This is a genomic window from Saccharopolyspora shandongensis, assembly GCF_900106995.1.
GTDB lineage: Bacteria > Actinomycetota > Actinomycetes > Mycobacteriales > Pseudonocardiaceae > Saccharopolyspora > Saccharopolyspora shandongensis.
In genome coordinates this window covers 284,292-341,962 of sequence record NZ_FNOK01000004.1, presented here as the reverse complement: position 1 = coordinate 341,962, position 57,671 = coordinate 284,292, and the positions used below count along the sequence as shown (strand labels likewise).

General features: G+C 71.3%; 51 protein-coding genes (1 of these 51 only partly in view). 28 read left to right on the top strand and 23 right to left on the bottom strand.

Translation table 11 applies throughout. The annotated features are described in order from the left end of the window. The 4 genes from tatB to sigE all read right to left on the bottom strand — a co-directional run. Positions 1-349, bottom strand: partial view of a Sec-independent protein translocase protein TatB gene (gene tatB, locus BLW84_RS06535; RefSeq protein ID WP_093262366.1) — the 5' portion only. It extends 50 nt beyond the left edge of the window; the window shows 349 of its 399 coding nt (coding positions 1-349); it begins with the start codon at positions 347-349; its stop codon lies off the left edge, out of view. 371 nt (positions 350-720) lie between these two features. Beyond that, positions 721-2,382: a S1C family serine protease gene (locus BLW84_RS06530; RefSeq protein ID WP_245760970.1), complete on the bottom strand. Its 1,662-nt coding sequence runs from the start codon at positions 2,380-2,382 to the stop codon at positions 721-723. Between the two features lie 155 nt (positions 2,383-2,537). Beyond that, complete coding sequence (locus BLW84_RS06525) at positions 2,538-3,242, bottom strand: zf-HC2 domain-containing protein (RefSeq protein ID WP_177226317.1); 705 nt, start codon at positions 3,240-3,242, stop codon at positions 2,538-2,540. Positions 3,243-3,245: 3 nt separating this feature from the next. Then, positions 3,246-3,839: an RNA polymerase sigma factor SigE gene (gene sigE, locus BLW84_RS06520; protein WP_093262363.1), complete on the bottom strand. Its 594-nt coding sequence runs from the start codon at positions 3,837-3,839 to the stop codon at positions 3,246-3,248. A 307-nt stretch (positions 3,840-4,146) separates the two neighbouring features. Between sigE and BLW84_RS06515 the strand changes: the two genes are divergently transcribed. Then, entirely contained in the window at positions 4,147-4,704 is a 558-nt protein-coding gene (locus tag BLW84_RS06515; RefSeq protein WP_425441683.1) for an O-methyltransferase, read from the top strand. Between the two features lie 255 nt (positions 4,705-4,959). Here BLW84_RS06515 and BLW84_RS06510 read toward each other — a convergent pair whose 3' ends face one another. After that, a complete protein-coding gene (locus BLW84_RS06510) occupies positions 4,960-6,099 on the bottom strand; it encodes an Mrp/NBP35 family ATP-binding protein (RefSeq protein WP_093262359.1) in 1,140 nt (379 codons plus the stop codon). 278 nt (positions 6,100-6,377) lie between these two features. Between BLW84_RS06510 and BLW84_RS06505 the strand changes: the two genes are divergently transcribed. Further along, on the top strand, positions 6,378-6,824 hold the full coding sequence (locus BLW84_RS06505; RefSeq protein WP_093262357.1) for a MarR family winged helix-turn-helix transcriptional regulator: 447 nt from the start codon (positions 6,378-6,380) through the stop codon (positions 6,822-6,824). Positions 6,825-6,828: 4 nt separating this feature from the next. Continuing rightward, positions 6,829-7,245, top strand: a complete 417-nt coding sequence (locus tag BLW84_RS06500; protein ID WP_245760968.1) for an NUDIX hydrolase — start codon at positions 6,829-6,831, stop codon at positions 7,243-7,245. Between the two features lie 73 nt (positions 7,246-7,318). Here the strand turns inward: BLW84_RS06500 and BLW84_RS06495 are convergent, their stop codons facing one another. Both BLW84_RS06495 and BLW84_RS06490 read right to left on the bottom strand, forming a co-directional pair. Further along, positions 7,319-7,846, bottom strand: coding sequence for a DUF1003 domain-containing protein (locus BLW84_RS06495; protein WP_093262353.1), 528 nt, complete (start codon positions 7,844-7,846; stop codon positions 7,319-7,321). Next, a complete protein-coding gene (locus BLW84_RS06490; RefSeq protein ID WP_177226315.1) occupies positions 7,846-9,144 on the bottom strand; it encodes a magnesium transporter MgtE N-terminal domain-containing protein in 1,299 nt (432 codons plus the stop codon). The genes BLW84_RS06495 and BLW84_RS06490 overlap by 1 nt, the downstream gene beginning before the upstream one ends. Before the next feature lie 160 nt (positions 9,145-9,304). Between BLW84_RS06490 and BLW84_RS06485 the strand changes: the two genes are divergently transcribed. Together BLW84_RS06485 and BLW84_RS06480 are read left to right on the top strand one after the other, a co-directional pair. After that, positions 9,305-10,261, top strand: a complete 957-nt coding sequence (locus tag BLW84_RS06485) for an HpcH/HpaI aldolase/citrate lyase family protein (protein ID WP_093262351.1) — start codon at positions 9,305-9,307, stop codon at positions 10,259-10,261. Positions 10,262-10,576: 315 nt separating this feature from the next. After that, the gene (locus BLW84_RS06480) at positions 10,577-14,122 is read left to right on the top strand and encodes a patatin-like protein (RefSeq protein ID WP_093262349.1); all 3,546 of its coding nucleotides are present in this window, start codon (positions 10,577-10,579) and stop codon (positions 14,120-14,122) included. A gap of 13 nt (positions 14,123-14,135) precedes the next feature. Here the strand turns inward: BLW84_RS06480 and narI are convergent, their stop codons facing one another. From narI to BLW84_RS06460, 4 genes are read right to left on the bottom strand one after another with little or no spacing between them, the layout of a single operon-like run. Beyond that, entirely contained in the window at positions 14,136-14,900 is a 765-nt protein-coding gene (gene narI / locus BLW84_RS06475; RefSeq protein ID WP_093262347.1) for a respiratory nitrate reductase subunit gamma, read from the bottom strand. Then, a complete protein-coding gene (gene narJ / locus BLW84_RS06470; protein WP_093262345.1) occupies positions 14,897-15,547 on the bottom strand; it encodes a nitrate reductase molybdenum cofactor assembly chaperone in 651 nt (216 codons plus the stop codon). Before narJ ends, narI begins: the two co-directional genes overlap by 4 nt. Further along, a complete protein-coding gene (narH, locus tag BLW84_RS06465) occupies positions 15,547-17,187 on the bottom strand; it encodes a nitrate reductase subunit beta (RefSeq protein ID WP_093262343.1) in 1,641 nt (546 codons plus the stop codon). The genes narJ and narH overlap by 1 nt, the downstream gene beginning before the upstream one ends. Continuing rightward, positions 17,187-20,867: a nitrate reductase subunit alpha gene (locus BLW84_RS06460; RefSeq protein WP_093262341.1), complete on the bottom strand. Its 3,681-nt coding sequence runs from the start codon at positions 20,865-20,867 to the stop codon at positions 17,187-17,189. The genes narH and BLW84_RS06460 overlap by 1 nt, the downstream gene beginning before the upstream one ends. 153 nt (positions 20,868-21,020) lie before the next feature. On the opposite strand from BLW84_RS06460, the gene BLW84_RS06455 reads away from it, so the two are divergent. From BLW84_RS06455 to BLW84_RS06430, 6 genes are all read left to right on the top strand, one after another. Further along, positions 21,021-22,232 carry an MFS transporter gene (locus tag BLW84_RS06455; protein ID WP_093262450.1) on the top strand — a complete coding sequence of 404 codons (1,212 nt, stop codon included), beginning with the start codon at positions 21,021-21,023 and terminating at the stop codon, positions 22,230-22,232. Between the two features lie 156 nt (positions 22,233-22,388). Continuing rightward, entirely contained in the window at positions 22,389-22,910 is a 522-nt protein-coding gene (locus BLW84_RS06450) for a YflT domain-containing protein (protein WP_093262339.1), read from the top strand. Between the two features lie 336 nt (positions 22,911-23,246). Further along, a complete protein-coding gene (locus tag BLW84_RS06445) occupies positions 23,247-24,503 on the top strand; it encodes an ABC transporter substrate-binding protein (protein ID WP_245760967.1) in 1,257 nt (418 codons plus the stop codon). Next, a complete protein-coding gene (locus tag BLW84_RS06440; protein WP_093262447.1) occupies positions 24,503-25,426 on the top strand; it encodes a carbohydrate ABC transporter permease in 924 nt (307 codons plus the stop codon). The genes BLW84_RS06445 and BLW84_RS06440 overlap by 1 nt, the downstream gene beginning before the upstream one ends. Then, positions 25,426-26,271 (top strand): carbohydrate ABC transporter permease, encoded by an 846-nt coding sequence (locus tag BLW84_RS06435; RefSeq protein ID WP_093262337.1) that lies wholly within the window; start codon positions 25,426-25,428, stop codon positions 26,269-26,271. Before BLW84_RS06440 ends, BLW84_RS06435 begins: the two co-directional genes overlap by 1 nt. Before the next feature lie 4 nt (positions 26,272-26,275). Continuing rightward, the gene (locus BLW84_RS06430) at positions 26,276-27,448 is read left to right on the top strand and encodes an ABC transporter ATP-binding protein (protein WP_093262335.1); all 1,173 of its coding nucleotides are present in this window, start codon (positions 26,276-26,278) and stop codon (positions 27,446-27,448) included. 122 nt (positions 27,449-27,570) lie between these two features. On the opposite strand, the gene BLW84_RS06425 is transcribed toward BLW84_RS06430, so the two are convergent. The 4 genes from BLW84_RS06425 to BLW84_RS06410 all read right to left on the bottom strand — a co-directional run bounded on the left by BLW84_RS06425 (position 27,571) and on the right by BLW84_RS06410 (position 30,672). After that, entirely contained in the window at positions 27,571-28,050 is a 480-nt protein-coding gene (locus BLW84_RS06425) for a CAP domain-containing protein (RefSeq protein ID WP_093262333.1), read from the bottom strand. A gap of 320 nt (positions 28,051-28,370) precedes the next feature. Then, a complete protein-coding gene (locus BLW84_RS06420) occupies positions 28,371-28,559 on the bottom strand; it encodes a hypothetical protein (RefSeq protein ID WP_093262331.1) in 189 nt (62 codons plus the stop codon). A 152-nt stretch (positions 28,560-28,711) separates the two neighbouring features. Further along, complete coding sequence (gene corA, locus BLW84_RS06415; RefSeq protein WP_093262445.1) at positions 28,712-29,791, bottom strand: magnesium/cobalt transporter CorA; 1,080 nt, start codon at positions 29,789-29,791, stop codon at positions 28,712-28,714. A 452-nt stretch (positions 29,792-30,243) separates the two neighbouring features. Further along, positions 30,244-30,672, bottom strand: coding sequence for an NUDIX domain-containing protein (locus BLW84_RS06410; RefSeq protein ID WP_177226322.1), 429 nt, complete (start codon positions 30,670-30,672; stop codon positions 30,244-30,246). Between the two features lie 145 nt (positions 30,673-30,817). Between BLW84_RS06410 and BLW84_RS47270 the strand changes: the two genes are divergently transcribed. The 5 genes from BLW84_RS47270 (at position 30,818) to BLW84_RS06390 (ending at position 33,845) form a co-directional block, all read left to right on the top strand. After that, the gene (locus BLW84_RS47270) at positions 30,818-30,979 is read left to right on the top strand and encodes a hypothetical protein (RefSeq protein ID WP_165968041.1); all 162 of its coding nucleotides are present in this window, start codon (positions 30,818-30,820) and stop codon (positions 30,977-30,979) included. A gap of 26 nt (positions 30,980-31,005) precedes the next feature. Then, positions 31,006-31,578, top strand: coding sequence for a PH domain-containing protein (locus BLW84_RS06405; RefSeq protein WP_093262327.1), 573 nt, complete (start codon positions 31,006-31,008; stop codon positions 31,576-31,578). An 82-nt stretch (positions 31,579-31,660) separates the two neighbouring features. Continuing rightward, positions 31,661-32,542: a PHP domain-containing protein gene (locus BLW84_RS06400; RefSeq protein ID WP_093262443.1), complete on the top strand. Its 882-nt coding sequence runs from the start codon at positions 31,661-31,663 to the stop codon at positions 32,540-32,542. Positions 32,543-32,589: 47 nt separating this feature from the next. Then, complete coding sequence (locus tag BLW84_RS06395) at positions 32,590-33,423, top strand: RecB family exonuclease (RefSeq protein WP_177226314.1); 834 nt, start codon at positions 32,590-32,592, stop codon at positions 33,421-33,423. Positions 33,424-33,449: 26 nt separating this feature from the next. After that, positions 33,450-33,845 carry a hypothetical protein gene (locus tag BLW84_RS06390; protein ID WP_093262323.1) on the top strand — a complete coding sequence of 132 codons (396 nt, stop codon included), beginning with the start codon at positions 33,450-33,452 and terminating at the stop codon, positions 33,843-33,845. Positions 33,846-33,894: 49 nt separating this feature from the next. On the opposite strand, the gene BLW84_RS06385 is transcribed toward BLW84_RS06390, so the two are convergent. Both BLW84_RS06385 and BLW84_RS06380 read right to left on the bottom strand, forming a co-directional pair. Then, positions 33,895-35,097 (bottom strand): Rv3212 family protein, encoded by a 1,203-nt coding sequence (locus BLW84_RS06385; RefSeq protein WP_093262321.1) that lies wholly within the window; start codon positions 35,095-35,097, stop codon positions 33,895-33,897. A 157-nt stretch (positions 35,098-35,254) separates the two neighbouring features. Then, positions 35,255-36,826: a DEAD/DEAH box helicase gene (locus BLW84_RS06380; RefSeq protein WP_245760985.1), complete on the bottom strand. Its 1,572-nt coding sequence runs from the start codon at positions 36,824-36,826 to the stop codon at positions 35,255-35,257. 579 nt (positions 36,827-37,405) lie between these two features. Between BLW84_RS06380 and BLW84_RS06375 the strand changes: the two genes are divergently transcribed. Both BLW84_RS06375 and BLW84_RS06370 read left to right on the top strand, forming a co-directional pair. Further along, the gene (locus BLW84_RS06375) at positions 37,406-38,080 is read left to right on the top strand and encodes a ferritin-like fold-containing protein (RefSeq protein ID WP_093262317.1); all 675 of its coding nucleotides are present in this window, start codon (positions 37,406-37,408) and stop codon (positions 38,078-38,080) included. A gap of 340 nt (positions 38,081-38,420) precedes the next feature. Next, positions 38,421-38,648, top strand: a complete 228-nt coding sequence (locus tag BLW84_RS06370; protein WP_093262315.1) for a DUF3107 domain-containing protein — start codon at positions 38,421-38,423, stop codon at positions 38,646-38,648. A 63-nt stretch (positions 38,649-38,711) separates the two neighbouring features. Here the strand turns inward: BLW84_RS06370 and BLW84_RS06365 are convergent, their stop codons facing one another. Both BLW84_RS06365 and BLW84_RS06360 read right to left on the bottom strand, forming a co-directional pair. Continuing rightward, positions 38,712-39,023: a DUF4873 domain-containing protein gene (locus BLW84_RS06365; protein WP_093262313.1), complete on the bottom strand. Its 312-nt coding sequence runs from the start codon at positions 39,021-39,023 to the stop codon at positions 38,712-38,714. Continuing rightward, positions 39,016-39,783: a TetR/AcrR family transcriptional regulator gene (locus BLW84_RS06360; RefSeq protein ID WP_093262441.1), complete on the bottom strand. Its 768-nt coding sequence runs from the start codon at positions 39,781-39,783 to the stop codon at positions 39,016-39,018. The genes BLW84_RS06365 and BLW84_RS06360 overlap by 8 nt, the downstream gene beginning before the upstream one ends. Before the next feature lie 64 nt (positions 39,784-39,847). Here BLW84_RS06360 and BLW84_RS06355 point away from each other — a divergent pair, with 64 nt between their 5' ends. After that, positions 39,848-40,747 carry an AurF N-oxygenase family protein gene (locus BLW84_RS06355; protein WP_093262311.1) on the top strand — a complete coding sequence of 300 codons (900 nt, stop codon included), beginning with the start codon at positions 39,848-39,850 and terminating at the stop codon, positions 40,745-40,747. Between the two features lie 20 nt (positions 40,748-40,767). Then, the gene (locus tag BLW84_RS06350) at positions 40,768-41,658 is read left to right on the top strand and encodes an alpha/beta hydrolase (RefSeq protein WP_093262439.1); all 891 of its coding nucleotides are present in this window, start codon (positions 40,768-40,770) and stop codon (positions 41,656-41,658) included. 58 nt (positions 41,659-41,716) lie between these two features. Here the strand turns inward: BLW84_RS06350 and BLW84_RS06345 are convergent, their stop codons facing one another. Further along, a complete protein-coding gene (locus BLW84_RS06345; protein WP_093262309.1) occupies positions 41,717-42,337 on the bottom strand; it encodes a TetR/AcrR family transcriptional regulator in 621 nt (206 codons plus the stop codon). A 127-nt stretch (positions 42,338-42,464) separates the two neighbouring features. Here BLW84_RS06345 and BLW84_RS06340 point away from each other — a divergent pair, with 127 nt between their 5' ends. The 5 genes from BLW84_RS06340 (at position 42,465) to BLW84_RS06320 (ending at position 47,813) form a co-directional block, all read left to right on the top strand. After that, positions 42,465-43,487, top strand: a complete 1,023-nt coding sequence (locus BLW84_RS06340) for an alpha/beta fold hydrolase (protein ID WP_245760966.1) — start codon at positions 42,465-42,467, stop codon at positions 43,485-43,487. Positions 43,488-43,584: 97 nt separating this feature from the next. Continuing rightward, positions 43,585-44,649, top strand: a complete 1,065-nt coding sequence (locus tag BLW84_RS06335; protein WP_093262307.1) for a DUF3152 domain-containing protein — start codon at positions 43,585-43,587, stop codon at positions 44,647-44,649. Positions 44,650-44,830: 181 nt separating this feature from the next. Further along, entirely contained in the window at positions 44,831-46,003 is a 1,173-nt protein-coding gene (gene moeZ / locus BLW84_RS06330; protein WP_093262305.1) for an adenylyltransferase/sulfurtransferase MoeZ, read from the top strand. A 147-nt stretch (positions 46,004-46,150) separates the two neighbouring features. Continuing rightward, the gene (locus tag BLW84_RS06325; RefSeq protein ID WP_245760965.1) at positions 46,151-46,948 is read left to right on the top strand and encodes a TIGR02569 family protein; all 798 of its coding nucleotides are present in this window, start codon (positions 46,151-46,153) and stop codon (positions 46,946-46,948) included. Between the two features lie 43 nt (positions 46,949-46,991). Then, a complete protein-coding gene (locus BLW84_RS06320) occupies positions 46,992-47,813 on the top strand; it encodes a uroporphyrinogen-III synthase (protein ID WP_093262301.1) in 822 nt (273 codons plus the stop codon). A gap of 126 nt (positions 47,814-47,939) precedes the next feature. Here the strand turns inward: BLW84_RS06320 and BLW84_RS06315 are convergent, their stop codons facing one another. Further along, entirely contained in the window at positions 47,940-48,227 is a 288-nt protein-coding gene (locus BLW84_RS06315) for an MGMT family protein (protein ID WP_093262299.1), read from the bottom strand. 164 nt (positions 48,228-48,391) lie between these two features. Continuing rightward, positions 48,392-49,378, bottom strand: coding sequence for a chitinase (locus tag BLW84_RS06310; RefSeq protein ID WP_093262297.1), 987 nt, complete (start codon positions 49,376-49,378; stop codon positions 48,392-48,394). A 199-nt stretch (positions 49,379-49,577) separates the two neighbouring features. Here BLW84_RS06310 and BLW84_RS06305 point away from each other — a divergent pair, with 199 nt between their 5' ends. The 3 genes from BLW84_RS06305 (at position 49,578) to BLW84_RS06295 (ending at position 56,866) form a co-directional block, all read left to right on the top strand. Continuing rightward, complete coding sequence (locus tag BLW84_RS06305) at positions 49,578-52,748, top strand: ATP-dependent helicase (RefSeq protein WP_177226312.1); 3,171 nt, start codon at positions 49,578-49,580, stop codon at positions 52,746-52,748. Positions 52,749-52,797: 49 nt separating this feature from the next. Next, entirely contained in the window at positions 52,798-56,079 is a 3,282-nt protein-coding gene (locus BLW84_RS06300) for an ATP-dependent helicase (protein WP_093262293.1), read from the top strand. A 178-nt stretch (positions 56,080-56,257) separates the two neighbouring features. Continuing rightward, a complete protein-coding gene (locus BLW84_RS06295) occupies positions 56,258-56,866 on the top strand; it encodes a hypothetical protein (protein WP_245760964.1) in 609 nt (202 codons plus the stop codon). Between the two features lie 217 nt (positions 56,867-57,083). On the opposite strand, the gene BLW84_RS06290 is transcribed toward BLW84_RS06295, so the two are convergent. Continuing rightward, positions 57,084-57,611, bottom strand: coding sequence for a hypothetical protein (locus BLW84_RS06290; protein ID WP_093262289.1), 528 nt, complete (start codon positions 57,609-57,611; stop codon positions 57,084-57,086). Between the last annotated feature and the right edge of the window lie 60 nt (positions 57,612-57,671).

Genomic DNA, 57,671 nt, shown 5'->3' with positions numbered 1-57,671 from the left:
GCTGCTCTGGCTTGGGCGGGTCGGCCGGCTTCGCCTGGTGACCGCCGTTGCTGCCGTTGCCGTTGAGGTCGTCGAGCGGGTTCTCCCCGTCGAAGAGGTGCTTGGTCACGGCCGAGCGCGGGTTGAAGTTGCGGATGCCGCGCAGGTCTTCCAGCGGTTTGCGCAGCTCGTCGAACTCCGGGCCGAGCTCGGACTTGATCTGCTCGCGGGCTCCGGTCGCGTACTCCTTGACCTGGCGGACGGTCCGGCCCAGCCACGCCGCGCCCTGCGGCAGCCGTTCCGGGCCGAGGATGAACAGCCCGGCCACGACGAGGACCAGGATCTCGAGCCAGCCGACGCTTTCGAACACCTCTCGACTACCTCCGGGTCCTCCACGGCTCGCGGACCAGCACCGCGCGCTGCCAACGCATCCCCAGGGTACCGACCGGGTGATCCGGGCAGGAGGGCGAACTGGCCGAGCACGCCGCCTTCACGAACTGTTAGCTGCTCGTTCGGCTCGCCGACCCGCCGGCGGTGCGGCCCATGCGGCGGCACGGCATTCCTGGGGCTCCGCGGTTCGCGGTTTGAGCTGGTCGGTGCGGCCGTGAGTGCTTCGGGCCGCGATAGCGCTCCACAACGCGCACGACCGCGATGGCTGCCGGAATCCGTTCGGGGCGGGCGTCGTGCCGCTGGCAATACCGCGAAACTTCCCGCCCGGCCGGACCAGGCGGGCCCCGCCGTTCACCGCAGGGTCACGTCGAGCACCAGCTCGCGGCCCTGCCGCACCACGGTGACCGGCACCCGCTCGCCGACCTGGTGCCGGTCGACGGCCACGATCAGCTCGTCCGCGCCGGCCACCTTGCGCTCGCCGACCCGGATGATCACGTCGCCCTCGGCGATCCCGGCCGCCGCCGCGGCGCTGCCGTCCTGCACGTTCTGCACCTGGGCGCCGTCGGCGAGCCCGTCGCTGACCGACTTGGCGTTGACGCCGAGATCGGCGTGCTGCACGTTGCCCGCGCGGATCAGCTCCTCGGCGATGCGCCGGACGTCGTCGATCGGGATCGCGAAGCCGAGTCCGATCGAGCCGCCTTCGCCGCCGGCCCCGAGCGTCCGGATCGCGCTGTTGATGCCGACCACCGCGCCGTTGCCGTCGACCAGGGCGCCGCCGGAGTTGCCGGGGTTGATCGCGGCGTCGGTCTGGATCGCGTCGATGACCGCGTTGGTGTCGGTGCCCTCGCCGGCCAGCCGCATCGGGCGGTGCACCGAGCTGACGATGCCGGTGGTCACGGTGCCCGCCAGGCCGAGCGGCGAGCCGATGGCGATCACCTCGTCGCCGACCGCCAGCTCGTCGGAGCGGCCGAGCTGGGCGACCGTCGGGTTCGACACCTCGACCTTGATCACCGCCAGGTCGGTCTTGACGTCGCGGCCGACGATCCGGGCGGGCACCCGGGTGCCGTCGTGGAAGACCGTGGAGACCAGCGCGCCCGGGGTGTCGGCGGCCATCGAGATGACGTGGTTGTTGGTGACCACGTAGCCGTTGCCGTCGATGACGACCCCGGAGCCGCTGCCGCCCTGCGCGCCGACGCGCACCTCGATCGACACGACGGCGGGGACCACGCGCTGCGCCACCGCGGCGACGGTGCCCTTAGGCCGGTCCTTGCCCTGCTCCACCTCGGCGAGGGTGACGTCGGGATTGGTGAGCGGATTGCCCTCCTCGGCGGTGATCCGGCCGAGCAGCCCGCCGGCCAGCCCGATGAGCAGGGCGATCACAGCGAGGATCACGAGCGCGCGCGGGTGCACCCGGCGGCCGAGCAGCACCTCGCGGGCGCTGAGCAGCGGGCCGGTTTCGGTGTTCTTGGCCTTCTCCTCCGGCTCCTCACCGAGCGCGGGCGGGCCGATCACCGCGCCTGCGGCGGGGTTGCGCCACGGGTCGCTCTCGCCGGAGTTCCACAGCGCCGGCTCTTCGGCCGGCTCGGCCACCATCGGCTGCTCGCCGGGCGCGCGCTGGAGCTTCTCGCCGCCCGCCTGCGGGCGGCCGAACGCCTTGGACAGCGCTTCCGGCGGGGGCGGGCCCTGCTCGATGCCGCGCGTCGGAACGCCGCGCCGGTTCGGGTCGAAACTGCCGGCCACGCCCTTCGGGCGGCCGAACGTCGAACTCTGCGACGGGTCGACGGCGGGGCGCTGCAACGGGCGCGGCGCGAGGCGGGGCGGGGAGGCCTGGCTGTTTCGCGTGGAGCGGTCCGGCGCGGCCGGCACTCCGCGAGCGTGGCTGGCCGCGCCCTGCCACGGATGCACGGGTTGGGCTGGCCGTCCGTTGGGGCCCTGCTGGCCTGCTTCGGGCTGATCCCGGCGCTGCTGGTCGGCGTCGGGGCCCTGTGCGGGCGTTCCTGGCTGGTCGCTCATCGCTCCCCGGGCATGCGGTCGGAACTCGTCCGTTCGAGTGGATCACACGGGCGCGGAGCCCGTGCCACCGGCATGTGGACGCACCGCCGGCGTGCTCATTTTGCCGGGCGACCGGTGAAGTTCGTGTGGGAGCGGGCGAACTCGTCCCGGCCGGATCAGTTCCCCGGCGGCGCGCTCGCCGAGGTGCTCGGAACGGGGACCTCGGCCGAGGGCTGCCGGCTGGGGGACGGGTCGCCGGGCAGGTTTTCGCGTGCCGACGCCGGGATGACGGCGTTGGTGAACGCGCCGCCGGGCAGCGGGTTCGGTACGCCCGGAACCGGCTGGCCGTCGTCGTCGGTCGGCAGGTTCATCAGCGCGAGAGCGCCCAGCACCAGGCCGGAGAACACCACGCCGGCCCCCTGCCGGGTGCGGCGGCCGACCCGCCGTGCCGGTGCCGCCGCAAGATCACCGACAAAAGGGGGCACGCTGCCGAGGGGCTGTTGGCTGCCGCCGAGCGGCCGCGAGGATCCGAGCGCCGCTCCGTCGCCGAACCGCTTCGCGCGGTCCGGGCGGGCGATGGCGACCAGCTGGCCGTCCTCGGTCAGCGCGAGGCCGTCCGGCTGGCTGGGCAGTTCTGCGTGCGCCGGGATGGCCTGCAGGGCCTGCAGGAGCTTCGGCGAGACCGACGGCGTCCCGGCCGCCCGGACCGCGGCGCGGGCCTGCCGCTGGGTGGCGGCGTCCGCGGTGCACGCGGGGCAGTGGGCCAGGTGGGCGACGGCGCGATCATGGGCGCTCGGGCTCAGCTCGCCGTCCACCAGCGCGACGATCGCGTCCAGCGCGAGGTGCTGCTCCGGCAGCCCCCACCCACGCAAAACCGTCATTCGTCAAACCTCCCGGGCATGCTCGCGGCGAGCTTCCAAGGTGGCCTTCAACATCTGGCGCCCGCGGTGAATCCTGCTGCGCACAGTACCCAGCTTCACGCCCAAGGTGGCACCGATCTCCTCGTAGGAGAGCCCCTCGACGTCGCAGAGCACCACCGCCGCCCGGAACTCCGGCGGCAGCTCGTCCAGCGCCGTCTGGAGGTCGGGGTCGAGGTGGGTGTCGCTGAAGACCTGTTCAGGACTCGGTCCACCGCCGGGCAACCGGTCGGTGTCCTCGGGCAGGCCCTCCATGCGCAGGCGGGACCTGCGGCGGGCCATGTCGAGGAACAGGTTCGTGGTGATCCGGTGCAGCCAGCCCTCGAACGTTCCCGGCTTGTACGACGCCAGCGACCGGAACACCCGGATGAAGGTCTCCTGGGTCAGGTCTTCGGCGTCGTGCTGGTTGCCGGTCAGGCGGTACGCCAACCGGTAGACCCGGTCTGCGTGCTGCCGGACCACCTCGTCCCACGACGGCGGGGTCCAGTTGACCTCTTCCGCGGCGGGCGAGACGGTGCTCTGTTGGACACTGGGGGCCACACTCATCGGCTGTGTTGCCATTGGGCGAGAAGCCACCTCCTGTGCGGTTGCATCTCCAAGAACGAACATGTCGCCTCCGTTGTTCCCGGCGGTGTCGTCAAGGAGACGCCGATCGGTGTCGGTTATGACGTGTCTACTCTCGTATGCCCTGGTGAGGTAGCGATTAAAGACTCCTGAGAACTGCCTGAGAACCTGACGTGATGCGGCTCGCATCGCGGGCCCGCCGGAAACGGCCCACTAACGATGTCGGCGGCCCTGGTCACGGCGGCGGGCAACGTCGATAACCTTTCGCGTTGTGATACCCGAGACGCCGGTGGGTGCCGGGCCAGTGGGCCGGAACCAGGTGCGATCCGGCGCGCCGACGGACACCTCGGTCGGGGCGTCGTCGCTGCACGTCCTGCGCTTCCTGGCGGCGGCGTTGCGGGCCAAGGCCGTTGTGGAGGTCGGTACCGGCTCGGGCGAGAGCGCGCTGTGGCTGCTCCAGGGCATGATGCCGGACGGCGTGCTGACGTCGATCGACGCGGATGCGGCCGCGCAGCGGGCGGCGCGCGCGACGCTGCGGGAGGCGGGCGTGCCGACCGGCCGGACGCGGCTGATCGCCGGCCGCGCGATCGACCTGATGCCGCGGCTCACGGAGGGCGGCTACGACCTGGTGTCGGTGGGCATCGCGACCACGGACTACCCCACGTACCTGGAGCTCGGCGTCCGCCTGCTGCGCCCGGGCGGCGTGATCGTGTTCGCGGGCGTCCAGCTGGCCAGCCCGGACGCCCGGAGCGCGCTGGCCATGGCGCTGCGCGACCTGGTCCGGGCCATCCAGACCGACGAGAACCTGGTCCCGGTCACGCTCCCCACGGGCCCGGGCCTGCTCGCGGTCGCCAAGCGCTGATCTTTTCCGGCCCTCGTCGTCGGTCGATCTTTTGTTTTGAAGCGGCGCAGCCGCTTAGCCCACCCTCGCAACTTGCACCGCCGCGGGTTCTCAGACGGTGCCCACCCCGTCGGGGTTCTTGGCGCGGCCAGTCCCCGATGCCGCGTATTGGTTCATGCGTAAGTCGGGGATCCCCCAGCGAGAAGGCGACCGTAATTCCCGCAGGGGGGCCGCTACCCGCACCGCTACGTAAGACGAGCCGTGAATCCCTTCTTGTCAGGCGGGGGAGACGGAGAGGAGCTTGCCCGCGAGGCCTCGGGCCCGGGTGGACAGGCGCTTGGCGATGTCGTTGAGGACCACCGCCGCGGGCGAGTCGGGGGCTTCCAGGACCAGCGGGGTGCCGTTGTCGCCGGCCTCCCGCAGGCGCGGGTCCAGCGGCACCTGGCCGAGCAGCGGCACGTCCGTGCCGATCGAGCGGCTCAGCGACTCCGCGACCAGCCGGCCGCCGCCGGAGCCGAAGACCTCCATCCGCTGGCCGTCCGGCAGTTCCATCCAGGACATGTTCTCCACGACGCCGGCCAGCCGCTGCCGCGTCTGCATGGCGATCGCCCCGGCCCGCTCCGCGACCTCGGCCGCGGCCTGCTGCGGGGTGGTGACGACCAGGATCTCCGCGTTCGGGATGAGCTGGGCGGTGGACAGCGCCACGTCGCCGGTGCCGGGCGGCAGGTCGAGCAGCAGGACGTCCAGGTCGCCCCAGAAGACGTCGGACAGGAACTGCTGCAGCGCGCGGTGCAGCATCGGCCCGCGCCAGACCACCGGGGTGTTGCCGGGGGTGAACATGCCGATGGAGATGACCTTCACGCCGTGCGACTGCGGCGGCATGATCATCTTCTCCACCTGGGTGGGCTTGCCGCCCGCGCCCAGCATCCGCGGCACCGAGTGGCCGTAGATGTCGGCGTCGACCACGCCGACCGACAGGCCGCGCTTGGCCATCGCGACCGCGAGGTTGACCGTCACGCTGGACTTGCCGACGCCGCCCTTGCCGGACGCCACGCAGTAGACGCGCGTCATCGAGCCGGGCTCGGCGAACGGGATGCGCGGTTCCTCGGCGCTGCCGCGCAGCATCTTGCGCAGCTCGGTGCGCTGCTCGTCGCTCATCACGTCGAGCTCGACCCGCACCGAGGCGACGCCTTCGACGGCGGACACGGCATCGGTCACCCGCTGCGTGATCGTGTCCCGCATCGGGCAGCCCTGGACCGTCAGGTACACCTCGACCGCAACATCGCCGTCGGAGCCGATGGACACGCTCTTGACCATGCCCAGGTCGGTGATCGGCCGGCGGATCTCCGGGTCCTCGACCTGGCTGAGGGCCTTCCGAACGGCGTCCTCGGTGGGCGTGGACTGCGTACTGGTCACGGTTACCTCGGCAAGCTGGAGTTGCGGACGTGGTCGGTGGTCGCTTCGCTGGCGCCAGCCTCGAAGACTCTCACACCCCGTTGTTGACAATCCCATGCTACGGACCGGTAGCCCGCCGCGGACAGGGCTGCGGGCCGGTGGCATCGCGCTGGTCAGTGGGGCGCGCGAGACAGAATGTGATTCTTGTTCGGGGGCGCTGCGCAGTCAGGCGAACGCGTTCCGTAATATCCATCCTCGTGGCCGAGACGGCTCTTGATCGATTACCGACTCGAAGTGAATTGTTGGCGTACCGCAGTTTCCTCCGCGCGCACGCCAGGGTCACGCGCTGCCTGGAGGGCGACCTGATCGCTGAGCAACGGCTCACGCTCGCCGCCTACGACGTCCTCGAAGCGCTGGCAGAAGCCCCGGAGCAGCGGCTCCGGATGACCGAACTCGCGGATGTCGTGCTGCTGTCGCGCTCCGGCGTGACCAGGCTCGTGGACCGCCTCGAACGGCTCGCGCTGGTGCGTCGCGTCCGGGTCGATTCGGACGGGCGGGGGGTCCAGGCCGTGATCACCGAACGTGGCGAAGCGCGGTTGCAGCTGGCGGCGTCGACGCATCGCACCGGCGTGGCGCGGTACTTCCTGTCCGCCACGACGGGGGAGCTGGAGGCGCTGATGCGCACCTGCGAGCGGCTGGCCGACGGGGGTGTGCCATCGCCGCCGGGGCAGCGTGCGCAAGCATGAGGGCGTGCACGATGCGAACTCCACGGCTCCCGAACGGCTGATCCGCGCGGTCGGCCTGGTGCGGTTCGTGGACCGGCGGTTGCTGCTGGTCCGCGCCGACTACCAGGACGCGTTCTACCTGCCCGGCGGCAAGATCGATCCGGGCGAGACCGAGGTGCAGGCGCTGCACCGGGAGGTGCGCGAGGAGCTCGGCGTCGGCCTGGTGGGGGCGGACTTCCTCGGCCGCTACGTCACCGACGCGGTCGGGCAGGGAGACGGGGTGCAGGTCGAGCTCATCTGCTACGCGGGCGAGCTGGACGGCGACCCGGCGCCGGCGGCCGAGATCGCGGAGCTCGCCTGGTGCACCCGCGAGGAGTACGCGGCCCACGAGGTCACGGCCCCGGCGATCGTCGCCCTCTTCGCCGACCTCGACCCGGCCTGATCCCAGTTTCAATTGAAACTGCGGGGTCCCCGCAGTGTTCCGCAGTTTCAATTGAAACTGCGGAACACCTGGTTCAGGCGTCCTTCGGGTCTTCGGCGGCCGTGCGGGCTCGGCGCTTCTCCGCCTCGCTCTGCATGCCCGGGAGTTCTTCGCGGAGCCGGTCCAGTTCGCTGCGCAGGTAGTCGCGGGTGGCGACCTCTCCGATCGCCAGGCGCAGTGCGGCGAGCTCGCGGGCCAGATAGTCCGTGTCCGCCTTGGTCTGGGCCGCCCGCGACCGGTCCTCCTCCAACGAGACCCGGTCCCGGTCGTCCTGGCGGTTCTGCGCGAGCAGGATCAGCGGCGCGGCGTACGAGGCCTGGGTGGAGAAGGCCAGGTTGAGCAGGATGAACGGGTACGGGTCCCACTGCAGCCCGACCGCGGTCAGGTTCGCCGCGATCCAGGCGATCACGAACACCGTCATCCAGAACAGGAACTTGCCGGTGCCGAGGAACCGGGCGATCCGCTCCGAGACCTGCCCGAACACCTCCGGGTCGAACGAGACGGTGAACCGCTGCGGCGGGCGGGGTTGGTCGAGTCGGCGGTGGGTCAGCAACTCGGGCATCAGCGAGCCTCCAGGTTCGTCGGCTGGTCGGTGGTGGCGGTCTCCGGCTCGGGGAGTCCGCTCTCCCGCCAGTTCTCCGGCAGCAGGTGGTCGAGCAGGTCGTCGACGGTGACCGCGCCGATGAGGTGCTCCTCGTCGTCCAGCACCGGCCCGCACACCAGGTTGTAGGCGGCGAAGTAGCGGGTGACGTCGGTCAGCGGCGCCTCGGCCGGGAGGCTCGCCAGGTCGGTGTCCAGCGCGCCGGCGACCAAAGTGGACGGTGGTTCGCGGAGCAGCCGCTGGATGTGCACGCAGCCCAGGTAGGAGCCGGTCGGGGTGGCCGACGGCGGGCGGCAGACGAACACCAGGCTGCTCAGCGCCACCGGCAGGTCGGGGTTGCGCACCATCGCCAGCGCCTCGGCGATCGTCGCGTCCGGCCCGACCACGATCGGTTCCGAGGTCATCAGGCCGCCGGCAGTGTCGAACGAGTACGCCATCAGCCGCTTGACCGGTGCCGATTCCTCCGGCGCCATCAGCCCGAGCAGCCGCTCCTTGTCCACTTCCGACAGTTCGGCGAGCAGGTCGGCCGCGTCGTCCGGGTTCATCGCCTCCAGCACGTCCGCCGCACGTTCGTCGTCGAGGTACGCCAGCAGGTCCTTCTGGTCCTCGTCGGGCAGCTCCTCGACGACGTCGGCGAGCCGCTCGTCGTCCAGCGCCTCGGCGACTTCGTAGCGGCGCTTGGTCGGCAGTTCGTGCAGGGTGCTCGCGACGTCGACCGCGCGCATCGTGTCGAACAGGGCGAGCAGCTGCTGCACGCCCTGCGGTTGGCCGGTCAGCTCCGCGACCGCCAACCCGGTGACCTGGTCCCAGTCCAGCACCTGGGTCGGGCCGCGACGGCCGAGCCTCCCGGTGCGCTCCCGGACCGCGAGCTTGGCCAGCTGCCAGTCGCGGGTGCGGGTCTGCTCCATCGCGACGTCGACCAGGACCGCGGGCGCCCCGCTGGGATCGATGACGACCCGGGCGTCCAGCAGTTGGCCGAGCACCAGCAGTTCGTTGGGGCGCTGGTGGAACTTGCGGAGGTTCACCGTGCCGGTCGCCAGCGTCACGGCGCTGGGCTCGACGCGGGTGACCCGCAGCATCGGCACGAAGATCCGGCGCCGGGTGGGCAGCTCGACGACCAGGCCGAGGACGCGCGGCGGCTGCCGCCGGACGCTGAGCCCGGCGACGACGTCGCGCACCCGGCCGATCGATTCGCCGTCCGGCCCGAACACCGACAGGCCGGCCATCCGGGCCGCGAAAACCCTGGTCGCGGCTGCCACGTGGATCAGGCTATGCACTCTCCGAGCCGTCCGCTGCCCGGGCGGACCGGCGCGGTGCCGCCGCTCGGGAACGGGGACTGTGCCGCCGGGCACTTGCCCGGTTCCGGCGGCGGCGTGCGTGGTACACACGCAACGACTCGCGAGGCCAGAGGAGGACAACGTGGACGGTCGACGTGCCCGGCGGAGCTGCCTGGCGGTGCCGGGCTCCAGCGCGAAGATGATCGACAAGGCGCGCGGGCTGGCCGCCGACCAGTTCTTCCTGGACCTCGAGGACGCGGTCGCGCCGCTGGCGAAGGGCGAGGCGCGGGACCGGATCGTCGGCGCGCTGAACGAGGGCGGCTGGGGCGAGAAGATCCGCTCGGTGCGGGTCAACGCGCTGGACACCGAGTGGACCTACCGGGACGTCGTGACCGTCGTGGAAGGCGCGGGCGCGGAGCTCGACTCGATCATCCTGCCGAAGGTGAGCACCCCGGAGCACGTGCGCTGGCTGGACCTGACGCTGACGCAGATCGAGCGCGCCACCGGGCTGGAGGCCGGCCGGATCGGCATCGAGCCGCAGATCGAGGACGCCCGCGGCCTGGTCGAGGTGGACGCGATCGCCGCCGCCTCGCCGCGGGTGACCGCGCTGGTCTACGGGCCGGCCGACTTCATGGCGTCGATCAACATGCGGTCGCTGGTCGTCGGCCACCAGCCGCCCGGCTACGACGTCGGCGACGCCTACCACTACATCCTGATGCGCATCCTGACCGCGGCCCGCGCGGCCGGGGTGCAGGCGATCGACGGGCCGTACCTGCAGATCAAGGACGTCGACGGGCTGCGCGCGGTGGGCGGCAGGTCGGCGGCGCTGGGCTTCGACGGCAAGTGGGTGCTGCACCCGGCGCAGGTGGACGCGGTCAACGAGCTCTTCTCGCCGCGGCAGGAGGACTACGACCACGCCGAGAACATCCTGGACGCCTACGAGTGGCACACCTCGGCGGCCGGCGGGAAGCGCGGCGCGGCGATGCTGGGCGACGAGATGATCGACGAGGCGTCCCGCAAGATGGCGCTGGTGATCGCGGGCAAGGGTCGCGCGGCGGGCATGGCCCGAACCGACCGCTGGACCCCGCCGGAGTCCTGATCGCGGCGGCGCGAGTCGCGGCCCTGCGGCAAGCGGCGACGGTTTCGCGCGAAACCGTCGTTTCCCAGGCGTGCGAGTGGCGGTTTCGCGCGAAACCGCCACCTCCGAACGGCCGCCACGGCGGTCCGAAGTGCTCACGCCCGCGCCCGCCGGAATGTCGCTCGTCCTGCGTTCGCGGGTGGGCGAGATCGGCCGTCCGGGGCTCGGTGCGGTGGCGGACGGGTTGAGTTCGCCTGTTGGAGATCGGTGGTGGCGGCGGGCGCGGTAGGTTCCGGGTGAGATCCGCAGGCGTCGATCGAGAGGGCGGGCTCCGAGGTGGCCACCGCGGCAGCGGAGAACGAGCAGGAATTGCGCTTGGCGCTGGCCATGCGCGGCGGCGCGAGCATGGCCGTGTGGATCGGCGGCGCGGTCGCCGAGATCAACCGGCTCCGCGAGGCGGTGGCGGATTCGCGGGCGCCGGCGGACGACGATTCGACGGGCACCCACCCGTGGGCGTCGCTGGCGAAGCTGTCCGGCTACGACTCGGTCGCGGTCGACGTGCTCGCCGGGGCTTCGGCCGGCGGCCTCAACGCGACGCTGCTGTCGGCGACGCTGGTCTACGGGATGCCCTTCGACCGGATGCGCGAGGTGTGGGTGCGGTTGGGGGACGTGGAGGCCATGTCCCGGCCGGTGCCGAAGTTCTGGCAGTCCCGCCCGCCGTCGCTGCTCGAAGGCGACCGCTACTTCCGCGCCGAGCTAGCCGACGTCATCACCGACAACGTGCCCGCGGCGGCGGAGCACCCAGGCAACCGCGCCGACCTGCTGCTGACCGCCACCCTGCTGGACCCGATCCTGGAGCAGCGCTTCGACGGCCGGTCCGGGCCGATGCTGCAGGAGCGGCGCACCGCGTCGTTCCGGTTCCGGCACCAGGGCAGGGCGGGCGATCCGCTGTCGGACTTCGGCGCGGGCGACGACTTCGCGGCCACCGTGCTGCGGCTCGCCCACGCCGCCCGCTCGACGTCGTCGTTCCCGTTCGCCTTCGAGCCCGCGCAGGTGCGCTCGTCGCTCGGCGAACCGCCGGCCGGCGAGCCGAACATGATCGGGCTGTTCTCCGAAACGGTCGCCGATCCGCTGCTCCCGCCGTTCCGGGTCATCGACGGCGGCGTGCTGGACAACATCCCGGTGACGGCGGCGATCGATGCGATCTCGGCCGCGCCGGCGGACCGGCCGACGCACCGGTGGCTGCTCTACCTGAACCCGGATCCCGTTGCCTCGCACGGGCAACGCCGCGAGCCCGGATTCGCCGTGCCGGTGACCGCGACGGCCCTGCGCGCCCGGCTGTCCCAGGAATCGCTGCTCGCGGACCTCGACGCGCTGGACGAGCACAACAGCTTGGTCGCGCGAACCGCCTTGCGCCGCAAGGCTTTGTTCGCACCGCTGCGCGCCGCGAAGGACGCCGATCGGGCGGCGGTGCTGGCGCAGCAGGTCGACGCGGTCCTGCCCGACCACGCGGTGGTCCGCGCGGAGCTGGACGCCCAGGCGGTGTACCGGCTGCTCACCGAGCCCGCCGGCATCGAGGACGGCAAGCTGCTGCCGCCGGTGGTCGGGGACCCGCTGGCGGAGTGGTCGGCGCAGGCGAGGACGCAGCTCGCGCACCGGCTGTCCGCCGGGCTCGGCAGCGACGCCACCACGCGCGTCTTCGACGATGCGCGCGGCCTGCTCACCGCGGTGCAGGAATGCCTCGGCTGGGCTTGGGACATCGAGCGCTGGGCGCCGGAGAGCCGAGAGATCGGGCGCTGCAAGTCCGTGCTCTACCGGCTGCGGAGCTTCGGCGAGGTGCTGGAGGGGCACGCCGACCAGTACTGGATCAACGGCGCGAAGCTGGAGCCGATCGTCGAGACGACCGAACTCGACGAGTGGGTGCAGCGCGTGCAGCGCCGTCGCGCCAGGCTGCAGCATGCCCTGCCGTCCCCGATCCAGCCGCTGCTGGGCGAGGTGCTGGGCGCCGTCGAGCGGGGCGAGGACTTCCACGACGATCTCGCCGAGCTCGCCCGCGAGCTGATGTCCATTGTGGAATCTTCCGGCGCGGACGCGGTTCCGGACGCCGCCGGGGTGGACGCGGTCGCGGAGGCGCGCGCGGTGCTGCACCGGGTCGCCGACCGGCTGGCCGCGGCGGCCCCGCCGCGCGAGCGGATCGACGAGCCCCAGCAGCTCGGCTACGCGCTGCTGGAGCGCAGCGACCGGCGGGCGGAGACGTTGCGGCAGCTGGTGGTGCTCACCGCGCCGCTGGACGTCGGGCGCGTCCCGGGATCGCGGATCAACCTGCTGCGCGTGGTCAGCGACGAGCAGAGCCCGCTGCCGTTCGACGCGCTGCGCCGCGGCGAGGACGTGCCGCTGCGGATCGCGGACAAGATCCGCGGCCTGGACGTGGGCAACTTCGGCGCGTTCCTGTCCGCGAAGTGGCGGGCGAACGACTGGATGTGGGGGCGGATGGACTCCGCCGCCGCGCTGGTCAGGTTGCTCGCCGACCCGGCGCGGCTGGCCCGGCGCCACAGCGGCTCGGAGGAGCTCGGCGACGCGCTGCAGGCGATCGTCTCCCGCCCGACGTCGGCGGAGCTCGGGGACCTCGACGAGGAGCAGGCCAAGCAGTGGCGCGGATTCCTCGCCGAGATGTGGGCGCGCCACGCGGGCGAGGTGCGGGCCGAGCTCGACGCGCTGTTCGCCGCCCCGGACGACGAGCATGCGCTGACCGAGACGCAGCGGCTGCTCACCGAACGTCTGCAGTGGACGATCGCGGCGGAGGAAATTCCGTTCGTCGAATCCGTTTCTTCCGGGGCCGACCCGAACCGCGGTGGCGAGCCGCCGCTGCCCGCGCCCGCGCAGCTGTCCGGCAAGGTGGAGCGCTACGACGTCGGCCGCCAGCGGTTCGCCGACCTCGGCGAGCCCCGGGCGCTGTCGATGGCGACGCGCTTCGGGCTGCTCGCCTACCGGGCCGCCCGACCCTCCGGGCGCGGCGTGCTGCCGTGGTTGGGTCGCCGGGCGATGACGCTGATCAAGCCGCTGGTGATGGCGATCGTGTACGCGGTCGCAGCGCCGCGCCGTGCGGCGCTGCTGGGCTTCTTGGCGGCGAGCGCCGTGGCGTTCACCGGCGTCGGGTTGGGATCGCTGCCCGGGACGCAGGTCCTGTCCGCAGACCAGCACGAGTCGGCGTTCGAGAGCTCGTTCGTCGTATCGGACGGGCCCTTCCCGCCGGGTTCGGCGGAATCGCCGATGCTCGCCCTGGCCGTGGCTTGCTCGGATTCCGGCACCGGCGTGGACGTCGAGTGCGCGGACGGCTTCGGCTGGTTCGGCGGCGTGCCCGGCAACTGGCTGGCCCTGGCCGACTTCTCGGGCACGTCCTTCGGCCCTGGCGCATTGCTGGCGATGCTGCTCGCCGCGGTCTTCGCCGTGTGGTCGGGGCGGCGCCTGACGCACCGCTTCGGCCGCGGCTTGGCGCGCTGGCTGCCCGCGGTGTTCATCGCGGTGGTGGCGATGGCGGCGGAGTTCTGGCTGTTCACCACCGGATTCCGGCTCGGCCCCCTCGGGCTTGCGCTGGTCGCGGGGCTGCTGACCTGGCCCGCGGCGGTGGCCTACCGCACCGCCGCGCGCGTCGGGGCGTCGGTGCTGACGCTGTTGGTGTTCGTCGGCGTTCTGTGGTCGTACGAGCCGAACGCCTTCAGCGGCGGCGGCTGGATCGTCCTGGCGACGGGCCTCACCGCCTACGCCCACATGATCCTGGTCGGCACCATCGACGTCCTCGCGCCGCGGCCCAGGCGACGTACCGATTTCGCGCCGAAGGCACCCTCGCGGGCGAAGGCGCCCAGGAACGAGGTTTCCGCCTGAGAGCCGGGGATTCTCAGTGCTTCCGGGTCGGGCGCGGGGCGTCGTGCTTGCCGGGGACTCCGACGGGCTCCCAGCCGCGGCGGGGTTGTGCCTCGGCCCGGCTGCGGTAGACGACGTAGGGCCGGAACAGGTAGCGCACCGCGGCGAAGCCGCTGAAGGCGTGCACCAGCCGGGTGAACGGGAACAGCGCGAACAGCAGCATCCCCACCAGGATGTGCGCCTTGAACGGCCAGGGCACGTCCACCATCAGCGCCACGTCCGGCTGCAGGACGAAGATGCTGCGGAACCACGGTGAAATCGTGGCGCGGTAGTCGTAGCCCTCGGTGATGCCGTTGGCCAGCACCGTGGTCAGCAACCCGAGCACGATCGCCCCGACCAGCACCAGGTACATCGCCTTGTCGTTGACGGTCGTCGCGGAGAACACCGGGCCGTTGCGGCGCCGCCGGTAGATCAGCAGCGCGACCCCCACCAGCGTGCAGATCCCGGCCAGCGCGCCGAGGCCGACCGCCACCAGGTGGTAGAGGAGCTCGGAGACGCCGAGCGCGGCGGTCCAGGACTCCGGGATCAGCAGCCCGATCGCGTGACCGACGATCACCACCAGCAGTCCGAAGTGGAACAGCGGGCTGGCGAACCGCAGCAGCCGCGATTCGAGCAGCTGCGAGGACCGGGTGGTCCAGCCGAACCGGTCGTACCGGAAGCGCCAGATCGAGCCGACGACCAGGACCGCGATCGTCGCGTACGGCGCGGCGCCCCACAGCAGCACGTCCCAGGTGCTCATCGGCGGACTCCCGTCTGCTCGGTTTCGGGGCTGCTGGTGGGGAAGGGCAGCAACGGCCCCGACATGCCCACGGACTCCTGCGGCGGTCCGGTCGCGGCGATGCGCTCGGCCGCCCGCAGCACCGCCGGTGTCGGCGCGGGCAACGTGGCCAGCACGGCGTCGACCCCGCGCGCGTACACCGTGCCCTGGTCGTGCAGGGCCTCGGCCAGCAGCGCGAGCCCGGCGTGGTGGTTGACCAGTAGCGCGGTGCCCAGTTCCTGATCGGTCGTGGCGGCGAACTCCAGCACCACCGTGAGGTGGTCGGGCAGCTCGTCGTCGGGCGGCAGCACGCCGGCGGAGCGGTAGATGCGCTTGAAGTCCGCGATGGCGCGCCCCCGGTTGCGGGTGTCGCCAGTGGACCAGTAGCTCAGGTACTGGCAGCAGCGCCGCCGCAGGTCGAAGGTCTCGACGTAGTGCTGCTGCGCCGCCAGCAGCGTCGTCGCGTCCAGGTGGTCCAGCAGTTCGCGGAGCAGCGCGCCGTACTGCGGCGGGAGTTCCGCACCGGCCTCCCGCAGCTGCGGCAGCAGTGCGCGCAGCGGCTCGTCCGGGTAAGCCAGCAGGTACGCCGCGATGCGGTGGGTGAGAGCGCGGGAGCGGTCGAAGCCCATCAGCGGTCCTCGTCGTTGCGCGGGAACAGGCCCTCGGGCGTGCCGCGCCCGTCCCAGTTGAGCAGGTTCACGCGGCGCGAGCCGTCCGGCGCGGTGAAGTGCTCCGCGCTCTGCCGCTGCTTGAGCAGGTGGAAGTTCTCCACCGACATCGGCACCGGCTGGCCGGAGGATTCCCCGAACGGGCCCGACGCGTACATGCCGGGCCCGCCCTCGTAGTCCAGCGAGCAGCCGGGCTCGTCGAGCTGTCCCGTGAGTTCGGCGTGCGCCTGCGGGATCACGTAGCGCTCCTCGTACTTCGCCAGCGCGAGCAGCCGGTACATCCGCTGGACCTGCTCGGCGTCGAGCCCGGCGGCCTCCGGGATGGCCGGGTTCGGCGGGCGGCCGAGGTTGATGTCGCGCATGTACGAGCGCATCGCGCCGAGCTTGCGCAGCGATTCGGTCACCGGCCGCACGTCGCCGGCGGTGAACAGCTCCGCCAGGTACTCGACGGGGATCCGCAGGGCGCCGAAGATGTTGCCCACGTCCTCGCCGTCGTGGCCGGTCTCCACCAGCTTGTCGACCACCGGCGACAGCGGCGGGATGTACCAGACCATCGGCATGGTGCGGAACTCCGGATGCAGCGGCAGCGCCACCCGGAAGTCCTTGATGAGCGCATGGATCGGGGAGCGCCGCGCGGCGTCGATCCAGTCCGGCGGGATGCCCGCGCGCTGCGCGGCGGTGAGCACCTCCGGGTCGTTCGGGTCGAGCAGCACCTCCAGGTGCGCCGGGTACAGCTGGTGCTCGTCGTCCACCGACGCCGCTTCGAGCACGCGGTCGGCGTCGTAGAGCACCACCCCGAGATAGCGCAGCCGGCCCACGCAGGTTTCCGAGCACACTGTCGGGAGCCCGACCTCCATCCGCGGGTAGCAGAGCGTGCACTTCTCGGCCTTGCCGGTGCGGTGGTTGAAGTACACCTTCTTGTACGGGCAGCCGGTGACGCACATCCGCCAGCCGCGGCACTGCTCCTGGTCGACGAGCACGATGCCGTCCTCGGACCGCTTGTACATCGCGCCCGACGGGCAGGACGCGACGCAGGACGGGTTGAGGCAGTGCTCGCAGATCCGCGGCAGGAAGAACATGAAGGTCTCTTCGAAGGACTGCTTGACCTCGTCGGAGAGCTTGCGCAGCACCGGGTCCTGCCGCGTGAGCTCCGGCGAGCCGGCCAGGCTGTCGTCCCAGTTGGCGCTCCAGGAGATCTTCGTCGGCTCGCCGGAGATCAGCGATCGGGGCCGGGCCACCGGCGTCTGGTCGCTCAGCGGTGCGGAGATCAGGTCGTCGTAGTCGTAGGTCCAGGGCTCGTAGTAGTCCTGGATGGCGGGCAGCTTCGGGTTGGCGAACAACGACAGCAGCCGTTTGAACCGCCCGCCGCCACGCAGCTTCAACCGGCCGCCGCGGGTCAGCCGCCACCCGCCGCGCCACCGCTGCTGGTCCTCGTAGGTGCGCGGATATCCCTGCCCGGGGCGGGTTTCCACGTTGTTGAACCAGACGTACTCGACGCCGCCGCGGTTGGTCCACGCCTGCTTGCAGGTGACCGAGCAGGTGTGGCAGCCGATGCACTTGTCCAGGTTCATCACCATCGCCAGCTGTGCCATGACGCGCATCAGTATTCGACCTCCTGGCTGCGGCGGCGGATGACGGTGACCTCGTCGCGCTGGTTGCCGGTCGGGCCCAGGTAGTTGAACGCGAAGGTCAGCTGGGCGTAGCCGCCGATGAGGTGGGTGGGCTTGAGCAGCAGCCGGGTCAGCGAGTTGTGGATCCCGCCGCGCAGCCCGGAGATCTCGGACTTCGGCACGTCCACCACCCGGTCCTTGGCGTGGTACATGTACACCGTCCCCCGCGGCATCTTCTGCGACACCACGGCCCGCGCGACGACCACGCCGTTGCGGTTCACCGCCTCGACCCAGTCGTTGTCGCGCACCCCGATCAGCTCCGCGTCGGCCGGGCTCATCCACAGGTCCGGGCCGCCGCGCGACAGCGCGAGCATCAGCAGGTTGTCCTGGTACTCGGAGTGGATCGACCACTTCGAGTGCGGCGTCAGGTAGCGCACCGAGACCGCGGTGCCGCCGGATTCCCGGGGCTCGCCGAACAACTGGTGCATGTTCAGCGGCGGCCGGTACACCGGCAGCGCCTCGCCGAGCTCCTGCATCCAGTCGTGGTCCAGGTAGAAGTGCTGGCGGCCGGTCAGGGTGTGCCAGGGCTTGAGGCGTTCGACGTTGATCGCGAATGCCGTGTAGCGGCGGCCGCCGTGCTCGCTGCCGCTCCACTCGGGAGAGGTGATCACCGGCACCGGCCGCGCCTGGGTGTCGGCGAACGTGACCTGCTTGCCCTCGTTGTCCAGTGCCAGGTCGGCCAGCCGCACGCCGGTGCGCTCCTCCAGCACCCGGAAGCCGGCGACCGCGATCCGGCCGTTGGTCGTGCCGGACAGCGCGAGGATCGCCTCACACGCGTCCACGTCCCGCGCCAGCGACGGCCGCCCGTCGGCGACACCACCCTGCACGGTGCCGTTGCTGCGCCGCAGCCGCTCGACCTCCTGGTCCGGGACGACCGTCCAGCCCTTGTTGCCCACGCCGAGCCGGTCCACCAGCGGCCCGAGGGCGGCCATCTTCTCCGCCACCGCCGGGTAGTCGCGCCGCACCACGATCAGCTTCGGCATCGTGACGCCCGGAACCGGGTCCACCTCGTTGCGTCCCCAGTCCCGCACCACGCCGCCGGGCGTCGCGAGCTCGTCCGGGGTGTCGTGCAGCAGCGGCGCGGCGACCAGGTCCTCGCGGATGCCCAGGTGCGTCACGGCGAGCTCGGAGAACTTGCGGGCCACGGCGTGGAAAGCGGCGAAATCGCTGCGGGTCTGCCACGGCGGCGCGATCGCCGGGGTGAACGCGTGGACGAACGGGTGCATGTCCGTCGAGGACAGGTCGTGCTTCTCGTACCAGGTGGCGGCGGGCAGCAGCACGTCGCTGCACAGGCCGGTGCTGGTCATCCGGAAGTCCAGCGATACCAGCAGATCCAGCTTCCCCTCCGGTGCCTTCGCATGCCACCAGACGTCGTGCGGCCGCCGGTTCGGCGGGGTCTCCTCGGCCCGCAGGGCGGAATCGGTGCCGAGCAGGTGCTTCAGGAAGTACTCGTTGCCCTTCGCCGACGAGCCCAGCAGGTTCGCCCGCCACACCGTGACGATCCGCGGCCAGTTCTGCTCGGCGTCCGGGTCGGTGCAGGCGAAGCGCAGCCGTCCGGCGCGCAGCTCGTCGATCACGTGGTCGGCGGGCTCTACACCGGCCGCGCGGGCCGAATCCACCAGGTCGAGCGGGTTGCGGTCGAACGTCGGGTACGACGGCATCCAGCCCATCCGCGCCGACCGGACGATGCAGTCGGCCATCGCCGCACCCCACAACCGGCCCGGGCCCAGCGGGTGGATCAGCTCGTCGGCGCCCAGCGCGTCGTAGCGCCACTGGTCGGTGGCGAGGTACCAGAACGCGGTGCCGATCATCTGGCGCGGGGGCCGCGCCCAGTCCAGCGCCCCGGCCAGCTGCGCCCACCCGGTGACCGGGCGGCACTTCTCCTGGCCGACGTAGTGCGCCCAGCCGCCGCCGTTGACCCCCTGGCAGCCGGTCAGCGTCACCAGCGCCAGGAACGCCCGGTAGATCGTGTCGGAGTGGAACCAGTGGTTGGTTCCCGCGCCCATCAGGATCATCGACCGGCCGCCGGATTCCTCGGCGTTGCGGGCGAATTCGCGGGCCACCCGGGTCACCTGCGCGGCGGGCACCCCGGTGATCTCCTCCTGCCACGCCGGGGTGTGCGGCCGCGGGTCGTCGAGGCCGCTCGGCCAGTCCCCGGGCAGTCCCGGCCGGCCCACCCCGTAGTTGGCCAGCACCAGGTCGAACACCGTGGTCACCAGGCGGTCGCCCACGCGGATCGCCGGGACGCCGCGGCGTAGCCGGGCCCCGCGCTCGCCGGGCACGTCGAACCTCGGCAGCTCCACCGCGACCGGCTCGGCGGCGGCGTGGCCGAGCAGGCTCAGCTGCGGTCGCACCTCGCCGAGGTCCAGGTTCCAGCGGCCGGTTTCCTCCTTGCCGAAGCGGAATCCCAGGCTCCCGCCGGGCACGTGCTCGCGGCCGGTGCGCTCGTCGACGAGCACCGGCTTGAACCGGTCGTGCTCGCCGGGCGCGCCGAGATCGGCCGCGGTGAGGAACTTGTCCGGCACCAGCGTCTCACCGGTGTCCCGCAACGAAACCAGGAACGGCAGGTCGGTGTAGCGGCGCACGTAGTCGGCGAAGCTCGGTGCCTGCCGCTGCACGAAGAAGTCCCGCAGGATCACGTGCCCCATGGCCATCGCCAGCGCGCCGTCGGTGCCCGGCTGCGGCGACAGCCAGGTGTCGGCGAACTTCACGTTGTCGGCGTAGTCCGGCGACACCACCACGACCTTCTGGCCCCGGTACCGCGCCTCGGTCATGAAGTGCGCGTCCGGGGTGCGGGTCACCGGGACGTTGGAGCCCCACATCATCAGGTAGGAGGAGTTCCACCAGTCCGCCGACTCGGGCACGTCGGTCTGGTCGCCGAACACCTGCGGCGACGCGACCGGCAGGTCGGCGTACCAGTCGTAGAAGGACAGCATGGTGCCGCCGATCAACGAGATGAACCGCGCGCCCGCGGCGTGCGAGACCATCGACATCGCCGGGATCGGGGAGAACCCGGCGATCCGGTCCGGGCCGTGCCTGCGGATGGTGTGCACGTGCGCGGCTGCGACGAGCTCCACGACCTCGTCCCAGTCGGCCCGCACCAGCCCGCCCTTGCCGCGCGCCCGCTGGTAGCTCCGCCGCGCCGCCGGATCATCCATGATGGACTGCCAGGCGAGCACCGGGTCGCCGGTGGCGGCCTTGGCCCGCCGGTACAGCTCCAGCAGCACTCCTCGCACGTACGGGTAGCGCAGCCGGGTGGGCGAGTAGGTGTACCAGGAGAACGCCGCCCCGCGCGGGCAGCCGCGCGGCTCGTACTCCGGCGAATCCGGGCCGGCGGAGGGGTAGTCGGTCTGCTGCGCCTCCCAGGTGATGATCCCGTCCTTGACGTAGACCTGCCACGAGCACGAGCCGGTGCAGTTCACGCCGTGCGTGGAGCGGACCACCTTGTCGTGGCTCCAGCGGTCCCGGTAGAAGACGTCGCCGTCGCGCCCGCCGACGAGATCGATGGTGCGCAGATCGGCCGAGACCTTGCCGGGGGACAGCAGCTTGCGGGTTCTCAGCAGGAGATCGGACACCGGTCCATCGGTGCCCGCATCCGGGCGGTTCGCCATCGCCTGGCTCCTTCGCGGGGCTGTCGTCGGTGGACCGAGGTGGCTGCGCGCTTCGAGTCGCAGCCCGTGTTCGCGGCACGCAAGCTCGACGATTGGGCCGATCGGAGCGATGTGCAACTCGGCCGTTCGCGCCCGAGAGCGGAGGTTTCAGTCGTGGTCAGCCATCCCGCGCCGGCCTTCGCCGGGTTCGCGGTCGCGTCGGCGAGGAAGTGGGTGGTCCTGGCGGTCTCGACCCTCGCCTTCATGATCAACTTCTGGGCGTGGGCGCTGCTCGGCCCGCTGGCGCCGGTCATCGGCCAGCGGCTGGGACTGGCACCGTTCACCCAGGCGATCCTGGTGGCGCTGCCGGTGATCATCGGCTCCGTCGGCCGCATCCCGGTCGGCTCGCTCACCGACCGCTTCGGCGCCCGGCCGATGTTCACCCTGATCAGCTTGCTGACGATCGTCCCGGTGCTGCTGGTCGGGCTGTTCCCCGATTCGCTGCCGGTGCTGATGATCGGCGGCGTGCTGCTCGGCCTCGGCGGCACCACCTTCGCCGTCGGCGTCCCGGCGGTCAACGCCTGGTTCCCGCCCGCGAACCGCGGCATGGCGCTCGGCGTCTTCGGCGTCGGCACCGGCGGCACGGCGATCGCCTCGTTCACCACGCTGCCGCTGGCCGCCGCGTTCGGCCAGCTGGCGCCGTTCCTGGTCGTGTCGGTGGCACTGGTCGTGGTCGCGGTGCTGGCGTGGACGCTGCTCGGCGACCCGGCCGATCGGGTGGTGCCGCCTGGTTCAGCGTTCCACCGCACCGTGGAAACCCTGCGGCTGGGGGCGACCTGGCAGCTGTCGGTGCTGTACGCGCTGACCTTCGGCGGGTTCGTGGCGTTCAGCGTCTACCTGCCCACCTACCTCAAGTCCGCCTACGACCTCAGCGCGAGCGACGCCTCGATGCGCACGGCGGGGTTCGTGGTGCTGGCCGTGGTGGCCCGGCCGATCGGCGGCTGGCTCTGCGACCGCGTGCACCCGGCCGACGTGCTCGGTATCGCCTGCTCGCTCGCCATGGCGTTCGCGGGCCTGGCGGCCTTCGAACTGCCGCTGGTCCCACTCGGCACGATCGCCTTCCTCGGCCTGGCCGCGGTGCTCGGGGCCGGCGCGGGTGCGGTGTTCGCGCTGGTCGCCAAGCTGGCCCCGCCCGACGAGGTCGGCGCGGTGACCGGCCTGGTGGGTGCCGCGGGCGGCCTGGGCGGGTTCTTCCCGCCGCTGGTGATGGGCGCGATCTACGGCACGGCGGGCGACTACACCTGGGGCCTCGTGCTCCTGGCGCTGGCCGCGCTGGGGTGCGCGGCGCTGACGTTCGCGGTCGTCCGGCGGGAGGCCGCCGGGTGACATCCGGTCTGCGGATGCGCGGAACCGCTCGGACGGACATGATCTCCGGGAGACTCCACGGGGTAGCCTGATGGGGTAGGGGACAATACGCCGGAATCGGGCTCGCCCGGATCCCGCCGTCTCCGCCATGGCAGCAATCCAACGGAGGTGTCAGCGGTGTCCAATCCGTTCACCGGCTCCGGCCGGTCGGCGCCGGGCACACCCAACCTGCCCACTCCGCCGAGCGGCTGGCCGATCGGTTCCTACGGCACCTACGAAGAGGCGCAGCGCGCCGTCGACCACCTGGCGGACAGCGACTTCCCGGTCCAGGAGGTGACCATCGTCGGCGTCGACCTGATGCTCGTCGAGCGCGTCACCGGGCGGCTGACCTGGGGTCGGGTGCTGGGCGGGGGCGCGGCCTCCGGAGCGTGGTTCGGCCTGTTCGTCGGCCTGATTCTGGGCCTGTTCACGCCGCAGGGCAGCTGGTTGGGCCCGGTGCTGGTCGGCCTGGGCGCGGGTATCGTGTTCGGCCTGGTTTCCGCGGCGGTCGGCTACGCCTCGACCCGCGGCCGCCGGGACTTCTCCTCGGCAAGCCAGCTGGTCGCGGGCCGCTACGACGTGCTGGCCCAGCCGCGCCACGCGGAACAGGGCCGGGACCTGCTCGCCAAGCTCGCCATGCGCCCGCCGTCGGCGCAGTGATCGGCTGATCCGACCGGAACCCAGGACTCCTGCGCGGCAGGGTTCTGGGTTTCGCGTTTTTACCGGAAATCGCATCGCGCCCCGTCGGCCGGAAGGCCCCGGTGAACAGCCTCTTTGCGCCGGTCGGTGCAGCGCGGAACGGCTTTCGGCGCAATGTGCCGGTGCCCGGTTTCGCCGACTTTCACGTATTAGCAACAAGGGGCTCGGCGGCCTTGCCTTGACTGATCAAGACGCCTAGCTTGCCAACACCGGCTCACCGCCGGCGGTGGCAGGCGACGAAGCGTGGGCACCCCAGTGCCGGGTCGCGGCTGCGACCGGCAACTGGAAGGACCGACCGTGAGAGTTCGCCGCAACCGTGCAGCGGCAGTGCTGGGCGCGTCGCTGGTGTGCGCCTCCGCGCTGACCGCATGCGCACCGGCCTCCGGCGCGAACACCGTGAACCTCTACAGCGCGCCCGAGGAGAACCTGCAACAGAACGTGGACCGCTGCAACGCCGAGTCAGGCGGGCGGTACCAGATCGTCTACCACAAGCTGCCCCGCGACGCCGATGGCCAGCGCGAGCAGATGGTGCGCCGGCTGGCCGCCGGCGACACCGGCATGGACATCCTCTACCTGGACGTCTCTTGGACCGGCGAGTTCGCCGAGGCCGAGTGGATCCGCGAGTGGACGGGCCAGAACAAGGCCGAAGCCGAGCGCGACACGCTGCGCGGGCCGCTGGAGACGGCCACCTGGGAGGGCAAGCTCTACGCGGCGCCGAAGAACACCAACGTGCAGCTGCTCTGGTACCGCAAGGACCTGGTGCCCGAACCGCCGAAGACGTGGGGCGAGATGATCTCGACCGCCCAGCGCCTCAAGCAGGAGGGCAAGCCGCACTGGATCTCGCTCACCGGCGCGCAGTACGAGGGCTTGTACGTGCACTTCAACACGCTCGTGCAGTCGGCGGGCGGGCACATCATCTCCGATGACGGCAAGCGCGCCGTGATCGACGAGGGCGCGGTGCAGGCGTTGCAGGCGCTGCGCGACCTCGGCACGGCGGGCGTCACGAGCGCGTCGATGAACAACGCCAAGGAGGACGACGCCCGGCAGGAGTTCGAGTCCGGCCAGGCCGCGTTCCAGCTGAACTGGCCGTTCGTCTACCCGTCGATGCAGGAGAAGAAGCCCGAGCTGGCGCGCAACGTCGGCTGGGCGCGGCTGCCCGGCCTGCAGCCGGGGGTGCCGAGCAAGTCCACCATCGGCGGCGCCAACTACGCGGTCAGCAGCTTCTCCACCAAGCCGGACCTGGCCTTCGAAGCGACGAAGTGCTTGCGGAACCCGGAAAGCCAGAAGTTCTCCGCGATCAACGACGGCGTGCCGCCCGCTCTCGAGTCCGTCTACTCGGATCCCGAGGTGGCCGCCGAGTACCCGATGCGCGACACCATCCTGGAAGCGCTCAAGGATCCGGGCGTGCGAACGGTGACGCCGGCTTCGCAGAACGTCTCCACGGCGCTGTCCAACCTGCTGGCGCCGATCGCGGAGATCGACCCGCAGAGCACTGCGGAGCGGATGCGCACCGAGGTGCAGAACGCCCTGGACTCCAAGGGAGTGATGCCGTGATGGTGCAGCTGAAGGACTCCCTGCCAACCGCGAAAGCGATCAGCGAGGGCAAGAAAGCCGAACGCAAGCTCGGCTGGCTGCTGTGCGCGCCGGCCGCGCTGGTGATGCTCGCCGTCACCGGCTGGCCGATCCTCTACGCGCTGTGGCTGTCGTTCCAGCGCTTCGACCTCAAGTACCCGGACCAGCGCGAGTTCGTCGGGCTGGACAACTACATCACCGTGCTCGGCAACGGCTACTGGTGGAGCGCGTTCTGGGTGACGATCCTGGTCACCGTCGTCTCGGTGGCGATCGAGTTCGCCCTCGGCATGGGGCTGGCGCTGGTCATGCACCGGGCGCTGGTCGGCCGCGGCCTGGTGCGCACGGTGACCCTCATCCCGTACGGCATCGTCACCGTCGTCGCGGCCTTCAGCTGGCGCTACGCCTGGACGCCCGACACCGGCTACCTGGCTAACGCGATCACGCCGGGCGGCGCGCCGCTGACCGAGCACGCCAGCGCGCTGGCCATCGTGATCCTGGCGGAGATCTGGAAGACCACGCCGTTCATGGCCCTGCTGCTGATGGCCGGCCTGGCGCTGGTGCCCGACGACCTGCTCAAGGCGGCGGCGATGGACGGCGCGGGGCCGTGGCAGCGGTTCGCGAAGGTGATGTTGCCGGTGATGAAGCCGGCCATCCTGGTCGCGCTGCTGTTCCGCACCCTCGACGCGTTCCGCGTCTTCGACAACATCGTGGTGCTCACCTCCGGCGCGCAGGGCACCTCGTCGGTGTCCGTGCTCGCCTACAACAACCTGATCAAGGGCCTGAACCTGGGCATCGGCTCGACCATGTCGGTCCTGATCTTCATCGCGGTCGCGCTCATCGCGTGGATGTTCGTGAAGCTCTTCGGCGCGGCCGCGCCCGGTAGCGACGACAAGGGGAGGCGCTGATGGCCGGCGTCGGCGGGGCCGAGACCCCCGCGCGGAAGACCAAGTGGGCGCTGCTCAACATCATCGTGCTGGTGTACGCGCTGGTGCCGGTGCTGTGGATCCTGTCGCTGTCGTTCAAGACGCCGGCGACGCTCTCCGACGGCAACCTGATCCCGCGCGAATGGACCCTGGAGAACTACGCGGCGATCTTCGCCACCAGCGAGTTCACCCGCGCGCTGCTGAACTCGATCGGCATCGCGCTGATCGCGACCGCCATCGCCGTGGTGCTGGGCACCATGGCCGCCTACGCGATCGCCCGGCTGGACTTCCCCGGCAAGCGGGTGCTGGTCGGCGCCTCGCTGCTGATCGCGATGTTCCCGCAGGTGTCGCTGGTGTCGCCGCTGTTCGAGATCGAGCGGGCGCTGGGCCTGTTCGACACCTGGCCGGGGCTGATCCTGCCGTACATCACCTTCTCGCTGCCGCTGGCGATCTACACGCTGTCGGCGTTCTTCCGGGAGATCCCGTGGGAGCTGGAGAAGGCGGCCAAGATGGACGGCGCCACGCCGGGGCAGGCCTTCGCGAAGGTGATCGCGCCGCTGGCCGCGCCGGGGGTGTTCACCACCGCCATCCTGGTGTTCATCTTCTGCTGGAACGACTTCCTGTTCGCGATCTCGCTGACCTCGACGGAGAACTCCCGCACCGCGCCGGTGGCGCTGCAGTTCTTCACCGGTGACTCGCAGTTCGAGGACCCGACGGGATCGATCTCCGCGGCCGCGGTGGTGATCACCATTCCGATCATCGTGTTCGTGCTGTTCTTCCAGCGTCGCATCGTGTCCGGACTGACCTCCGGCGCAGTGAAGGGGTAACCAAGTGGCCGAGATCGTGCTGGACAAGGTGACCAAGCGCTACCCGGACGGGGCGCTGGCGGTCAGCGAGGTGAACCTGGAGATCGCGGACGGCGAGTTCGTGATCCTGGTCGGCCCCTCCGGCTGCGGGAAGTCCACCACGCTGAACATGATCGCGGGGCTGGAGGACATCAGCGGCGGCGAACTGCGCATCGGCGGGGAGCGGATGAACGAGCGCGCGCCCAAGGACCGCGACATCGCCATGGTGTTCCAGTCCTACGCGCTGTACCCGCACATGACGGTGTTCGAGAACATGGCGTTCCCGCTGCGGCTGGCCAAGGTGGATTCGGCGACGGTGCGGCAGAAGGTCGAGGAGGCCGCCAAGATCCTCGACCTCGCCAAGCACCTGGACCGCAAGCCCGCGAACCTCTCCGGCGGGCAGCGGCAGAGAGTGGCGATGGGGCGGGCGATCGTGCGCAGTCCCAAGGCGTTCCTGATGGACGAGCCACTGTCCAATTTGGACGCGAAGCTGCGGGTGCAGATGCGGACCTCGGTGTCGAAGCTGCAGAAGCGGCTGAGCACCACGACGGTCTACGTCACGCACGACCAGACCGAGGCGATGACCCTCGGCGACCGGGTCGTGGTCCTGCGCGGCGGCGTGGTGCAGCAGGTCGGCGCGCCGCAACACCTCTACGAGCACCCGGCGAACCTGTTCGTCGCGGGCTTCATCGGCTCGCCCGCGATGAACTTCGCGCCGGTCGAGGTGGCCGACGGCGTGCTGCGCGGCCCGCTGGGCGACATCCCGCTGAGCGACCGGATCCGCACCGCGCTGGAGTCCGCGGACGCACCGCGCGAACTGGTGCTGGGCATCCGCCCGGAGCACTTCGAGGACGCGGCGCTGCTCGACGAGACGGCCCGCGCGGCGGGCGGGACGTTCACCGGCGAGGTGGACGTGGTGGAGGAGATGGGCTCGGACAAGTACGTGTACTTCACCCTCCACGGTGGGCGGGCGAGCACGGCGGAGCTGGACGAGCTGGCGGCCGACAGCGGCAGCGCCGAGGTGCCCACGGACGAGGGCCAGGTGGTGACCCGCCTCTCGGTCGAATCGGCGGCGCGGGAGAGCCAGCCCCTGACGGTCTGGTTCGACCCGGACAAGATCCACCTCTTCGACCCGGCCACGGGCCGGACCCTCACCTGACCGAGATCCGATCGAGGTTCGGGGCACCCGTGACCGAGCAACCTGGCCACGGGTGCCCCGCCACCTGACAGGGCGGGTTCTTCCGCGATTTCAACGGAAATCGCGGCGAACGCCGGTGGGCCTCAGGGGCGGCCGAGCGCCTGGGTCCAGTAGTGGTGGTAGCGGCTGTGCTCGGTCGCCGCGTGGCCGACACCGAGGTCGGTGAAGGCGCAGTCGAGGATGTTGTCCCGGTGCGAGGCCGCGTCCATCCACTGGCGGAAGGTCTCGTCGGCGGTCTCGCCGCCGGCCGCGATGTTCTCGCCGACGTAACCGCTCGGGAACCCCTCGGAACGGGTGCGGTCCACCGGGTCGCGGCCGTCGCTCCCGGTGTGGTCGAAGAAGTCGCGGTGCGCCATGTCCGCGCTGTGCCCGGCGGCCGCCCGGGTCAGGTCGCCGTTCAGGCGCACCGCCGGGCATCCGGCCCGGGCCCGTTCGGCGTTGGTGAGAGCGAGTATTCGTTGCTCCGGTGGCGTCCGCTGGGCCGCCTGCAGCGGCGGCCCAGCGCAGAGAAGGAGGAGCGGGACGGCGGCCCCGCACGACAGAATCCGTTCGACCAGCGACATCTGCGATCACTCCCCGCATCGCGACGAAGGTGGGAGTGTTGTAACCGCGGGGCGACGGCATCGCCCGATCAGGTCGCCGGATCCGGCTACCGGCCGGGCGTGCCGGATTCAATCCATAGTGGACTGCTGAATGCGGAGCGTCAGGACTGGTTCGCGATGATCACGAACAGGGTGACGATCCACCCCATGATCAGGGCGACCAGGAGGGTGAGCTTGTTGGCGGCCAAGCGAGTCATGGCGGTGCCTCCCAACGTGAAGAAAACGAAGATCTGACGGAGATTCGTTTTTCACGATGCGGCCCGCGGTGGTCCCGGCAGGCGTCAGCGCGCGACGGCGCGCGGCGCGGCGGGAACCGCGTCCCACATCGCGCCGGGTTTTCGCTGCACCCAAACGGTGTGCCGGAACAACTTCTCGGCGATCTCCCGACGCGTCACGGGATTTCGCCGGGGGGCCGGGCCGGTGAGGAGCCGATGCCGGACCAGCCCCTGGTGCTGCAGAAGACGGTGCATGACAACCTCCTCACGCGCTCGCGCCGACCGATGAGAACGGAAACGGGCGGTGGACAACGACAAGCGGAACGGCGGCCGATCGACGACGACCGGACGCGAAGTGACCCCGCAAGGCATATCGCCGGCGGCGCGGAATTCGTTACGAAGTGCGATCACAGCCACTTGTTCCGCCGGAAGATCTTGAAGAGCACCATGCAGGCGCCGAGCATCACCAAGAGGGCCAGGGGATACCCGAACGTCCAATCCGTCTCGGGCATGTGGGTGAAGTTCATGCCGTAGATCCCGGCGATCATGGTCGGCGTCGAGACGATCGCGACCCACGCCGAGATCTTGCGCATGTCGGTGTTCTGCTGGAGCGTGATCTTGGCCAGCGTCGCGTCCACCAGGGTGGTCAGCAGCTCGTCGAAGGCCCCCACCATTTCGGACACCCTCGCCAGGTGGTCCTCGACGTTGCGGAAGTAGGACCGCACCTCGTCGGCGACCATCGGCGTGTAGCCCTCGGCGAGCCGCTGCATCGGCTTGGTCAGCGGCTGCACCGCGCGGCGCAGCTCCATGACTTCGCGCTTCATCAGGTAGATGTGCTCGGCGTCGATCTTGGTGCCCGGCTCGAAGACCTCGGCCTCGATCTCGTCGATGTCGTCCTGGATGGCCTCGGTGACTTCCAGGTACGTGTCCACCACGTGGTCGGCGACGCCGTGCAGCACCGCCGACGGGCCCAGCGCGAGCTGCTCCGGGTCGGCCTCCAGCTGGCTGCGCACCTCGGCCAGCCCCGCGTGCTTGCCGTGCCGCACCGTGATGACGAAGTCGCGGCCCAGGAACACCATCAGCTCGCCGGTGTCGACGATCTCGCTGGTCGCCGACCGCGTCTCGGTGTCGGTGTAGCGGACCGTCTTCAGCACCATGAACAGCGTGTTGTCGTAGCGCTCCAGCTTCGGGCGCTGGTGCGCGTGCACGGCGTCCTCGACGGCCAGCTCGTGCAGGCCGAAGGTTTCGGCGATGCCGTTGATCTGTTCTTCGGTGGGTTCGTGCAGCCCGATCCAGACGAAGCCGGAACCGCGCCGCCGCACCTCCTCGATGGCGTCGGAGTGGTTCCACGAACCTTCGACGCGGCGCCCGTCGTCGTAGATCGCGCAGTCGACGACGTACGCGGAGACGGGGGCGGCACTGCGGATGAGCGGTTGGGGCGCGCGGTTGTTCCGGTTGCGCAGGCCGAGCGACGGCAGGTTGGGCACGGCGACCTCCAAGGTCCGGGCGCAGCCCCCCGGCGGACGGGGATCCGGGTGGAAGCTGCGTGGGTGGCGTGCTTCGCGGGCTCAGCCCGCTGCTCGCGCATCCCTGCCGGCCCTGACGGGCGAGCGCCTAGCGGCTGGCCCTTCCGGCGGGGATGCTGTTGGTACTGCACGGAAGCGCGCTATCGGCACTGCTGTCCACGATCCCTCACCTCCCGAAGGTCATCCACCGACGCGGTGGTCCTTAGTCAGCCAACCCGACACGATACTCCGTCCGAGTGGACCGATGGCAACCGCTCGCATTCGAGGTCGCATCCCGCCGGAACCGCAATGCATGGAACGGGTGAAATGGGCGTATTGGGTGAATCGCATCCGGACCTGTGTTCGACCCGAACCGCGTCTCTCGGCGGATCGTGACGGGGCCGCGCCGGCGTTCCCCGGTCGTATTTCGGCCATCACTCGTTGCGGGGTAAACTATTCCAGGACCGCAGGATCTCGGCCAGACCTTCGGTCAGCGCTCCGTCGCGGTCCAGTGTGGCGAAAGTCGCACTGTCCGCCCAAATTGCGTCGGCGGCGTCGTCACCAGCGGAAAGATCCTGTTCAGTACTCCAACAGGAGTAATCCAGGATCTCGTAGGTGCCGCGCGCCGCGGGCCGGAAGATCCGGCCGACGAGCTCACCGACGGTGACGAAGAGTCCGGTTTCTTCGCGAACTTCGCGCTGTACCGCCGAATGGTCGGTCTCGCCGGGCTCGACTCGGCCACCCGGTAGGGACCACTTCCCCTTTCCGGGTTCATGTGCACGTTTGACCAGTAGCAACCGGCCGTCCGGGTGGTGAATTATCGCGCCGACGCAGCGGATCACAGGATTCTCCGATACGATCATCGCCACGGAGGGTAGTTGATCCGGGGCTGCCCGGAAACGACTGACCCAAGTGCGGTACAAAGCTGCCGTAAAGCGGCGGAGTGCGGTACAACGGATCAGCAGGCGCCTGCGCTACTCAAGGGCATTTCGGACGGGGTGCGTCACAGTGAACATGAAGAAAATCCTCACGTGGGCCGGAGTTGCTTTCCTCCTGTTCTTCCTGTTTTCCGCGCCAGTGGAAGCCAGCGGTGTCATCAACGGCATCCTGGGCAGTCTCCGGGGAGCAGCCGAGGCCGTCATCACCTTCATGCAGAACCTCTTCCAGTAAAGCGCGAGCCGCGGGAGGCGGGTGCCGTGTTCGCTCCAAGGGACCCCGACGAATACCTGCTGGACAGTGAACGCCGAGTGATCCGCGTGCGGCGTCACTGGGCGGTCCTGGTGTGGGACCTCTTCGAGGCGGCCGGCCTGCTGGTGGGTCTGGTGATGGTGTCCTACCTGGTGCCCGAGGGCAGCGGTGGGCTGGTCCAGAACATCCTCTGGTACGTGGGGTTGATCATCCTGATCCGCTTCGCGTACCAGGTCCTGGACTGGTACGTGGAACGCGTCGTCGTGACCGACAAGCGGTTCCTGATCACAACCGGCATCTTCACCACCAACGTGGCGATGATGCCGATCACCAAGGTCACCGACCTGACGTTCGCTCGCACGCTGATGGGCCGCGTCTTCGGGTACGGCACTCTCGTGGTCGAGTCGGCCGGTCAGATCCAGGCCCTCAACCGCATCGACTACGTGCCGAACCCGACCGAGGTCGAGGACGCGATCTCGGCGCTCGTCTTCGGTGACAAGAAGGGCCAGCAGCAGGACCGCTTCTCCATGCTCAAGGCGCGACGCGCCGCGGTGGGCAAGCGGAAGGCCGCGAAGCTCTGACCGTTGCGGTCGGCCCGGCGCGGCAGCGCCCGGGTCGGCCGGACGGGTGTTGGTTCGGCCCGAGGTCGGACCATCGGTCACACTGGTGGGTGTGCGAATCGACATGCACACGCATTCCACCGAGTCCGACGGGACCGATACACCGGCAGAGCTGGTGGCGACGGCGCTCGCTGCCGGCCTGGACGCGATCGCGATCACCGATCACGACACCACCGCGGGGTGGGCGGCGGCCGAGCGGGCCGTGCGCGATCTCGCGGAGCCCGGCCGGTTCCGGCTGGTGCCGGGCGCCGAGCTGTCGTGCTCGTGTCCGGGCGAAGACGGTCGGAACATCACCGTGCACCTGCTGGCGTACCTGTTCGACCCGAACTCCACCGCGCTCGTGCGGGAGCAGTCACGGCTGCGCGCGGAGCGCCGTGAGCGGCTCTACCAGATGGCGCAGCACATGGCCGCCGACGGTTTCCCGGTCGATCCGGACGGACTCATGGCCGGCCTGCCACCCGACTCGCCGGGAGGTCGCCCGCACCTGGCTCGCGCGCTCGTCAACGCCGGGACGGTCGCGAGCGTCGACGAGGCCTTCGCCAAGTACCTCGGCGGCCGCGGCAGCTACTACCTCCCGCGCACCGACACGCCCGTGCACCGCGCGATCGAGATGATCGCCGAGGCCGGCGGGGCGACGGTGCTGGCGCACCCCTTCGCGACCGCGCGGGGCCCGATCGTGACCGCCGACGTCGTCGCCGAGCTCGCCGGCCGCGGGCTCGCCGGGATCGAGATCGACCATCCCGACCACGACGCCGAGACCCGGACGAGGCTGCGCGGGCTGGCCGCCGAGCTGGATCTGATCCCCACCGGCAGCAGCGATTACCACGGCACCAACAAGACGATCCGGATCGGCCAGGAGACGACCCCGCCCGACTCGTTGGATCGGCTGGAGGAGCGGTGCAGCGGCAGCAAGGTCATCGGCTGATCGGGGCGGATCGGTCGGGTAGCGGGAAAACTGCGTACTGTGGGGGCGTGCAGGGGCAGCTCGGTCTAGAAGGAATTCCCAGCAAGCTGGTGCGGGTCACGCCGGCCAGACTCGCGACCTGGGCGAAGTGCCCCCGGAAGTACCGCATGACGTACCTGGACCGGCCGACGCCGTCGCGCTCCGGTGCTTGGGCGAACGCCACGCTGGGCGCCGTCGTGCACAACGCTCTGCGCGCGTACTTCGAGCTGCGAGGGGATCAGCGCACCCCGGAACGCGCCACCGCGTTGGTGCGCGAGTACTGGAAGTCCGACGGTTTCGCGAGCCCGGAGCAGGCGGGCGACTACCGGCGCCGGGCGCAGGAGTGGGTCGGCTCGTACGTCGAGCAGCTGGCGCCCGACGTCGTGCCGCTCGCGGTCGAGCGCTGGGTTTCCGCGCCGATGGGCTCGATCATCGCCGAGGGCCGGGTGGACCGGATCGACGACCGGCACGGCGAACTCGTCGTCGTCGACTACAAGACCGGACGGCACGGACTGCGCGTCGACGATGCGCGGCAGTCGCTGGCTCTCGGGCTGTACGCGTTGGCAGCGCGCAAGAACCTGCGTCGGCCGTGCCGGCGGGTCGAGCTGCACCACTTGCCGACCGGGACGGTCGCGGGCTGGGATCACACTGCGGAATCGCTCGCCGAGCTGCAGGATCGCGCCGAGCAGCTCGCCGGGGAACTCCAGGCCGCGACGGACGCGTTCGAGCTCGGTGCCGATCCGCAGGCGATGTTCCCGGTGCGAACCGGGCCGCACTGCTCGTGGTGCGACTTCCGGGCGCATTGCGAGGAGGGCCGGCAGGCGGCGCCGAGCCTGCCCCCGTGGGCTTTGCTGGGGGATTGATGAGCATGCGACCTGAGGACGGGCCGATGCGCACACCCGCTTCGCAACGACCGCGGCCGCCCCGCACGCGGCGCCTGCCGGAATCCAGCGAGCCGCCGCCGCAGCGGCCGCGCGGGCGGCACTCGTTGAGCCGACCGCAGCCGCCCAGCCGGGCCGGTTCCGCGCTCCGCGGCCTCAGTGGCGCGTTGGCGGCGGGCTTCCTGCTGCTCGCGCTCGTGCTGGTGGTGGTGCAGTTCTGGGCGACGAACCAGGGGCAGGAAGGCCCCGGGCTGGCCGCGGTGATCGCTCAACTGGTGGCGTCGCTGATCGCCCTGGTGCTGCAGGCGATCGCGGACCGGCGCAACGACGCGCGCGGCGGCTTGGCGGCCTGCGGCGTCCTCGTGGTCGTGTTCGGCTCGCTGTGGTTCTGGTGGTGGGCCTGACCGGAGTCCGTGTTCTCGTTGGGGGACAAGGACTTTTCGCGCCGCCGGGTCAGTGCAGGGCGACGAGCGTGTCGCCGCGCTGCTCCAGGAGCACCGGGCCCACCGCGTTGAGCTGGACCGGGCCGGTGTAGCCGGCGCGGTCCACCGGGATCACCCGCTCGCGGTTGCCGGTCGGCGCGTCCAGGACCGCCAGGCCCTCCCGCACCGGTACCAGCTGTTTTCCGCCGAATCCGACGCCCGGGCCGAGCGTGTCCGGCAAAGTCCACAGTGGAGTGAGGGTCTCCGGGTCCAGTGCGACCGTGTCGGTGCCGGTGTGCCAGTAGATCCGGTGGCCCTTCGAGGTCGACTCGACCTGCACGTTCGCCCGGAGGTCGGGAGTGCCGACGCGCACCGGGAAGGTGGTCTCCACCGCGCCGTTGTTGTTGTAGACCTCGACCTGGGAGCGGTCTCGGAGGACCACCGCGACGTACTTGTCGTTGACCGCGATGACTCCCGCCGACAGGCTGCCGAGGACGACGCTGAAGATCTCCTCCGGCTTCTCGTCGTCCTCGGGATGGGCCTTCAGGACCGTGATCCGGCCCTGTTCGCGGGGGCACGTCTCGACGGCCCCGACCCGCTCGTCCCCCACCGCGATGGAGGAGTAGGTGCAGTCCGGGCGCTTCATGTTGTTGTCCGGGTTCTTCACCGCGGGCGGCATGCCGAACTGCTGGGTGCGCACCAGGTCCGAGCGCCAGGACTCGAAGGAGCGCTGCCCGGTGGCCGTCACGTAGGTGCCGTCGGCGAGCAGCTGGGTGCCGAACTCGGCGTCTGCATTGCGCTGCGGCCCGCGCACCCCGGTGGCCCCGCGGAGCGAGGTGACCTCGCTGCAGTTCTCGGACTTGCGGTAGACCGCGATCGCGCGGTTCCACTCCGCGCCGACCGTGCACAGTGGAATGTCGCGGGCGTAGCGCCAGGCGACCTGGCCGGTGAGCGGGTCGTGGCCGCTCACCTCGTTGCCCGATCCGGTGACCACCGCGGGCCCGGCGACGACCGGCACCGGAGTGGCCGGGCTGGTCGCGCGCCACGCCTCGGAGAGCGTCTCCGGCACGGCGGTGGCCGCGGGAAGTTCCGGCATGGGCTGGGCGGCGGGCTCGGAGACGGTGGCGCGCGCATCGCTGTTGAAAAAGAGCGCGACGCTCCCGGCGAGCACGGCCACGACGATCAGCACCACCACGGCGAGGTCGGTTCTCGTGCGCCGCTCCGGCCGAACCACAGTCACTCCTCGATCGCCTGGCTGTTCCTGGGCCGAGCTTAGAGCCTGTTGCCGGACTCGCCGTGCGTGGCGGTGCGGGTGGCGCCCCCTGCGGGAGTTGCGGACGCCGCCCGGAGTTCGACCCGCGAGCCTCCCGGCTCACGGGTCTCGCCTGCTGCTACGCGGCGCCGCCTTCGGCGTTGCCGCTGCGCGCCGTGCCACCGGCTTCGCCGGCCGGCTCGCCCGCGCGACGCCTGCGGCGCCGACGGCGCGGCCGCTCGCCTGCGTCGGCTTCGCCTCCGGTGGCGGGCGCCTCCGGCTGCTGCACCGCGGCTTCGGCGCCGCTGCGGGTGCGCCGGCGCTGCCGGCGTCGGGCGGGCCGGGTCTCGGCGTCGCTGTCCTGGCGGGCACCGGTCTCGGCTTCGCCCTGGTGCTGGTCCGAGCCGCCGCGGGTGCGCCGCCGGTTGCGGCGCGGCCGCTTCGCCTCGCCCTGCGTTTCGGGCTCGGCGTCGAGCCCGGCGCGGGTGCGCTTGGACAGCGGCAGTCGACCGGTGACGTCCGTCGGGATGTCGAGGTCGGTGAACAGGTGCGGCGAGGTCGAATAGGTCTCGACCGGCTCGGGCTTGTCGAGGCCGAGCGTGTCGCTGATCATCTTCCAGCGGGGCTCTTCGTCCCAGTCGACGAGGGTGATCGCGACGCCTTCGCGACCGGCCCGGCCGGTGCGGCCGATGCGGTGCACGTAGGTCTTCTCGTCGTCCGGGCACTGCAGGTTGATCACGTGGGTCACGCCGGCGACGTCGATGCCGCGGGCCGCGACGTCGGTGGCCACCAGGATGTCGACCTTGCCGGAGCGGAACGCGCGCAGCGCCTTCTCGCGTGCGCCCTGCCCGAGGTCGCCGTGCACCGCGCCGGCCGCGAAGCCGCGCTCGGTGAGCTCGTCGGCGAGCTTCTGCGCGGTCCGCTTGGTCCGGCTGAAGATCATCGCCAGGCCGCGGTCGGTGGCCTGCAGGGCCTTGGCGATCAGCTCGCTCTTGTCCATGGAGTGCGCCCGGTAGATGAACTGCCGGGTGCGCTCGTGCACCGCGCTCTCGTCGGCCTGCTCGGCCCGGATGTGCGTGGGCTGCGTCAGGAAGGTGCGGGCCAGGGTCAGGATCGGGCCCGGCATGGTGGCGGAGAACAGCATGGTCTGCCGCTGCTCGGGGACCATGCGCAGGATGCGCTCGATGTCCGGGAGGAACCCGAGGTCGAGCATCTCGTCGGCCTCGTCGAGCACCAGCCCGCGGACCTTGCCGAGCACCAGGTGGCGCTGCTCGGCCAGGTCGAGCAGGCGGCCCGGGGTGCCGATGACCACGTCGACGCCCTTGCGGAGCGCGGAGATCTGCTCCTCGTAGGGGCGGCCGCCGTAGACGGCGACGGTGCGCACGCCCAGGTGCTTGCCCGCGTCGGTGAGGTCGCGGGTGACCTGCAGGCACAGCTCGCGGGTCGGCACCACGACGAGCGCCTGCGGGGTGCCGTCGCCGGGCAGCTGCAGGCGGTGCAGCAGCGGGACGCCGAAGCCGAGGGTCTTGCCGGTGCCGGTGCGGGCTTGACCGATCAGGTCTTCGCCCTGCATCGCCAGCGGCAGGGTCAGTTCCTGGATGGCGAAGGTGCGCTCGATGCCGGCTTCGTGCAGCGCGCGGACGATGTCCGGGTGCACGTCGAGCTCGGCGAAGGTCGGAGCGTCCGGGTTGCCGGTGCTGCCGGCCGTCAGGGGCGGCGCGTCCGCGGCTTCGGGGGCACCGGATTCGAGGTGCTCGAGCTGCGTGCCGTCCGCGGTGTCGGGGCTGCCGCCCCCATTGCGATCTTCGAGGCCGTCGGGGGCCTGGCTGTTGGTGAACGTCAGAATGATCGCCTCTCTCGGTACCTGCGCGCATGCGTCCCGGTTCGGGCCGATCCGTGGCGACGTCCTCCCGGCACGGCGGCTCGCTGCTCGCGGCCGCTCTTCGTGCTCGTGGTCACCGACGTGATGGTGCGCGCCCTTGTTCGCTCAGCGGCTGAGCCGCTGTTGGTTCGTTCTTCTCGGCGTCGCGTGCGCCAAGGCCGACGAGCGATTTCGCTCGGGCCGCGTACACGCAGACATGGTCCCGGGGGCCGTCCCGCTCGGACGGACTCGCCCAGACCGTGACGTTCGGGGAGCCAGCACCGCGGTCTTCACGACCGGGCCGCCGACTGTGCCGCCGACTGTGCCGTCGGACGCCGATGCTCCTCCGAGGTCCGAGGATACCTGTTGGTCGGCCATTCTCACCGTGGCGCGTATAACTCGGGCGTGCCGCCGGTTAGGCTCGCAGCCATGAACGAGGCTGACCAGCGCGGTGAAAGTGACGAGCGTTACTCCGAGGGGGTCGTGGATCTGCTCGCGGCGCTGGCCTTCGGAGAGCTGTCGGCCTTCGATCGCCTCGCCGAGGACGCGCGCACCGCACCCACGCTGACCGGCCGCGCCGCGCTGGCCAGCATGGCGGCCGCGGAGATCGGCCACTACCGGCAGCTGGAGGAGCACCTGGCGGGCCGCGGGGTGGCGGTCGACGAGGTCATGCAGCCGTTCGTGGCGCCGTTCGAGGCGTTCAACGAGTCCACCGCGCCGCATTCGTGGCTGGAATCACTGGTCAAGGCCTACGTCGGCGACGGGTTGGCGGCCGATTTCTACCGCGAGGTCGCGGAGTGGCTGGACCCCGCCACGCGGGAGCTGGTGCTGACCGTGCTCGCCGACACCGGCCACTCGGCGTTCGCCGAACGCGAAGTGCAGGCGGCCTGCGAGGACGACCGCAAGCTGCGGGACAAGCTGACGCTGTGGGGGCGGCGGCTGCTGGGCGAGGCGATGACGCAGGCGCAGCGGGTGGTCGCCGAGCGCGACGCGCTGGCGGAGCTGATCATCAAGGGCTCCGGCGACCTCACCGGCATCGCGGCGATGTTCCGGCGGCTGCAGAACAACCACACCAAGCGGATGGCCCGCCTCGGCCTGGGCTGACATCCCAGTTTCCAGGCTCGTTTTGCGTGGGGGTGCGGGTAGCGGCCCCCGCGGGAGTTACTGCGGCCTTCTCGCTGTGGGATCCCCGGCATCATGAATGACCAATTCACCACGTCGGGGCTGTCCTCGCGAGAAGACCCCTGAGAACCCGCAGCGGTGCGGCTTGCGTAGGTGGGCTAAGCGGCTGCGCCGCTTCAAAGACAAAGACCAGGTTCTAGGGCAGGTGCTAAAACTGCCCACCTCGTTCAGAGGCAGCCGCGCGAGGATTCGCCGATCATGGCGGGACCTGGGATAGCCTTGCCACATCCCAATGGATTCGAGTGCTCAACGGAGGTTCGGCGTGGAGGTCAAGATCGGCGTCGTGGACAGCCCGCGCGAGCTGACGGTCGTCAGCGGACAGTCCCCGGAAGAGGTCGAGTCGCTGGTCGCCGACGCGCTGAAGAACGCAGACGGCGTGCTGGCGCTGACCGATGAGAAGGGGCGGCGGATCATCATCCCGTCGACCAAGGTCGCCTACGTGGAGATCGGCCCGGCGACGCTGCCGCGCGTCGGCTTCGGCGTCAGCTGACCTGGTTTTCCGCGCGAGGGGCACCCCGGCCGAACCCGGCCGAGGTGCCCCTCGCGCTTTGATTCAGTCCAGTTCGGCGGGGATCTCGAAGGGCGGGCGGCCGGTGCCGGTGATCCGGTAGCGGCCCCAGGGGTCCTGGTCGGAGAGGGTGCCCGTCGCCTCGCCCGCCGGTGTGCGCAACACCACATCCTTCTTGCGGTGGTCGGCGAACTCGTCCACGTCCTGGTGCGCGGACAGGCGCCCGTACCAGTGGAAGCGGCCGTCGATGGGCTGGAAGTGCCCGCGCAGGACCACCTCGACCGCCAGCTCCCGCTCGTCGGCCAGGAGCGTGGCCGGGCCGCGGTAGTCGTCCTCGTCGTGCTCGTGGTCAGCCACGGTCCACGTCCTCCTCGTCCTCGGGCGTCTCGTGTTCGCCGGGCACCAGGCGCAGGTCGTTGCCGAGGTCCAGCGGTTCGTCGGGGTCGATCACCAGGCCGGCCGAGCGCAGCACGCCGTCGATGGCGAACCAGATGATCTGCGCCAGGTAGTCGGTGAGGTCGCTGCGGCTCATCGACTGCCGCTCCAGCCACCAGTCGCCGCTGGCCTGCACCATGCCCACCAGGCCGTGGCTCCAGGGCTCGACGCCGCCGGAGTCCAGGCCCAGGACCCGCAGGTATTCGCCGAGGATGCGGGACAGCGAGTTCGCGATCACCGTCTTCTCCGCCGACACCGGGTCGGAGCGCACCGGCCGGTCCGCGAAGGTGCGCTGCACGACGAACCGGTACAGCTCCGGGTACTGCTCGATGGTGCCGAGGTAGGCGTCGAGGAGGCGGCGGATGCGCTGGTTGGGCGTGCCGCCCTCGTGGAACAGCGGCCGCAGCCGCTGCATCAGCAGCTCGGTGCCCCATTCGCCGACCGCGACGTAGAGGTCGCTCTTGTCGCTGAAGTGCCGGTAGAGCACCGGCTTGCTGACACCGGCCTCGGCGGCGATCTCGTCCATCCCGACCTCGGCGCCGTGCTTGCTGATGGCGCGCACCGCGGCCTCGACGAACTCGGCGCGGCGGGCCTGGCGATGTTCGCGCCAGCGTTCCCGGCGCGCGTCGCCGCGTGCCTTCTCGGATGCGACCGCCTTGACAGGGCGAGAGATGTGACTCACGCTACCCAAGGTAACTGTTACTGGAAGTAACACGCAATCTCGATGCCGGGAGGGTGATCGCCGGATGAGCAGGGCCCTGCAGGTCAACGACCGCGAGAAGACGGCCGCACGGCTGCTGAATTCGTCCGCCCGGAACAGCTACGACCCCGAGGTCGACGTCGACTGGGACGCGCCGCTGGCCGAAGGCAAGCCCTACATCCCGTTCAAGCGCAGCTCGCTCTACGGCACGCACCTCTGGGACCGGCTCAGCGAGGAACAGCGCATCGAGCTGACCAAGCACGAGTTCGCCAGCATCGCCTCGAACGGCCTGTGGTTCGAGGTGCTGCTCATGCAGATGCTGCTCAAGGAGTTCTACAACTCCGACCCGCGCACCAACCACGCCCAGTACGCGCTCACCGAGGTCGCCGACGAATGCCGGCACTCCACCATGTTCGCCAAGGCCGTCGACCGCATCGGCGCGCCCGCCTACGGGCCGCTGCCGCTGCTGCACCGCGGCGGCCGGATCCTGCCCGCCGTGCTGCGCGGCCCCTCCGCCTACGCGTCGATCCTGGTGGCCGAGGAGATCCTGGACCGCTTCCAGCGCGACCAGATGTACGACGAGGACGTCCAGCCGCTGGTGCGCATGGTCAACCGCATCCACGTGCTCGAAGAGGCCCGGCACGTCACCTTCGCCCGCGAAGAGGTGGTCCGCCGGATGGCCGAGTGCAACGCCGCCGAGCGCGCCTACCACCAGTACTGGACCGCGCTCGTGTCGTACTGCGTCTGCCTCAGCCTCATCAACCCGCACGTCTACAAGGCGGTCGGGATCCGGCCGCGCGACGGCTACCAGGCGGCGTGGGCCAACTCCAACTTCCTGGACACCCTGCACTGGGGTGGCGAGAAGATCATGGCGTTCCTGGACGAGGCCGGACTGGTCGGCAAGCCGGGCATGCGCTGGTGGAAGAAGGCACAGCTGATCCGATGAGGGGCGAAACCTTGCGCACGATGACCGCCGAAGAGTTCACGACCAGCGACGGAACCCGGTTGCGGGTGGTCGACGAAGGCCCCGCCGACGCGCCGATCACCGTCGTCCTGGTGCACGGGTGGACCCTGACCAAGCACTCCTGGGACCGGGTGGCGGACGGCCTGCCGAAGGCGGCCGGGACGCCGCTGCGGACCCTGCGGTTCGACCTGCGGGGGCACGGCGAGAGCGACCCGGCGCAGCCGGGGAGCGCGAGCATCCGGCAGTGCGCGGACGACCTGGCGGAGCTGATCGCGGAGCGAGCCCCGAAGGGGCCGGTCGTGCTCGCCGGGCACTCGATGGGCGGCATGACGATCATGGCCTTCGCGGAGCAGCACCCGGAGCTGTTCGCGCGGCGGATCGCGGCGGTGGCGCTGGTGGCGACCTCGGCGGGCGGCCTGGTGACGCCGACCCTCGGCCTGCCCAGGCCGGTCGCGGCCGTCGCCAACCGGGGCGAGCAGGCGTTCCGCAAGCGGCTCGCGGCCTCGCGCGGGAAGCGGCTGGTCCCGCAGTCGTCCTGGCTGCGGCCGGGGATGCGCTGGCTGCTGTTCGGCCGGAGTCCCGAGGCCACCGACGTGGCCGCCACCGCGGACTGGGTCGCGGCCTGCCACCCGGCGAACATGGCCGCCTACCGGCAGGCCCTGGCCGACCACGAGCGGCACGGCGCGCTCGCGGCGTTGCGGTCGATCCCGACAGTCGTGCTGTCCGGGCTGTCCGACCGCCTGACGCCGCACTCGCACGCTCGGCGCATCGCGGACGCCCTGCCGGACGCCAAACTGCTGATCTACGCCGGTGCCGGGCACATGCTGCCGCTGGAAAGGGCCGACGAGGTGACCGCCCGCATCGCGGAACTCGTCACCCGCGCGCTCCGCTGACCTGGTCCTTCCGCGATTTCCGTGGAAGTCGGGACCTGCCGCGATCGCGGGTGGACGATCAGGGGTTCTGGAGGGGGAAGCCCGCGAGGCCCTTCCAGGCCAGGGTGGACATCAGGCTCACCGCTTCGTCGCGGGAGATCGTCTCCCGGGCGTCCAGCCAGTAGCGCGCCGTCACCTGGCTCAGGCCGACCAGGCCCACCGCCAGCAGCCGCGCGCGCTCCGCGTCCAGCCCGGCGTCCGCCGTCACCGCCTCGGTGATCGCGTCGATGCACCCGGACAGGGCGCCCTCCACGGCCTTCTCCACGGCCGGCTCGCCGCGCAGGTCCGACTCGAAGACCAGCCGGAACGCCTGCCCCTCGCCGGCCACGAACTCGTACAGCGCGCCGATCGCGGCCCGCACCCGCTGCTTGTTGTCCGACGTGGACGCGATGGCCTCGCGGACCCGGCGCACCAGCTCGTTGCCGTGCGTCTCCAGCAGCGCCAGGTAGAGCTCCAGCTTGCCCGGAAAGTGCTGGTAGAGGACCGGCTTGCTGACTCCCGCGCGCTCCGCGATGTCGTCCATCGCCGCCGCGTGGTAGCCGTTGTGCACGAAAACGTGCTGAGCCGCTTCGAGCAGCTGTGCCCGGCGTGCGTCGCGGGGCAACCGGACACCTCGGCTCGGCTGCGCGGTCTCGGTCATCCTCGCCTCCACCCGATTCCTTCCACTCGCGCTCGGCGGCCCTCCGGCCCCCAGTGGGGCATGACTCTACTCGCCGGTAGAGGCAGGTAGCGAAATCCGGGCTCAGGCGGGCAGCCATGCTGTGGGTGTGACCACGACTACGTCCGCCACTCCGCCGCACCGCCGATCCAGGCTGGGCCGATCAGACCTGACGTGGGTACCGCTGGTGGCCGATGGCGTCCCGCCGATCGACCTCGCGGCGAAGCCGCCGCCGGGCCGGCACACCGAACTGACCACCCGCTGGGGCCCGCTGCGGCTGCACCTGCGGGAGACGCCGGGGCCGTCGCCGCTGGCGCCGACGGCGGTGCACCTGCACGGGCTGGCCGGTTCGTCGACGAACTGGACCGATCTGGCCGGATTGCTCGCCGGGCGGATGCGCAGCATCGCGCTGGACCTGCCCGGTTTCGGGCGCTCCGAGCCGCCGCCGGGGTATGCCTTCACCCGCCAGGCGAACGCGGACGTGGTGATCCGGTTCCTGGAGCAGCTCGACGCCGGGCCGGTGCACCTGTCCGGGAACTCCTTCGGCGCCGCGGTGGCCATCGAGGTGGCGGCGCTGCGGCCGGACCTGGTCGAGTCGCTGGTGTTGATCTCGCCGGCCATGCCCGACCTGCGACTGGATCCGCGGCGGCTGTCCGATCCGCGGATCGCGGTGGCGATGGTGCCGGTCCTCGGCAACCGCACGCGTCGCGAGCTGGCGATGGTGCCGCCGGCCGCCCGGACCGAGCAGCTGATGCGGCTGTGCTTCGCCGAGCCGGACGCGGTGCCGCCGCACCGGCTCGCCGAGGCGGTCGCGGAGTTCGAGGAGCGCAGCCGGCTGCCGTGGTCCGGCCCGGCGCTGGGCCGGACCACCGTGGAGCTGCTGCGCTCCTGGCTCGTCTCGCCCGCGCGCTCGCTGTGGCGACGGCTGCCCGAGATCGATGCTCCGTCGCTGGTCGTGTGGGGTAGCGCCGACCGGGTCGTGACCGTTCGCAAGGCGCCGCGCACCGCGAACCTGCTGCCGCGCGGCCGGCTCCTCGTGCTGCCACGAACGGGCCACGTTGCCCAGATGGAGCGGCCACGGGTGGTCGCCCGCGCGTTCCTCGGGTTGGTGCAGGCCGGCTCCCGGTGGTGACCGGTTCGCGTTGCTCCGAGTGGCCCCAGGTATTGCGGTCATTCGGAGTGGCCGGTGTTTGCCTGAGGTGCCGTAGGGCCTGTGGCACGCTTAGAGGGTGAATCGTCCGCCGCAGCGATCTCGTGCCTCCGCGTCCGACCGCCGACCGGCGAGGCGGGCGAGCGCTCGCACAGGCTCCGAGGACCGTCGCCGCGGCGAGCCGCTGGCCGCCTCTTGGAATCCCGTCTCCGAGCCGTCGCCGGAGCCCGAGCACGCCGACGACGCGGACGAGCGTGACGATGACGTGCGGCCCCGGCGGCGTCGCCGGGGAGTCCACGCGCGCTACGGCTGGCGGATCTACGCGCTGCCGCTGCTGATCGCGGTCAGCGCACTCGTCGTGTTCCAGACCGTCCGGCCCTCCGGGGACGGCTCGGCCACCGAGCTGCTCGACCCGATCGCCCCGGACTCGCCCGCCGAGCCGATCGTCACCGAGGCGCCACCGGGGCAGACCTTCAACCCCGCGCTGTTCTCCGCCGACCTGCCGCCCGTCGGTGGAAAGATCCCGGAGACCGGCGCGCGCACCTTCCAGGTGCTGCCCGGGACGTCCGAGGTGATCGGTTCGGGCCAGCTCTACCGGTACACCGTCGAGATCGAGGTCGGCGTCCAGATCGGCAACCCGAACGTCGAGTTCGGCAACCTGGTGCAGGCCACGCTGTCCGATCCGCGCAGCTGGACCAACCCGCAGGGCGGCGGGATCTCGCTGCAGCGCGTGGACGCCGGCGGTCCGCGGCCGGACTTCCGGGTCATCCTGGTCAGCCAGCAGACCGCGCGCGAGGCCTGCGACTACAGCAACGGCGTGCCCTACGACAGCTCGTGCCGCAAGGGCGACATGGTCTACCTCAACGGCGCCCGCTGGGTGCGCGGCGCGGTGTCGTTCGAGGGCGACATCGGCAACTACCAGCGCTACGCGATCAACCACGAGGTCGGGCACGTCTTCGGCAACAAGCACGTCGGCTGCCCGGTGCAGGGCGGGCTGGCGCCGGTGATGATGCAGCAGTCGTTCAGCGTGTCCAACAACGAGCTGCACGAGCTGAACAAGATCGCCGACCAGGGCACCGACATCCCGGCCGACGGCTTCGTCTGCAAGTACAACGCCTGGCCGTTCCCGACGGCCGGAAGCTGACCCGATCTTCGCGGGCCCGTTCGTCCCGGATCGTGGGAGTAGTTTGGGTTGCGGAAGCCCATCGGGGAGTCTTGCGTTGCAGATTCCGTGAGGCCCTGTTCGGGTGCCCTTCGGGGACGCTTGAGGTGCCGCTGCCAAGCTCCGAGAGCAGCAGGCACCGACCATTGAGGAGGAGCTGGGAATGTCCGGCGCATCGTCGCTGCCGCCGCTGGTCGAACCGGCGTCGGAGCTGACCAAGGAAGAGGTCGCGCGCTACAGCCGCCACCTGATCATCCCGGACGTCGGGATGGACGGGCAGAAGCGGCTGAAGAACGCCAAGGTGCTGGTGGTCGGCGCCGGCGGACTCGGCAGCCCGGCGCTGCTGTACCTGGCCGCGGCCGGGGTCGGCACGCTCGGCATCGTGGAGTTCGACGAGGTCGACGAGTCGAACCTGCACCGCCAGGTCATCCACGGGCAGTCCGACCTCGGGCGGCCCAAGGCGGAATCGGCCCGCGACTCGATCGCCGAGATCAACCCGTTCGTCAAGGTGAACCTGCACCAGACGCACCTGACGTCGGAGAACGCGCTCGACATCTTCCGCGACTACGACCTGATCCTGGACGGCACGGACAACTTCGCCACCCGCTACCTGGTGAACGACGCCGCGGTGCTGCTCGGCAAGCCGTACGTGTGGGGGTCGATCTTCCGCTTCGAGGGCCAGGCCAGCGTCTTCTGGGCGGAGCAAGGCCCGAACTACCGCGACCTGTACCCCGAGCCGCCGCCGCCCGGCATGGTGCCGTCCTGCGCCGAGGGCGGCGTGCTGGGTGTGCTGTGCGCGTCGATCGGCTCGATCATGGTCAACGAGGCCATCAAGCTGATCACCGGCATCGGCGAGACCCTGCTGGGCCGCCTGATGATCTACGACGCGCTGGAGATGAGCTACCGCACGGTCAAGATCCGCAAGGACCCGAACGCCACGCCGATCACCGAGCTGATCGACTACGAGGCGTTCTGCGGCGTGCTCTCCGGGGATGCCCAGCAGGCGGCGGTGAACAGCACGATCACCCCGCGCGAGCTCAAGGACATGTTCGACCGGGGCGAGAAGTTCGAGCTGATCGACGTCCGGGAGCCGCACGAGTACGAGATCGTCAAGATCGAGGGCTCGAAGCTGATCCCGAAGGACCGCATCCTCTCCGGTGAGGCGCTGTCCGAGCTGCCGCAGGACCGCAAGATCGTCCTGCACTGCAAGTCCGGCGGGCGTTCGGCGGAGGCGCTGGCGGCGCTGCACAAGGCGGGCTTCTCCGACGCGGTGCACGTCGGCGGCGGCGTGCTCGGCTGGGCCAACCAGGTCGACCCGAGCCTGCCGACGTACTAGGCGGAATCCCGAACCCGCTCCGCGCCTCGGTGCGGAGCGGGTTCGTCGTCCGAAAAGACATCACGGTAGTCGCGAAATCGCGGGATCGGATGCGGCGCGCGGAGTGCCTGCTACGGAAATCGCGATCATTTAGGTAGCGTCACGCCCGTGACTCATACGCCGGATCCGCCACCGCCGCACGTGCGAGCGGCATTCGGCGCGCGCGTCGAAGAACCCGAGCCGCTGGACGGCGCGGTCGCCTGGCGGTGCGGCGAGATCGTGCTCAAGCCGGCCGCGAACACCGCCGAGGCGGCGTGGGTGGCGCAGACGCTGGACCTGCTGGAACCCGACGACGTGCGGGTGTCCCGCCCGGTGCGCTCCACCGATGGGCGCTGGGTGGTGTCCGGCTGGTCGGCCAGCCGGAACCTCGAAGGTCAGGCCGAGCCGCGGCACGACGACGTGGTGGCCATGTCGCTGCGGCTGCACTCGGCGAGCCGGTTCCTGGCCCGGCCGCGGTTCCTGCAGGCGCGGCAGGACATCTACGCGCTGGCCGACCGGATGGCCTGGGGCGAAGAGGATTACGTGCTGCCGCAGGAGAAGGGCGGTCGGCTCTACGCCGTGCTCGCCGGGTCGCGGCGGGAGGTCGACCTCCGCCCGCAGGTGGTGCACGGGGACCTGTTCGGCAACGTGCTGTTCGCCGAGGACGTGGCACCCGGCATCATCGACTTCAACCCGTACTGGCGGCCCGCCGAGTGGGCCGCGGCGGTGGCGGTGATCGACGCCCTGGCGTGGGGCGGGGCCGATCCGGCCATCGTGGAGCGTTGGTCGCACCTGTCCGAGTGGCCGCAGGCCCTGCTGCGGGCCCTGCTGTTCCGGCTCGCGGTGCACGCGCTGCACCCGCGCTCGTCGTCGCAGACCCTGACGGGCCTGGAACGCGCTTCGCAGATGGTCCTCGAAGTCCTCTGACCGGTTGCCCTGCCCGAGGCCGGGCTTGTGTGACGATTGTGCGGTGCAGGGAGTGTTGAGCGGCTTCACCGTCGGCGTTACTGCGGAGCGAAAGGCCGCCGAGATCGGGGCGTTGTTCACCCGCCGCGGTGCTCGCGTGCTCTTCGGGGCGGCGATGCACACGGTGCCGCTGCCCGAGGACGGCGAGCTGGCCGCGGCGACCGAGGAAGTCCTCGCGGCGCCGGTCGACTACGCGGTGGCGGTCACCGGTGTCGGGTTCCGGGGCTGGATCGAGGCGGCGCAGCACGCCGGCATCGGTGACCGGCTGCTGGCGCACCTGCGTTCGGCCGAGGTCCTTGCGCGGGGCGCGAAAGCCCGTGGCGCGGTGCGCGGTGCCGGGTTGGTCGAGTCCTGGACCTCGCCGTCGGAGGAGTCCGCGGAGGTCTTGGAGCACCTGCTGGCGCGCGATCTCGCTGGGAAGCGGGTCGTGCTCCAGGTGCACGGCGATCCGATGCTGCGGTTCCGCGAAGCGTTGCGGGCGGCGGGGGCCGAGGTGGTGCCGGTGACCGTCTACCGGTGGACCGATCCGGTGGACCTGTCCGCATTGGACCGGTTGATCGACGCGGTGCTGCGGGGCGAGGTGGACGCGCTGCCGCTCACCAGCGCGCCGGCCGCGACCAACCTGCTGGCCCGGGCGGATCGCACCGGGCGCGGCGAGGAGTTCCGGGAAGCGTTGCGCGACAAGGTGTTCATCGCCTGCGTCGGGCCGGTCACGGCGGCGCCGATCGACGCGGCGGGCCTGCCGTACGCGATGCCGGACCGCGCCCGCACCGCATCATTGGTGCGGCTCGTCGCGGACGAACTCCCGAAGCGCGCCGCCCGCTGACCGTCCACAGCGGCTGATGCAGGGCCGCGTCGGTGTCCGAACAGGACGTGCTTCCGGGTGAGAACCTGGCCATCGGTGGACGTGTGTTCGCGTCGGCGGGTATCGACGATTCCCGCGCCGCCCCGGTCAGGCGCCCCAGCGGTAGCGGCGCATGTCGATGCGGGCCCCGTCGGCGAGGACGCCTTCTGCTCGCAGGAGTTCCAGCTGCCGGCGACGCAGGTGGTCGGCGGTGGTGCCGTTGGAGCGCAGGACGCGGTGCCACGGCAGGTCACCGCCGTCCTCGGCGAGGATGCGGCCCACCAGGCGCGCCGAGCGAAGGCCTGCGAGTTCGGCGACGTCTCCGTAGGACAGCACCGATCCGGGCGGGATGGACGCCACCACGGCCCGCACCTGCTCCACGGTCTCCTCATCCACGAGCCCGAAGGTACTCCAAACGCACTGCCGCGCAGCACCCCGCACGCCGAACCTGTAGAAGCACCGTTTCCGCTGGTAGATGCCCGTGTGTGTTTTGTGCTGCCATGGCAGCACAAAACACACACGGGTACTGGCCAGCAGGAACGGTGCCCTAGCGGTGTTGGTCAGCCCTGGAAGCCGGCGACGATCTTGGTGAAGTCCCACGGCTGCTGGTCGACGCCGCCGCAGGAGTCGGAGGGGCCACCGCCGTTGCACGGACGGTCCCGGTTGAGCGCCCAGAAGGTGAAGCGGCCGAGGCCCTTCTCCTTGGCGTAGTCGGCCATCTTCTGGAACGCGGCCTGGTCGACGGTCTCGCCGACGTCGGTCTTGCCGTTCATCGACGAGATGCCCGCGTGCGCGTAGGCCTCCGCGTCGCTGTAGCCGAAGGTGCTCTTGAGCACCTCCTTCAGGCCCTCGGTGGACTGGATCGTGTCGGCCGCCATGTCCGAACCGCCGAAGTTGAACGGCATCTGCGTCCACACGTCGACGTTCGCGCCGATCTCGTTGGCCTTGCCGATCATTCGCTTGCCCACGTCGTTCGGGCCGCTGGCCAGCGTCGGGAAGGTGACCACCGTCTGGACGCCGGGGTTGGCCTCCTTGACGATCTTCAGGGCCTCCAGCACCCGGTCCTGCACGGCCGGGGTCTCGAACTCGCTGGCCTCGATGTCGACGTCGATGGCCTTGAGCCCGAAGGTGTCGATCACCTTCTGGTAGGCGCCGGCCAGCGACTGGGCGTCCTGGCAGAACTCGCCGAGCTTGTTGCCGGCCCAGCCGCCGATGGACGGGACGACGTCGCCGCCGGCGGCGCGGATCTCGTCGATGACGGCCTTGTCGGCGTCCAGCGGGCGGTTGCCGTCCCAGGCCGGGTTGCAGCCGCCGTCGGAGAGGATGAAGGCCAGGGTGAAGTCCTTGATCCCGGTAGCGCTCATCACCTCGCTGGGCTTGGGCGGATTGCCCCAGCCCATGTAGAGGTAGGGCGAGGCGGCGACGGGTGCCGCCGCGTTGGTCGAGGCCGGGGCCGAGGTCTCCGCGCTGAGTGCGGGCGCCGCGCCGATGGTCAGTGCACCGGCGACCGCGGCGCAGCCGAGCAAGGCTTTGCGGACTTTGCTCACGGTTCCTCCTTCGGGGGAGTTGATCGCGCTCGGGGCGCGCTTTCGCAGGTCACAGCCGTGGAGGAGCTGTGACGATCAGCACACTGCCAGAGAACGAAATTGGTTCATACCACCAAAAGGTTCTGTTAATTCCTCGTTGAACTGCGCCTACCAGCGAGCCCTGCGCGACCTTGTCGTCGGCGCGTGATTCCATCGATGCGTGCCATCCCCGACCGCGCCCGTACTCGTGCGCCGAGCCGAACCCGCTCGGCGGCGGACGGTCTGGGACACCGCCGGGCAACGGGCGTTGGCGCACCGCGACGGCCTCCTGCGGATCCTGGGCGGGCCCGGGACCGGCAAGAGCACGCTGATCGCGCAGCTGGCCGCCGAGCGCATCCGCGACCGCGGGGTGTCGCCGGAGAACGTCCTGGTGCTGACCGGCAGCCGGCGCGCGGCGGCCTGGATGCGCACCGAGATCACCCGGCTGCTCACCGGTTCCACGGAGGACCTGCGGACCGCGCCCGAACCACTGGTGCGGACCGTCCACTCGTACGCCTTCGCGGTGCTGCGGCTGCAGGCCGTGCGCGAGCAGCTACCGCCCCCGCAGCTGCTCAACGGCCCGGACCAGGACGCGCTGGTGCGCGACCTGCTGGCCGGGGACGTCGAGGGCGGCGCCCGGGACTGGCCCGAGACGCTGCGCCCGGCGCTGACCGTTCCCGGGTTTGCCGAGGAACTGCGCGATCTGCTGCTGCGGGCCGCCGAGCGCGGCGTGGGGCCCGAGCGGCTGGTGAACCTCGGTAGGCAGCACAACCGTCCGGAGTGGATCGCCGCCGGCCGGTTCGCCCGGCAGTACGAGCAGGTCACGCTGCTGCGCGGAGCGGGCGGCGCGCAGGCCCCCGCGCTGGACGCCGCGGAGCTGGTCGGCTCGGCGCTGCTGGCGTTCGACACCGACCCCGGGCTGCTGGCGGCCGAGCAGGACCGCGTGCGCTACGTCCTCGTCGACGATGCGCAGCACCTCGACCCGCAGCAGTACTGGCTGACCCGGCGGCTCGGCGACACGGCCGTCGAGTTCGTGCTGGCCGGCGACCCGGACCAGGCGGTGTACTCCTTCCGCGGTGCCGATCCGCGCTGCCTGCTGGACGCAGACCCGGACGGCACGAACACCGAGGTGCTCACCGTCGACCACCGGATGTCCAAGGCCGTCCGGGAAGCCGTGCAGCGGCTGGCCGCGCGACTGCCGGGCGCGGGCCCGCAGCGCGAGCTGGTGGAGCCCGAGAACGGGCGCAGCGGCTCGGTACAGGTGCGGTTGCTGGCCACGGAGGCCCAGGAGGCCGCGTGGGTGGCCGACCAGCTCCGCCGGGCGCACCTGCTCGACGAGATCGCCTGGTCGGACATGGCCGTCGTGGTCCGCTCGACCGGCCTGTCGCTTCCGGTGCTGCGCCGCGCCTTGCTGGCGGCAGGCGTGCCGATCGCGCTGCCGGTCGACGACCTACCGCTGGCGCAGCGCACCGCGGTCCGCCCGCTGCTGACGCTGCTGCGCTGCGCTGCGCGCCCGCAGGCGCTCGACCCGGACGCTGCCTCTGAGCTGCTCGCCTCGCCGCTCGGCGGCGCCGACCCGCTCGCGCTGCGGCGGCTGCGTCGCGGGCTCCGTCGTCTGGAGCTCGCCGCCGGAGGTAGCCGGGCCAGCGGTGAGCTGCTGGTGGAGGTGCTGCAGGCCGACGACCGGCTCGCCGCGCTCGAAGACTCCGCCGCCGCGCCGGCCCGTCGCCTCGCGGGGCTGCTGCGCACCGCGGCCGACTCCGTCGCCGCCGGGCACACCGTCGAGGACACGTTGTGGCGGGTGTGGAAGGCCAGCGGCCTGGAGAAGCGGTGGGTCGCGCAGGCCGAGCGGCACGGTGCGGCCGGCGCGCAGGCCGATCGCGACCTCGACGCCGTGGTGTCGTTGTTCGACGCCGCCGCCCAGTTCGTCGACCGGCTGCCGGGTGCGGACGTCGCCGGTTTCGCGGATTACCTGACCAGCCAGCAGATCGCGGGCAGTTCGCTGGCGCCGACCGCGCCCCGGGACAACGCGGTGTCGGTGCTGACCGCGCACGCCGCGAGCGGCCGGGAGTGGGAGGTCGTGGCGATTCCCGGTGTGCAGGAAGGGATTTGGCCCGACCTGCGGCTGCGCGGCTCGTTGCTAGGCGTGGAGCGGCTGGTCGACGTGCTGTCCGGAGTGGACGCCGAGCGGGTGTCGGCGACCGCCCCGCTGCTGGCCGAGGAACGGCGGCTGCTGCTGGTCGCGGCGAGCCGGGCGCGGCGGAACCTGCTGGTCAGCGCGGTGCGCGGGGAGGACGAGCAGCCGTCGCGGTTCCTCGACGAGCTGGAGGGCGTGGTCAGCGACCCGGACGCGGTGGAGCGGCCGATCGCCCGCCCGGAGCGCGGCTTGGCGCTCGGCGACCTCGTCGGTGAGCTGCGCCGGGTGGTGTGCGACGCGGAGGCGGAGCCGGCGCGGCGGCAGCGGGCGGCGGCGCAGCTCGCGCGGCTGGCCAACGCCGGGGTGCCGGGCGCCAGCCCGGAGGCCTGGTACGGGCTGCCGGAGAGCTCCACCGCGGCGCCGCTGGTGACCGGCGACGATCCGGTCAAGGTGTCACCGTCCACTGTGGAAATCCTGGCCAAGTGCCCGCTGCGCTGGCTGGTCGAGCGGCACGGCGGCCAGGACACCGCCGAGCTCGCCGCCGTCACCGGCACGCTCGTGCACGCGCTCGTGCAGGCCGCAGCGGACGGCGCGGACACCGCGCAGCTGCACAAAGCCCTGGACGACGCTTGGGAATCCGTGGACGCCGGCGCTCCCTGGTTCTCGCGCAAGGAGCGCACGCGCGTGGAGAAGATGCTCGACGCGTTCGTGACGTGGCTGGTGGAGTCGCGGGCCGAGCTCACCCAGATCGGCGTGGAGAAGGACCTGGACGTCACGGTCGCGGGCCGGGAGGGCGGGCCGTGGCTGCGGTTGCGCGGCCGCGTGGACCGGCTGGAGGTCGATCCCGACGGTCGCCCCGTGGTGGTCGACGTCAAGACCGGGAAGACGCCGGTCAGCAAGGGCGACGCCGAGGAGCACCCACAGCTCGCGGTGTACCAGCTGGCCGCCGCTTTGGGCGCGTTCGGCGAAAACGACGGGCCCGGTGGGGCGCGACTGCTGTACGTCGCGAAGGCCGACCGGAAGGGCGCGGCGACCGAACGCGTCCAGCAGGCCCTGGACACCGAGCGGATCGAGGTGTGGCTCGACGTGGTGCACACCGCCGCGGCGTCCAGCCTGGGCCCGGCCTACGTGGCCAGCGAGAACTCCGACTGCGCGCGATGCCCGGCGCGCACCTGCTGCCCCGTCCACCCGGCCGGAAGACAGGTCGCGCAGTGATCGGGTACTGCTTCGGCGCCCTCCGCGGAACTCGGTCCGGGGGCCGCGCATGAACGGCCGGCCATCCGAGAACCCGCCGGGGCCCGCGGCCATCAGTCCACATCGGATCGCGCAGGCGCTCGGGCTGCACCCGCCGACCCCGGAGCAGGCCGCGGTGATCGCCGCGCCCGCCGAACCGGCGCTGGTCGTGGCGGGAGCGGGCGCGGGGAAGACCGAGACGATGGCCGCCCGCGTGGTGTGGCTGGTCGCCAACCGGCTGGTGACGCCGGAACGCATCCTCGGCCTGACGTTCACCCGCAAGGCCGCGCGGCAGCTCGCCGACCGGGTGCGCGCCCGGCTGCGCCGGCTCGCCGGATCGGGACTGCTCGACGAGGTCGATCCCAGCAGGCAGCTGCTCTCGGCGGTGCTCACCGAAGAGCCCACGGTGCTGACCTACCACGCCTACGCGGGGCGGCTCGTCGGCGAGCACGGCCTGCGGGTGCCGGTCGAGCCGGGCGCGCGGCTGCTGACCGAGACCGCGTCCTGGCAGCTCGCGCACAGCGTCGTCGCGACCTGGACCGAGGACATCGACACCGACAAGGTCCCGTCCACGGTCACCGGCTACCTGCTCTCGCTGGCCGGTGAGCTCGCCGAGCACCTGGTGCGCCCGGACGACCTGCGGGCGCACGCCGAGAAGCTCTGCCACGCCGTCGAGAACGCGCCGCGCGCCAAGGGCCAGCGCGCGAACCTGCCGCAGGACCTGGTGAAAGTCGTTGCCGCGCAACGCTTGCGGGTGGCGCTGCTGCCGCTGGTCGAGGAGTACGCGCAGCGCAAGCGGCGCGAAGGCGCGATGGACTTCGCCGACCAGATGTCGCTGGCGGCACTGCTCGCCGCCGAGCATCCCGAAGTCGTCGACGGGGAACGCGCTCGCTACGGCGCCGTCCTGCTGGACGAGTACCAGGACACCGGCCACGCGCAACGGGTATTGCTGCGCTCGCTGTTCGGCCGTGACCGGCCGCTGCCGGTCACCGCCGTCGGCGACCCGGCGCAGGCCATCTACGGCTGGCGCGGCGCGAGCGCGGCGAACCTCCCGCGCTTCACCACCGATTTCCCGCGCATCGACGACGGCCGCAAGGCCCGGGCGCACCGGTACGGACTGCTGACGAGCTTCCGCAACCCGGCGGAAGTCCTGCACGTCGCCAACGCGGTCTCGGAACCGCTGCGCAAGACGGGGCTGGAAGTCGACGAACTGCGCGCCAGGGACGGCGCCGAACCCGGCGACATCCGGTTGGTGCTGAGCGAACACGTGCGGTCCGAACGCGACTGGGTCGCCGACCAGGTCACCGCGCAGTGGCACGCGGCGCTGGACGAAACGGGCCGCCCGCCGACCGCGGCGGTGCTGGTGCGACGCCGCGCCGACATGACCGACATCGCGGCTGCGCTGCGGGAACGCGGCCTGCCGGTGGAGGTCGTCGGGCTCGGCGGCCTGCTCGACGAGCCCGAGGTCCGCGACCTCGTGAGCGCATTGCGGTCGCTGGTCGACCCGCTCGCCGGAACGGCCGCGATGCGGCTGCTCACCGGCTCGCGCTGGCGCCTGGGAGCGGCCGACATCGCCGCGCTGTGGGACCGAGCGAGGGAGCTCGGGACGCAGGCGTTCGGGGCGCCCGAATCCTCCGATCCGTCCGCAATGGTCACCGCGGCGTTGCCGGGTGAGAACGCCGAGCAGGCAGGCCTCGTCGACGCACTCGACGATCCCGGCGACGCGGGGCGCTATTCCGGCGACGGCTACCGGCGCATCCGGCGGCTGGGCGGCGAACTCGCCGCGTTGCGGCGCCGCCTGGACCAGCCGTTGCCGGAGCTCGTCGCCGACGTCGAACGGACGCTGCTGCTGGACATCGAGAGCATGGCGCGACCGGTCGGCGCGGGCCGCATCCACCTCGACGCGTTCGCCGACGCGGTCACCGACTTCGCGACCGCGAGCCCGTCGGCCACGCTGCACGCGTTGCTGGACTACCTGGAAGCGGCCGAACGAGCCGAGGACGGCCTGGAACCCGGCGAGGTCGAAGTCGCCGAGGACCGGGTCCAGGTGCTCACCGTGCACGCCGCCAAGGGCCTGGAGTGGCAGGTCGTCGCCGTGCCGCACCTGGTCAACGACGTCTTCCCCGGCAAGCGGAAGTCCTCGTCGTGGCTGCGGTCGGCCACCGAACTGCCCGCCGAACTCCGCGGCGACGCCCAGGACCTGCCCCGGCTGGACGTCGAGCGGCTGTTCGGGCTGGACCGCAAGGAGGTCACCGAGGCGCTGGGCATCCACGACGAAGAGTTCGAGGAGCGCCGGCTCGCCGAGGAGCGGCGGCTGCTCTACGTCGCGGTGACGCGTTCGGAGCGGACGTTGCTGCTGTCCGGGCACTGGTGGGGCGAGAACGGCGACCGGCCGAAGGGGCCGTCGGACTTCCTGCGGCAGCTGGCGGAGGTGCTGCGCGAGGCCGGGGCCGGGGTCGTCGACCTGTGGACGCCGGAACCCGACGAGGGCGCGACGAACCCGCTGGCCGACGCCGTGCGCTCCGCGGAGTGGCCGGTCGATCCGCTGGGGCCGCGCCGCGCCGCGGTGGCCGAAGGCGCGGAGCTCGTGCGGGCCGCGATGTCCACTGTGGATGATGCGGAGCCGGAGGACGACGAGGACGGCTGGGCGCGGGACGTCGACGTGCTGCTGGCCGAGCGCGCCGCGGCCGCGCAACGGCGGGAGCAGGTGCGGCTGCCGGACCACCTGTCGGTGAGCCAACTCGTCGAGCTCGCCAAGGATTCCGACACCCTCGCCCGGCGGCTGCGCCGCCCGCTGCCGTTCCCGCCGAACCCGATGACCCGCCGGGGCACCGCGTTCCACGCCTGGCTGGAGCACCGGTTCACCTCGACCGCGCTGCTGGACTTCGACGAACTGCCCGGCGCCGCCGACGAATCCGCGCCGGTGCACGAGGAGCTCGCCGATCTGCAGCAGGCGTTCCTGGCCGGTTCCTGGGCCGACCGCACGCCGCACCGGGTCGAGGTGCCGTTCGAAACCCAGGCCGAGGGCGTGGTGCTGCGCGGCCGGATGGACGCGGTGTTCGCCGACGCCGACGGCGGCTGGACGGTGCTGGACTGGAAGACCGGCGCGGTGCCGGGCGGCGACCAGATCCCGGCGCTGTCGGTGCAGCTCGCGGCCTACCGGCTGGCCTGGGCGGAGCTCTCCGGCACGCCGCTTGCGAAGGTCCGCGCGGCGTTCCACTACGTCCGCGATGACTACACGCTCCGCCCCGCCGACCTCCTCGACGCCGACGGCATCCGGAACCTCATCACTTCGGTGCCCTCGGCGCAGTGACGGTTCGGCCTGGTCAGGCCTCGTGAGTGCGGTCGGCCGCTCCGGCGACCAAACTCACTCACGAGTGCTGACCTGCGGCGGTGCCGACGTCATCGGGATCACCGCCGACCCCCGGATCACTACACGTTCGGGTGGCGGAGCTTGAGATCGCGGTTCGCGGCGGATGACTATGCCCGCGATGAACACGGACTGGAAGCTCAACACGCCACCGGAATCCGAAGTGAACGTCGACGCCGACGTCCTGGCGATGCGCGCCCCGCTGGTGCGGGTGCACCGGAACGACGAAGGCACCTGGTCCTTCGACGGCCCGGGCCGCAACCCGCGACCGTCGAAGAAGACGATGCTCAGCGCCGTCGTCGGGGCCTGGCCGCACGTCGCCGCACTGTCCGATTTGGACACCGGTGGCGCCGCGGTGTGGTCGTGGAAGCAGCACGGCTGGGCCAGCGAGTTCAAGTGCGAGTGCGGCAGCTGCGAACAGCCCGTCGCCGCCGACATCGACCGCAACAGCTGGCCGGCCGAACTGCAGCCGCACAGCATCCTCAGCGTCGAGCAGGTCGCCCTGTCCGGCCAGGCGCCGCTGACCGACATCATCTCCACGCCCGGCGGCATCGCGCTGCTGGGCCCGGGCGACCACCGGCGCTCGGCCGACCTGATGACGCCGATCGCGCTGGCGAACGTGATCCGCCGCTGGCCGCACACGATGCAGGCGCTGCGCGCGCTGAAGGAAGGCCGCGGCATGCGCTGGAACCAGCAGCAGCTCAACTGGCACGAATACGTCCTGGCCTGAGCAGAAGCATTCCGGGTTCGTTTTCCGCAGCGGTGCGGGTAGCGGCCCCCTGCGGGAGTTACGGTCGCCTTCTCGCTGTGGGATCCCCGATTTGTGTATGACCCAACGCGGCTTCGGGGCTGTCCTCGCGAGAGGACGTCTGAGAACCCGCGGCGGTGCCGGGTGCGTGCGTGGTGAAAGGAGAAAGCGGCTACCGCCGCTTGCCTGACGTCTGCGCTCAGGCGTTCTCGGTGAGCTGGGGGAGTTCGAGGAGCCGCGAGTAGAGGACCTCCAGCAGCCAGCGGCCGAACATCGACGAGCCGAACTCCGCGGTCCGGTCCTCCGGCGTGACCACCAGCTCGGCCGGGCCCTCGAAACCGGCATTGACCACGCCCACGCCGTAGTAGTCCAGCTCCAGCATCCGCAGCGGCTTGTACTTGGACCCCTGCGGCAGCACGACGGCGCACGGCGCCAACGTCAGCAACGTCCCGCACGCCCGCAGCGCGTGGCGGGCGCGGGACACCGGCACCAGCAGCCCGAGCAGATCGACCGCGGCCACCGGCACCTGGTCGTGCGTGCAGGGCTCGGACCAGGACCGGAACCAGGCCGGGTTGAGCTCCGGCCCCCAGCCGTGAAGGCTGCGCCACTCGTGGACGTCGCGCCTGATCCGCGCCACGGCGGCGAATCGCGCACCGAGGACCTCGACGTCCGGGATCAGCTGGCCGTCCCATCCCAGGGCGCGGGCCGCGTGCTGGAGCTGCTGCACCGCTGCATGGTAAGCCGCCGCGCCGCCAAGTCCAGACGAGGTCTTCCGGCCTGCAGGAGA

Coding starts and splice junctions, on each gene's coding strand:
- BLW84_RS06420 (WP_093262331.1), bottom strand. CDS start 28,559: ATGCACCGTCTTCTGCAGCACCAGGGGCTGGTCCGGCATCGGCTCCTC.
- BLW84_RS06530 (WP_245760970.1), bottom strand. CDS start 2,382: ATGAGCGACCAGCCAGGAACGCCCGCACAGGGCCCCGACGCCGACCAG.
- narI (WP_093262347.1), bottom strand. CDS start 14,900: ATGAGCACCTGGGACGTGCTGCTGTGGGGCGCCGCGCCGTACGCGACG.
- BLW84_RS06525 (WP_177226317.1), bottom strand. CDS start 3,242: ATGACGGTTTTGCGTGGGTGGGGGCTGCCGGAGCAGCACCTCGCGCTG.
- BLW84_RS06440 (WP_093262447.1), top strand. CDS start 24,503: ATGGTGCAGCTGAAGGACTCCCTGCCAACCGCGAAAGCGATCAGCGAG.
- sigE (WP_093262363.1), bottom strand. CDS start 3,839: ATGGCAACACAGCCGATGAGTGTGGCCCCCAGTGTCCAACAGAGCACC.
- BLW84_RS06495 (WP_093262353.1), bottom strand. CDS start 7,846: ATGCCCGAGTTGCTGACCCACCGCCGACTCGACCAACCCCGCCCGCCG.
- BLW84_RS06410 (WP_177226322.1), bottom strand. CDS start 30,672: ATGATCGTATCGGAGAATCCTGTGATCCGCTGCGTCGGCGCGATAATT.
- BLW84_RS06350 (WP_093262439.1), top strand. CDS start 40,768: ATGACCGCCGAAGAGTTCACGACCAGCGACGGAACCCGGTTGCGGGTG.
- narH (WP_093262343.1), bottom strand. CDS start 17,187: ATGCGCGTCATGGCACAGCTGGCGATGGTGATGAACCTGGACAAGTGC.
- narJ (WP_093262345.1), bottom strand. CDS start 15,547: ATGGGCTTCGACCGCTCCCGCGCTCTCACCCACCGCATCGCGGCGTAC.
- BLW84_RS06355 (WP_093262311.1), top strand. CDS start 39,848: ATGAGCAGGGCCCTGCAGGTCAACGACCGCGAGAAGACGGCCGCACGG.
- BLW84_RS06460 (WP_093262341.1), bottom strand. CDS start 20,867: ATGGCGAACCGCCCGGATGCGGGCACCGATGGACCGGTGTCCGATCTC.
- BLW84_RS06345 (WP_093262309.1), bottom strand. CDS start 42,337: ATGACCGAGACCGCGCAGCCGAGCCGAGGTGTCCGGTTGCCCCGCGAC.
- BLW84_RS06435 (WP_093262337.1), top strand. CDS start 25,426: ATGGCCGGCGTCGGCGGGGCCGAGACCCCCGCGCGGAAGACCAAGTGG.
- moeZ (WP_093262305.1), top strand. CDS start 44,831: ATGTCCGGCGCATCGTCGCTGCCGCCGCTGGTCGAACCGGCGTCGGAG.
- BLW84_RS06295 (WP_245760964.1), top strand. CDS start 56,258: ATGAACACGGACTGGAAGCTCAACACGCCACCGGAATCCGAAGTGAAC.
- BLW84_RS06300 (WP_093262293.1), top strand. CDS start 52,798: ATGAACGGCCGGCCATCCGAGAACCCGCCGGGGCCCGCGGCCATCAGT.
- BLW84_RS06390 (WP_093262323.1), top strand. CDS start 33,450: ATGCGCACACCCGCTTCGCAACGACCGCGGCCGCCCCGCACGCGGCGC.
- BLW84_RS06425 (WP_093262333.1), bottom strand. CDS start 28,050: ATGTCGCTGGTCGAACGGATTCTGTCGTGCGGGGCCGCCGTCCCGCTC.
- BLW84_RS06375 (WP_093262317.1), top strand. CDS start 37,406: ATGAACGAGGCTGACCAGCGCGGTGAAAGTGACGAGCGTTACTCCGAG.